Origin of the sequence: Vibrio sp. D420a (assembly GCF_030248625.1) — a bacterium.
Lineage (GTDB): Bacteria > Pseudomonadota > Gammaproteobacteria > Enterobacterales > Vibrionaceae > Vibrio > Vibrio fortis_A.
Window position 1 is genome coordinate 1 of record NZ_JAHGAN010000035.1, and the last position, 57,671, is coordinate 57,671.

59 protein-coding genes and 1 other RNA gene (1 of these 60 running past the window's edge) are annotated in these 57,671 nt (G+C 45.8%); 32 read left to right on the top strand and 28 right to left on the bottom strand.

The window, feature by feature from the left end; translation table 11 throughout:
- Positions 1-16: 16 nt before the first annotated feature.
- Genes hemW through KI743_RS20660 form a run of 7 tightly spaced genes read right to left on the bottom strand, consistent with a single transcriptional unit; the run spans position 17 to position 4,784 of the window.
- Positions 17-1,204 carry a radical SAM family heme chaperone HemW gene (gene hemW / locus KI743_RS20630; protein WP_285467981.1) on the bottom strand — a complete coding sequence of 396 codons (1,188 nt, stop codon included), beginning with the start codon at positions 1,202-1,204 and terminating at the stop codon, positions 17-19.
- The gene (locus KI743_RS20635) at positions 1,204-1,803 is read right to left on the bottom strand and encodes an XTP/dITP diphosphatase (RefSeq protein WP_239841281.1); all 600 of its coding nucleotides are present in this window, start codon (positions 1,801-1,803) and stop codon (positions 1,204-1,206) included. Before KI743_RS20635 ends, hemW begins: the two co-directional genes overlap by 1 nt.
- A gap of 38 nt (positions 1,804-1,841) precedes the next feature.
- Entirely contained in the window at positions 1,842-2,273 is a 432-nt protein-coding gene (locus KI743_RS20640; protein WP_032549854.1) for a DUF4426 domain-containing protein, read from the bottom strand.
- 28 nt (positions 2,274-2,301) lie between these two features.
- A complete protein-coding gene (gene yggU, locus KI743_RS20645) occupies positions 2,302-2,592 on the bottom strand; it encodes a DUF167 family protein YggU (protein WP_150893389.1) in 291 nt (96 codons plus the stop codon).
- A complete protein-coding gene (locus KI743_RS20650) occupies positions 2,592-3,149 on the bottom strand; it encodes a YggT family protein (protein WP_150869309.1) in 558 nt (185 codons plus the stop codon). The genes yggU and KI743_RS20650 overlap by 1 nt, the downstream gene beginning before the upstream one ends.
- Before the next feature lie 54 nt (positions 3,150-3,203).
- Positions 3,204-4,022, bottom strand: a complete 819-nt coding sequence (gene proC, locus KI743_RS20655) for a pyrroline-5-carboxylate reductase (protein ID WP_285467983.1) — start codon at positions 4,020-4,022, stop codon at positions 3,204-3,206.
- A 57-nt stretch (positions 4,023-4,079) separates the two neighbouring features.
- The gene (locus KI743_RS20660; protein WP_032549849.1) at positions 4,080-4,784 is read right to left on the bottom strand and encodes a YggS family pyridoxal phosphate-dependent enzyme; all 705 of its coding nucleotides are present in this window, start codon (positions 4,782-4,784) and stop codon (positions 4,080-4,082) included.
- 26 nt (positions 4,785-4,810) lie between these two features.
- On the opposite strand from KI743_RS20660, the gene KI743_RS20665 reads away from it, so the two are divergent.
- Together KI743_RS20665 and KI743_RS20670 are read left to right on the top strand one after the other, a co-directional pair.
- Entirely contained in the window at positions 4,811-5,848 is a 1,038-nt protein-coding gene (locus tag KI743_RS20665; protein ID WP_285467984.1) for a type IV pilus twitching motility protein PilT, read from the top strand.
- Positions 5,849-5,863: 15 nt separating this feature from the next.
- Entirely contained in the window at positions 5,864-6,973 is a 1,110-nt protein-coding gene (locus KI743_RS20670; RefSeq protein ID WP_285467985.1) for a PilT/PilU family type 4a pilus ATPase, read from the top strand.
- 55 nt (positions 6,974-7,028) lie between these two features.
- On the opposite strand, the gene KI743_RS20675 is transcribed toward KI743_RS20670, so the two are convergent.
- The 9 genes from KI743_RS20675 to metK all read right to left on the bottom strand — a co-directional run bounded on the left by KI743_RS20675 (position 7,029) and on the right by metK (position 13,950).
- The gene (locus KI743_RS20675; RefSeq protein ID WP_191907562.1) at positions 7,029-7,187 is read right to left on the bottom strand and encodes a hypothetical protein; all 159 of its coding nucleotides are present in this window, start codon (positions 7,185-7,187) and stop codon (positions 7,029-7,031) included.
- Positions 7,188-7,283: 96 nt separating this feature from the next.
- Positions 7,284-7,706, bottom strand: a complete 423-nt coding sequence (gene ruvX, locus KI743_RS20680) for a Holliday junction resolvase RuvX (RefSeq protein WP_255229877.1) — start codon at positions 7,704-7,706, stop codon at positions 7,284-7,286.
- Positions 7,707-7,737: 31 nt separating this feature from the next.
- Positions 7,738-8,301 carry a YqgE/AlgH family protein gene (locus KI743_RS20685; RefSeq protein WP_032549843.1) on the bottom strand — a complete coding sequence of 188 codons (564 nt, stop codon included), beginning with the start codon at positions 8,299-8,301 and terminating at the stop codon, positions 7,738-7,740.
- Between the two features lie 94 nt (positions 8,302-8,395).
- Positions 8,396-9,346 (bottom strand): glutathione synthase, encoded by a 951-nt coding sequence (gshB, locus tag KI743_RS20690; protein WP_285467986.1) that lies wholly within the window; start codon positions 9,344-9,346, stop codon positions 8,396-8,398.
- A 13-nt stretch (positions 9,347-9,359) separates the two neighbouring features.
- Positions 9,360-10,091 (bottom strand): 16S rRNA (uracil(1498)-N(3))-methyltransferase, encoded by a 732-nt coding sequence (gene rsmE / locus KI743_RS20695; RefSeq protein WP_285467987.1) that lies wholly within the window; start codon positions 10,089-10,091, stop codon positions 9,360-9,362.
- 148 nt (positions 10,092-10,239) lie between these two features.
- Positions 10,240-10,971, bottom strand: coding sequence for an endonuclease (locus KI743_RS20700; RefSeq protein WP_285467988.1), 732 nt, complete (start codon positions 10,969-10,971; stop codon positions 10,240-10,242).
- A gap of 90 nt (positions 10,972-11,061) precedes the next feature.
- A complete protein-coding gene (locus KI743_RS20705; RefSeq protein ID WP_285467989.1) occupies positions 11,062-11,565 on the bottom strand; it encodes a SprT family zinc-dependent metalloprotease in 504 nt (167 codons plus the stop codon).
- 77 nt (positions 11,566-11,642) lie between these two features.
- Positions 11,643-12,440 (bottom strand): DUF2189 domain-containing protein, encoded by a 798-nt coding sequence (locus KI743_RS20710; protein WP_150869299.1) that lies wholly within the window; start codon positions 12,438-12,440, stop codon positions 11,643-11,645.
- Between the two features lie 355 nt (positions 12,441-12,795).
- A complete protein-coding gene (gene metK / locus KI743_RS20715; protein ID WP_032549836.1) occupies positions 12,796-13,950 on the bottom strand; it encodes a methionine adenosyltransferase in 1,155 nt (384 codons plus the stop codon).
- A 348-nt stretch (positions 13,951-14,298) separates the two neighbouring features.
- On the opposite strand from metK, the gene tkt reads away from it, so the two are divergent.
- The gene (gene tkt, locus KI743_RS20720; RefSeq protein ID WP_150869298.1) at positions 14,299-16,293 is read left to right on the top strand and encodes a transketolase; all 1,995 of its coding nucleotides are present in this window, start codon (positions 14,299-14,301) and stop codon (positions 16,291-16,293) included.
- A 93-nt stretch (positions 16,294-16,386) separates the two neighbouring features.
- Here tkt and KI743_RS20725 read toward each other — a convergent pair whose 3' ends face one another.
- Positions 16,387-16,623: a hypothetical protein gene (locus KI743_RS20725; RefSeq protein ID WP_285467990.1), complete on the bottom strand. Its 237-nt coding sequence runs from the start codon at positions 16,621-16,623 to the stop codon at positions 16,387-16,389.
- A gap of 201 nt (positions 16,624-16,824) precedes the next feature.
- Here KI743_RS20725 and epd point away from each other — a divergent pair, with 201 nt between their 5' ends.
- From epd to mscS, 4 genes are all read left to right on the top strand, one after another.
- Entirely contained in the window at positions 16,825-17,859 is a 1,035-nt protein-coding gene (gene epd / locus KI743_RS20730; protein ID WP_150893404.1) for an erythrose-4-phosphate dehydrogenase, read from the top strand.
- Between the two features lie 151 nt (positions 17,860-18,010).
- Positions 18,011-19,174, top strand: coding sequence for a phosphoglycerate kinase (locus KI743_RS20735; protein WP_032549832.1), 1,164 nt, complete (start codon positions 18,011-18,013; stop codon positions 19,172-19,174).
- Positions 19,175-19,326: 152 nt separating this feature from the next.
- Positions 19,327-20,403 (top strand): class II fructose-bisphosphate aldolase, encoded by a 1,077-nt coding sequence (fbaA, locus tag KI743_RS20740; RefSeq protein WP_150893407.1) that lies wholly within the window; start codon positions 19,327-19,329, stop codon positions 20,401-20,403.
- A 384-nt stretch (positions 20,404-20,787) separates the two neighbouring features.
- Positions 20,788-21,654 carry a small-conductance mechanosensitive channel MscS gene (mscS, locus tag KI743_RS20745; protein WP_285467991.1) on the top strand — a complete coding sequence of 289 codons (867 nt, stop codon included), beginning with the start codon at positions 20,788-20,790 and terminating at the stop codon, positions 21,652-21,654.
- Between the two features lie 99 nt (positions 21,655-21,753).
- On the opposite strand, the gene KI743_RS20750 is transcribed toward mscS, so the two are convergent.
- Positions 21,754-22,383, bottom strand: coding sequence for a LysE/ArgO family amino acid transporter (locus tag KI743_RS20750; RefSeq protein ID WP_285467992.1), 630 nt, complete (start codon positions 22,381-22,383; stop codon positions 21,754-21,756).
- A gap of 142 nt (positions 22,384-22,525) precedes the next feature.
- On the opposite strand from KI743_RS20750, the gene KI743_RS20755 reads away from it, so the two are divergent.
- Together KI743_RS20755 and KI743_RS20760 are read left to right on the top strand one after the other, a co-directional pair.
- Positions 22,526-23,422 carry a LysR family transcriptional regulator ArgP gene (locus KI743_RS20755; protein ID WP_285467993.1) on the top strand — a complete coding sequence of 299 codons (897 nt, stop codon included), beginning with the start codon at positions 22,526-22,528 and terminating at the stop codon, positions 23,420-23,422.
- Positions 23,423-23,532: 110 nt separating this feature from the next.
- Complete coding sequence (locus tag KI743_RS20760) at positions 23,533-24,246, top strand: oxidative stress defense protein (RefSeq protein WP_152469306.1); 714 nt, start codon at positions 23,533-23,535, stop codon at positions 24,244-24,246.
- 92 nt (positions 24,247-24,338) lie between these two features.
- Here the strand turns inward: KI743_RS20760 and serA are convergent, their stop codons facing one another.
- From serA to zapA, 5 genes are all read right to left on the bottom strand, one after another.
- Entirely contained in the window at positions 24,339-25,568 is a 1,230-nt protein-coding gene (serA, locus tag KI743_RS20765; protein ID WP_032549826.1) for a phosphoglycerate dehydrogenase, read from the bottom strand.
- Positions 25,569-25,831: 263 nt separating this feature from the next.
- Positions 25,832-26,488 carry a ribose-5-phosphate isomerase RpiA gene (gene rpiA, locus KI743_RS20770; RefSeq protein ID WP_032549825.1) on the bottom strand — a complete coding sequence of 219 codons (657 nt, stop codon included), beginning with the start codon at positions 26,486-26,488 and terminating at the stop codon, positions 25,832-25,834.
- 82 nt (positions 26,489-26,570) lie between these two features.
- Positions 26,571-27,170, bottom strand: a complete 600-nt coding sequence (locus tag KI743_RS20775; RefSeq protein ID WP_285467994.1) for a 5-formyltetrahydrofolate cyclo-ligase — start codon at positions 27,168-27,170, stop codon at positions 26,571-26,573.
- Between the two features lie 6 nt (positions 27,171-27,176).
- Positions 27,177-27,361, bottom strand: a non-coding RNA gene (gene ssrS / locus KI743_RS20780) — 6S RNA.
- A gap of 10 nt (positions 27,362-27,371) precedes the next feature.
- The gene (gene zapA / locus KI743_RS20785; RefSeq protein ID WP_032549823.1) at positions 27,372-27,680 is read right to left on the bottom strand and encodes a cell division protein ZapA; all 309 of its coding nucleotides are present in this window, start codon (positions 27,678-27,680) and stop codon (positions 27,372-27,374) included.
- 306 nt (positions 27,681-27,986) lie between these two features.
- On the opposite strand from zapA, the gene KI743_RS20790 reads away from it, so the two are divergent.
- The 3 genes from KI743_RS20790 to KI743_RS20800 are packed head-to-tail and all read left to right on the top strand — an operon-like array spanning position 27,987 to position 30,999.
- A complete protein-coding gene (locus KI743_RS20790) occupies positions 27,987-28,562 on the top strand; it encodes a YecA family protein (protein WP_285467996.1) in 576 nt (191 codons plus the stop codon).
- A gap of 23 nt (positions 28,563-28,585) precedes the next feature.
- Positions 28,586-29,764 (top strand): 2-octaprenyl-6-methoxyphenyl hydroxylase, encoded by a 1,179-nt coding sequence (ubiH, locus tag KI743_RS20795; protein WP_285467998.1) that lies wholly within the window; start codon positions 28,586-28,588, stop codon positions 29,762-29,764.
- An 11-nt stretch (positions 29,765-29,775) separates the two neighbouring features.
- Positions 29,776-30,999: an FAD-dependent 2-octaprenylphenol hydroxylase gene (locus tag KI743_RS20800; protein WP_285468000.1), complete on the top strand. Its 1,224-nt coding sequence runs from the start codon at positions 29,776-29,778 to the stop codon at positions 30,997-30,999.
- A gap of 81 nt (positions 31,000-31,080) precedes the next feature.
- Here the strand turns inward: KI743_RS20800 and KI743_RS20805 are convergent, their stop codons facing one another.
- From KI743_RS20805 to ygfZ, 3 genes are all read right to left on the bottom strand, one after another.
- A complete protein-coding gene (locus KI743_RS20805; RefSeq protein WP_032549819.1) occupies positions 31,081-31,287 on the bottom strand; it encodes a DUF1107 domain-containing protein in 207 nt (68 codons plus the stop codon).
- A gap of 582 nt (positions 31,288-31,869) precedes the next feature.
- Positions 31,870-32,331: an aminoacyl-tRNA deacylase gene (locus tag KI743_RS20810; RefSeq protein ID WP_285468001.1), complete on the bottom strand. Its 462-nt coding sequence runs from the start codon at positions 32,329-32,331 to the stop codon at positions 31,870-31,872.
- A gap of 6 nt (positions 32,332-32,337) precedes the next feature.
- Positions 32,338-33,309: a tRNA-modifying protein YgfZ gene (gene ygfZ / locus KI743_RS20815; RefSeq protein WP_285468003.1), complete on the bottom strand. Its 972-nt coding sequence runs from the start codon at positions 33,307-33,309 to the stop codon at positions 32,338-32,340.
- Positions 33,310-33,477: 168 nt separating this feature from the next.
- Here ygfZ and KI743_RS20820 point away from each other — a divergent pair, with 168 nt between their 5' ends.
- Positions 33,478-33,738, top strand: a complete 261-nt coding sequence (locus tag KI743_RS20820) for a succinate dehydrogenase assembly factor 2 (protein ID WP_032549815.1) — start codon at positions 33,478-33,480, stop codon at positions 33,736-33,738.
- Complete coding sequence (locus tag KI743_RS20825) at positions 33,710-34,129, top strand: protein YgfX (RefSeq protein WP_373417849.1); 420 nt, start codon at positions 33,710-33,712, stop codon at positions 34,127-34,129. The genes KI743_RS20820 and KI743_RS20825 overlap by 29 nt, the downstream gene beginning before the upstream one ends.
- Positions 34,130-34,139: 10 nt before the next feature.
- Here the strand turns inward: KI743_RS20825 and nadB are convergent, their stop codons facing one another.
- The gene (gene nadB, locus KI743_RS20830; protein WP_150869287.1) at positions 34,140-35,750 is read right to left on the bottom strand and encodes an L-aspartate oxidase; all 1,611 of its coding nucleotides are present in this window, start codon (positions 35,748-35,750) and stop codon (positions 34,140-34,142) included.
- 389 nt (positions 35,751-36,139) lie between these two features.
- On the opposite strand from nadB, the gene rpoE reads away from it, so the two are divergent.
- The 11 genes from rpoE to acpS all read left to right on the top strand — a co-directional run bounded on the left by rpoE (position 36,140) and on the right by acpS (position 45,514).
- Entirely contained in the window at positions 36,140-36,718 is a 579-nt protein-coding gene (gene rpoE, locus KI743_RS20835) for an RNA polymerase sigma factor RpoE (protein ID WP_032549813.1), read from the top strand.
- A 26-nt stretch (positions 36,719-36,744) separates the two neighbouring features.
- Positions 36,745-37,386, top strand: a complete 642-nt coding sequence (locus tag KI743_RS20840) for an RseA family anti-sigma factor (protein WP_150893427.1) — start codon at positions 36,745-36,747, stop codon at positions 37,384-37,386.
- Positions 37,383-38,348, top strand: coding sequence for a sigma-E factor regulatory protein RseB (gene rseB, locus KI743_RS20845; protein ID WP_285468005.1), 966 nt, complete (start codon positions 37,383-37,385; stop codon positions 38,346-38,348). The genes KI743_RS20840 and rseB overlap by 4 nt, the downstream gene beginning before the upstream one ends.
- The gene (locus KI743_RS20850; RefSeq protein ID WP_285468006.1) at positions 38,345-38,815 is read left to right on the top strand and encodes a SoxR reducing system RseC family protein; all 471 of its coding nucleotides are present in this window, start codon (positions 38,345-38,347) and stop codon (positions 38,813-38,815) included. Before rseB ends, KI743_RS20850 begins: the two co-directional genes overlap by 4 nt.
- A gap of 134 nt (positions 38,816-38,949) precedes the next feature.
- A complete protein-coding gene (lepA, locus tag KI743_RS20855) occupies positions 38,950-40,743 on the top strand; it encodes a translation elongation factor 4 (RefSeq protein WP_150869442.1) in 1,794 nt (597 codons plus the stop codon).
- A gap of 245 nt (positions 40,744-40,988) precedes the next feature.
- Positions 40,989-41,885, top strand: a complete 897-nt coding sequence (lepB, locus tag KI743_RS20860; protein ID WP_032549806.1) for a signal peptidase I — start codon at positions 40,989-40,991, stop codon at positions 41,883-41,885.
- 26 nt (positions 41,886-41,911) lie between these two features.
- Positions 41,912-42,589 carry a ribonuclease III gene (gene rnc / locus KI743_RS20865; protein ID WP_032549805.1) on the top strand — a complete coding sequence of 226 codons (678 nt, stop codon included), beginning with the start codon at positions 41,912-41,914 and terminating at the stop codon, positions 42,587-42,589.
- Positions 42,582-43,553, top strand: a complete 972-nt coding sequence (gene era / locus KI743_RS20870; RefSeq protein ID WP_032549803.1) for a GTPase Era — start codon at positions 42,582-42,584, stop codon at positions 43,551-43,553. The genes rnc and era overlap by 8 nt, the downstream gene beginning before the upstream one ends.
- An 87-nt stretch (positions 43,554-43,640) precedes the next feature.
- Positions 43,641-44,372 (top strand): DNA repair protein RecO, encoded by a 732-nt coding sequence (recO, locus tag KI743_RS20875; protein WP_032549802.1) that lies wholly within the window; start codon positions 43,641-43,643, stop codon positions 44,370-44,372.
- Complete coding sequence (gene pdxJ / locus KI743_RS20880) at positions 44,369-45,106, top strand: pyridoxine 5'-phosphate synthase (RefSeq protein ID WP_032549801.1); 738 nt, start codon at positions 44,369-44,371, stop codon at positions 45,104-45,106. Before recO ends, pdxJ begins: the two co-directional genes overlap by 4 nt.
- Positions 45,107-45,133: 27 nt before the next feature.
- The gene (gene acpS / locus KI743_RS20885) at positions 45,134-45,514 is read left to right on the top strand and encodes a holo-ACP synthase (protein WP_032549800.1); all 381 of its coding nucleotides are present in this window, start codon (positions 45,134-45,136) and stop codon (positions 45,512-45,514) included.
- 89 nt (positions 45,515-45,603) lie between these two features.
- On the opposite strand, the gene barA is transcribed toward acpS, so the two are convergent.
- Positions 45,604-48,417, bottom strand: a complete 2,814-nt coding sequence (gene barA / locus KI743_RS20890) for a two-component sensor histidine kinase BarA (protein WP_285468009.1) — start codon at positions 48,415-48,417, stop codon at positions 45,604-45,606.
- 165 nt (positions 48,418-48,582) lie between these two features.
- On the opposite strand from barA, the gene rlmD reads away from it, so the two are divergent.
- From rlmD to ispD, 7 genes are all read left to right on the top strand, one after another.
- Positions 48,583-49,908, top strand: a complete 1,326-nt coding sequence (gene rlmD / locus KI743_RS20895) for a 23S rRNA (uracil(1939)-C(5))-methyltransferase RlmD (RefSeq protein WP_285468011.1) — start codon at positions 48,583-48,585, stop codon at positions 49,906-49,908.
- Between the two features lie 108 nt (positions 49,909-50,016).
- Complete coding sequence (gene relA / locus KI743_RS20900) at positions 50,017-52,239, top strand: GTP diphosphokinase (RefSeq protein ID WP_239841237.1); 2,223 nt, start codon at positions 50,017-50,019, stop codon at positions 52,237-52,239.
- Between the two features lie 208 nt (positions 52,240-52,447).
- Complete coding sequence (gene mazG / locus KI743_RS20905) at positions 52,448-53,245, top strand: nucleoside triphosphate pyrophosphohydrolase (protein WP_150869280.1); 798 nt, start codon at positions 52,448-52,450, stop codon at positions 53,243-53,245.
- 151 nt (positions 53,246-53,396) lie between these two features.
- Entirely contained in the window at positions 53,397-55,037 is a 1,641-nt protein-coding gene (locus KI743_RS20910; protein WP_004739047.1) for a CTP synthase, read from the top strand.
- A gap of 76 nt (positions 55,038-55,113) precedes the next feature.
- A complete protein-coding gene (gene eno, locus KI743_RS20915; protein WP_032549795.1) occupies positions 55,114-56,412 on the top strand; it encodes a phosphopyruvate hydratase in 1,299 nt (432 codons plus the stop codon).
- A 689-nt stretch (positions 56,413-57,101) separates the two neighbouring features.
- A complete protein-coding gene (gene ftsB / locus KI743_RS20920; RefSeq protein ID WP_032549794.1) occupies positions 57,102-57,383 on the top strand; it encodes a cell division protein FtsB in 282 nt (93 codons plus the stop codon).
- Positions 57,383-57,671: the start of a 2-C-methyl-D-erythritol 4-phosphate cytidylyltransferase gene (gene ispD, locus KI743_RS20925; RefSeq protein ID WP_285468014.1), read on the top strand. It continues 413 nt past the right edge of the window; the window shows 289 of its 702 coding nt (coding positions 1-289); it begins with the start codon at positions 57,383-57,385; its stop codon lies beyond the right edge, outside the window. Before ftsB ends, ispD begins: the two co-directional genes overlap by 1 nt.

Consider the following 57,671-nt stretch of genomic DNA (forward strand, 5'->3'; position numbering starts at 1 on the left):
AATCTCGAATCTCGAACTACTCGTCTTCTTCCGCCATAAACGCTTCTAGCAGGTCATTGAGGAACAACTTACCTTTTTCGGTGATTTGCCAATGCGTCTCTGTCTCTTGCAAGTAGCCTAAGTCATTAGCCCAGTCGATGGTCTCTTGAACCGCCTCAAAGCCCAGCCCTGTCGTATCCAAGAAATCTTGTTTTGGGCATGCTTCCATTAATCGAAAACGGTTCATGAAGAATTCAAATGGCCTATCTTCATTAGCAACCTCAAACTCATCCGAAAGATAAGGCTTAGCAAGGTTCTGATACGCAGCGAGATAGCCTCTAGGGTGTTTAACCTTAGTGGTGCGTACGATTCTACCATCGCTAAAACTCAGCTTACCGTGAGAGCCACAACCGATGCCGAGGTAGTCACCAAAGCGCCAGTAGTTAAGGTTGTGCTGACATTGATAGCCCGGCTTGCTGTAGCCTGAGATCTCGTATTGCACATAACCCGCTTCGGCGAGTTTCTTATGCCCTAGCTCGAAAATATCCCATAGGTCATCATCGTCCGGCAGCGTAGGTGGTTTGTAGTAGAACATGGTATTAGGCTCAATAGTGAGCTGATACCAAGATAGATGCGGCGGATCGAGTTCGATCGCCTTATCAAGATCCGCCAGAGCTTGTTCAATGCTTTGATCCGGTAAGCCATGCATAAGATCGAGATTAAAGCTGTTTAGGTCGATCTTATGTGCAAGATGGGCCGCATTGACCGCTTCATCTTGGCCATGGATTCGTCCCAATCGCTCTAGTTTCTCTTGTTCAAAGCTTTGAACGCCAACTGAGATACGTGTGACTCCAGCCTCTCGATAACCCGCAAAGCGTTCCGCCTCAATGGTGCCTGGGTTTGCCTCCATGGTGATCTCGATATCAGCCTTAAATGGGATACGTTGCTCAATCCCTTTAAGCATTCGCTCGATACCTTGAGGAGAGAATAAGCTCGGTGTTCCACCGCCGATAAAGATCGAGTGTAGAGGTCTCGGTGACTGGTTGAGGTGATATCTTTCAATATCGGTGTCAAGATCCTCAAGCAGGGCATCGATATACTCGTTCTCCGGTATGTCGGCTTTTAGCGCATGCGAATTAAAGTCGCAGTATGGGCACTTCTGCACACACCATGGGATGTGAACATACAGACTCAGAGCTGGTGGAATCAATGTCGCTTGACTCATTACTGAGCTTGCTCTTTTAGCGTTTTGAACAGTGTAGCTAATGCTTTACCACGGTGAGATAGCTGCTTTTTACGTGTTGGTTCAAGCTCTGCTGAGGCACAGTTATCTTCAGGTACGAAGAAGATAGGGTCGTAACCGAAGCCATTGTCACCATGTGCTTCAGTTAAGATGCGACCTTCCCATTTGCCATGACAAACGATAGGTGTTGGATCGTTTTCGTGACGCATCAATACTAAAACACAGTGGAAGCGGGCGGTACGCTCGGCTTCTGGCACACCTTCCATCGCTTTTAGAAGCTTCTCTAAGTTCTCTTGATCTGATGCATCTTCGCCAGCGTAGCGCGCTGAGTATATGCCCGGTGCGCCTTTTAGGTAGTCAACCTCTAGACCTGAGTCATCCGCAATGGCTGCAAGCCCTGTTTCTTTGGCTGCATGACGCGCTTTAATGATCGCATTTTCGATGAAGGTAGTTCCGGTTTCTGCAACCTCAGATACGTTGAATTCACTTTGTGCTAAAACTTCAAAGCCGAAGTCAGACAGAAGATCTGCCATTTCGCGAACTTTGCCTTGATTGCCTGTAGCTAGAACGATCTTATTCATTGGGGTAACTCTAAATTTAAATAGTGGAAGTGAAGAGATTACTCTTCAACATAAAATTTTTGGGTAAAACGAAGCGGGCCAGCGCCTTTTAAGCCAGAGTTAACATCGATATCAAAGGTGATGTTCTCTTCGTGTGTGATTGGAAACTCTGCGAGATAGTAAATCGCATCGCCTTCTTTGATTTCACGAAACTCCAAAGTTCGAGTGTTGCCGACTAGGTTTCTTGCAGTTCCAGAGATTTTAGCAGTCGTAGCAGGTTTGCCTAGCGCAGAAGTATCCAGAATGCTGATGTTTAAGATAGCTGAGTAGCCGTTTCGTTTTAACTGATACTGCTTAGCTACCTGAGCGGTTAGGAATGTTGAGTTGAAAGCAGAGTAATGCACCTCAACGTCTTTGATGTTTTTAAATTGTCCCGCCCAAGTTGGCAGTGCAATCAAGCTTGTAAGTAGTGCTGTAATCCATAAACGCATAGTGACTCCAATAAATAGCAAAAAGCCATCACAAGATGGCTTCAATTTCGTTCGGTATTTGGTTAGGGGAACATATTCGAACTTGTTTATGTCTACCTAACTCGCCCTTTTCGATCTTAACCAGCCCTTTAGCGACTTTAAATTGCTTCGACAGATACTTGGTTAGATGGGCATTGGCTTTGCCATCAACAGGCGGTGCTGTGATGGCGATTTTTAACTCTTCACCATGCAAGCCGATAATTTTGTCTCGGCTTGCTTTGGGTTGGATGTAGAGCCGTAGAAGAATGTCATCTTCCTCTCTCCAAACGGCCACTGACATTATAGTTGGAACCAAATAGGGCCAACTAGATCACCCATCAAGAAGTTAGCAAACTGCAGAACAATAAACAGTACTAACACGCTAAGGTCGAAACCACCCATATCAGGAAGAATTCGGCGGATCGGGATTAGCATTGGCTCTGTTAGTTGATGGAATACATACTCAATTGGGCTACGACCTTGGCTAACCCAGCTTAGGATTGCACGGATCAATAGTACCCAGAACAGTAGACCACCTGCAGCTTTCAGTAGTGAAAGAGCCCCAAATATTAGGAAGCTGATATCAAATACGGCAGCGCCACCTGAGATGATCAGGTTAAGAGCAACAAACTTCAGTACGCACAATGCATAGGCAAACAATACTGTCGCCATATCAATGCTACCGATCGATGGAATGACACGACGTAGTGGCGCTACAACCGGTTGAGTAGCTTTTACGATGAATTGTGAGAATGGGTTGTAGAAGTCAGCACGTGATGCTTGCAACCAAATACGTAAGATCACCACCATGATATAGAGATCAAAAAGGGTCGAGATCAAAAAGCTCATCGAGTTCATATAGGTTCCTTTTTCGGAGTAATTCATAGCGATCCAGTGATCGCTATGCTGTTCTTAAAATAGTTTTTCCATCTCTTCAGCTCTTGCTACCGCGGCTTGCATCGCTTTGGCGACAATCTCTGATAGGTGATTCTCATTAAAGGTGCGCAGAGCTTCAGCTGTTGTGCCGCCCTTAGATGTCACTTGTTCACGCAATGTAGAAAGCTCAGTGTCAGGGTTTGCGACAACCATTTCTGCTGCACCGAGTGCTGATTGCTGAACTAATTGGCGTGCGGTTTCAGGCGTAAAACCCTGTTTAATGGCTTCCGCTTGCATCGCTTCCATAAATAGGAAGAAGTAAGCTGGAGCACTACCTGCAGCGGCAATGATGTTGTTAATCCCAGACTCTTTCTCAACCCAAGTGACTTTGCCAACGGCTTGCATCAGCTGTGCTGCAAAGGTTTTATCGCCTTCTGTCGCTTTGGCATTGGCAAACAAACCACTCATGCCTTTACCAACTAACGATGGCGTGTTTGGCATCACTCGAACAAGGCTCAGTGAAGAGTCTAACATTTCATCAAATCGAGCCGCGTTGATACCTGCTGCAATTGAGATCACGAGTTTGTTGCCAAAATCGACCTGCTGCAGTGGCTTGCACACCTCTTCCATCATTTGTGGTTTTACAGAGAGTACCACTACGTCAGCCTGCGTGGCTGCGTCGATATTGTTACTGGTTGTATTAATACCGTAATCTTTTTCAAGCGGTATTCTGCGCGTTTCTGATGGCGCTGTCGCGGTAATTTTATCAGCAGGGTAACCACTCGCGACTAAACCCGCCACGATAGAACGTACCATGTTGCCTGCGCCGATAAAGGCGATGTTCTTATGTTCCATATATACAATCCTGAGCTTCATCGCCAGTTGAAGGCTGATGAGATAATACGATTAAAACTATTTTGCGTAATTGCGCGCACCAAATATCGCGGTACCGATACGTACCATGGTACTTCCTGCTTCAACGGCCGCTTCCATGTCTCCGCTCATCCCCATAGATAGTGTATCTATGTTGTCGTATTTTGAACTGAGCTTTTGCTGCAGACTTGAGAGCTGATTAAATGCAGCAAGTTGCGATTCATAATCTGACACGTTAGCAGGAATTGACATCAATCCTCTTAAAGTGAGGTTGGGAAGTGATGAAATCAACTCCGCCAATGCAAAAACTGATTCTTCATCGGTTCCTGATTTAGAGTCTTCACCACTGGTATTAACTTGAATAAGGACTTGAAGTGGTTCTTGGCCTGCAGGACGCTGATCGTTTAAGCGTTGGGCAATTTTATCGCGCTCAACCGAGTGTACCCACTGGAAGTTTTCTGCAATCGGTCGCGTTTTATTGGATTGAATTGGTCCAATAAAATGCCACTCTAAATTAAGGTTAGAATGTTGTTCTGAAAAGTGTTTTACTTTATCAACACCTTCTTGAACGTAGTTTTCACCAAAGGCAACCTGTCCTCCGAGTGCCGCTTCAAGGATCGCGTCATTCGGTTTTGTTTTACTAACGGCTAAAAGTTGCACCGACTCTGGCGTTCGGCCACATTTTTTCTCTGCAGTTCTAATCTGCGAGGTGATTTGCTCGATATTTTGTTGAATACTACTCATAGCTGACTTTACTTAAGGGAAAATAAATGGATATCACTGAGTTACTGGATTTTAGTGTAAAGCATAACGCGTCAGATCTACATCTTTCTGCGGGTGTATCTCCAATGGTACGTATAGATGGTGAAGTTAGGAAGCTTGGAATACCGGCTTTGAGCCATGCTGATGTTCATCGTTTGGTTTTTGAGATCATGAACGATTCACAGCGCAGTGAGTTTGAAGAGAAGCTGGAAGTGGACTTTTCATTTGAGTTGCCGAATGTTGGCCGTTTCCGTGTGAATGCCTTTAACCAGTCGCGTGGTTGCTCTGCGGTGTTTCGAACCATCCCTGTTGAAATCCCAACGCTCGATCAGTTAGGTGCTCCTGATATCTTTGAAAAGATAGCTAACTTTGAGAAAGGTTTGGTTTTGGTCACTGGCCCAACAGGCTCTGGTAAGTCGACCACACTGGCGGCGATGGTCGATTATGTAAACCGTAATCACAACAAGCACATCCTTACCATTGAAGATCCTATCGAGTTTGTTCATACCAACAATAAGTGCCTAGTGAACCAGCGTGAGGTTCATCGTGATACTCACAGCTTTAAAGCGGCACTGCGCAGTGCACTGCGTGAAGACCCAGACGTTATCTTAGTGGGTGAGCTACGTGACCAAGAGACAATCAGCCTAGCCCTAACAGCGGCTGAAACCGGTCACCTGGTGTTTGGTACACTGCATACTAGCTCTGCGGCTAAAACCATTGACCGTATTATTGATGTCTTCCCTGGTAGCGATAAAGACATGGTTCGCTCAATGCTATCGGAATCCTTGCGATCGGTGATTGCTCAGAAGCTACTGAAACGAGTCGGCGGAGGACGTGTCGCTTGTCATGAGATTATGATGGCAACGCCTGCTATTCGTAACTTGATTCGTGAGGACAAGGTCGCTCAGATGTATTCAATCATTCAAACAGGTGCCGCGCATGGTATGCAGACCATGGAGCAAAATGCCAAACAGTTGATTGCTCAAGGCGTGGTTGACTCAGATGAAGTCCAAAAGAAAATTGAAATAGAAACAGCACTGTTTTAATCAAAGGAATTGGCAATGGAATTAAATCAGATCCTTGAGGGGATGCTGTTGCAAAAGGCGTCCGATCTTTATATCACGGTTGATGCGCCAGTGTTGTTTCGCGTCGATGGAGAGCTGCGCCCACAAGGTGAAGCTCTCAATGCTGCTCAAGTGGCGCAGCTGTTAGACGCAATGATGGAGCAAGAGCGACGTGATGAGTATCGCCAAACGCGTGAGGCGAACTTTGCCATTGTTCGAGACGGTGGGCGCTTTCGTGTCAGTGCTTTCTTTCAGCGAGAACTGCCAGGTGCTGTGATTCGTCGTATTGAAACCAACATCCCAACCTTTGAGCAATTAAAGCTCCCTGATGTTCTACAGGACCTTTCAATCGCTAAACGCGGCCTTGTGCTGGTGGTTGGTGCAACAGGTTCTGGTAAGTCGACGTCAATGGCGGCAATGACGGGTTATCGTAACAACAATCGTTCAGGTCATATTCTTACGGTAGAAGATCCGATTGAGTTTGTGCATGAGCACAAGAAGTGCATTGTCACCCAGCGTGAGGTGGGCTTAGATACAGAGAGCTACGAAGTTGCGCTCAAGAACTCGTTACGTCAAGCTCCCGATATGATCTTGATTGGTGAGATTCGAAGCCGTGAAACCATGGAATACGCAATGACCTTTGCTGAGACTGGGCACTTATGTATGGCCACTCTGCATGCGAATAATGCTAACCAAGCTTTAGAACGTATTCTTCATTTGGTGCCGAAAGAGCAGAAAGAGCAGTTCTTGTTTGATTTGTCGATGAACCTGCGAGGAGTTGTTGCACAGCAGCTCATACGAGACAAAAATGGCAATGGTCGTCACGGTGTGTTTGAGATCTTACTCAACAGCCCACGTGTGTCAGATCTTATTCGTCGTGGTGATTTGCATGAGCTCAAAGCAACCATGGCAAAGTCGAAAGAGATTGGTATGCAGACTTTCGATCAAGCGTTGTATGACTTAGTTGTTGCAGGGAAAATCAGTGAAGAGGATGCATTCCACAGTGCTGATTCGGCTAACGACCTGCGATTGATGTTGAAAACACAGCGCGGTGACGATGATTACGGCAGTGGCTCTCTGGCTGGCGTTAAGATAGATATGGGATAAATAACAAAAGCCCTGAACGTGTTCAGGGCTTTGAAATCTTTGAGTTTGAGAAAGCTTAATTATGTGAAAAACTGCGGTTGTCAGAGGAATAACCTCTCTCTTTCTCAAGTTTTATTTTTTCAGGGTATTGGTTACCGCTGTAGCCTGCCGAGCTGGTTAATGAGCTGCAAGCAGAAATGGTTAGAGCGGCAAAGATAACTAGAAAAATTTTCATGTGAACTCCCACTTTTACTATGAATAGCACCAGTACTACGTCATGAATTAAGAGCGAGATCACAAAAAGGTCGAATTATTGACCACTTAATTTTTGCTAAGAATATTGTGCTTCAAACCAGCTTTCTAGAATTACTACAGCAGATTGGTTGTCAACATTGCCTTTACTCAAGGCTTTGTAGCCACCCATGTCAAACAGTTCAGAACGTGCCTCAGCTGTAGACAGTCTCTCATCATGTAGTTCAACATCGACACCAAAACGTCCCTTTAGGCGGTTAGCAAATTTCTTTGCTCGCGGGGTAATGGTCTCTAGCTCTTTGCCATGAAGGTCTGTTGGATACCCAACCACAATGAGGTCGGGTTGCCACTCTTTAATCTGTTTTTCAATATCGTCCCAATTTGGGATGCCATCTTTCGCTTTAAAGGCTTTTAGTGGACTAGCTGTACCTGTGATTTCTTGACCAATAGCGCTACCGATACTTTTTGTACCGTAATCGAATGCCATAATTGTACGTGACATAGTGTTTCCAAATTGATGAGATGGATAAAGGTTATGCGTGCCCAGATTCTGCCGACAGTTGTGCCGCGTTGATTCCGAGCATCTGAACTGCGACCTTCCAACGTTCTGCGATAGGGGTGTCAAATATGACCTTAGGGTCGGCCTCAACAGTCAGCCAAGAGTTCTCAGTCAGTTCTGTCTCTAGCTGTCCTGGCTCCCAACCTGCGTAGCCTAAAGCCACAAGATAGTGTTGAGGTTCATCCTCAGTGCCGAGAACAGTCAGAATGTCACGTGATGTCGTGACAGAGAGCTGATCCGTCATGCTGATGCTGGATTGATAGTTGCCGTTGGGCTTGTGCAGGATAAAGCCTCTGTCTTCAGCAACAGGGCCGCCACTTAAGACGGGTTTGTCTAAACTGGCTTGATTCAACTTAGGCTGAGTCGCGTCGATTTCAACTTGCTTGAGCATATTGCCTACAGTGACGTTAATGGGAGCGTTAATCATCAGCCCCATTGCTCCTTCGTCATTGTGTTCGCAAAGGTAGATCACTGAGTTTTGGAAGTAAGGATCTTTCATTCCAGGCATTGCGACCAGAAAATGGTTAGTGAGATTCATAGTACCTCCTGCTCTAAAGGGAAAAGGAGCGGCTTGGTCGCCGCTCTCATGCTAACTCAGTCAGCTAATATTATTGTCTAATTATTAGCTTAGGTTATTTTGCGCTAATGCGGCGTTCAATCGCATCCATTAGCTTACCAGTAATCGAGATATCGAAGGCACCTTCAATTTCACGAATACAAGTTGGGCTGGTTACGTTGATCTCTGTTAGCTTATCACCAATCACATCAAGGCCAACAAAAATCAGTCCTTTCTCTTTCAGAGTTGGAGCGACTGCTTTAGCAATTGCCCAGTCAGTCTCGCTAAGAGGACGTGCTTCACCTGTACCACCTGCGGCTAGGTTACCACGAGTTTCGCCTTTCGCAGGGATACGCGCTAAGCAGTAAGGCATTGGCTCGCCATCCACTACAAGAATACGCTTATCACCATTGCTGATGTCTGGAACGAAAGTCTGAGCCATCGCGTAGTTTTGGCCGTGGTTAGTCAGTGTCTCAATGATTACAGATACGTTTGGATCGCCTTCTTTAACTCGGAAGATAGACGCACCACCCATGCCATCAAGAGGCTTAAGAATCACATCACCATGCTTCTCACGGAACTCTTTAATCTTTTCCGCTTTACGCGTAACGATAGTGGTTGGCGTTAACTCTGGGAACCATGCAGTGAACAGTTTTTCATTACAATCACGAAGGCTTTGCGGTTTGTTGACGATGAGCGCGCCGTTCTCTTCTGCACGCTCAAGGATGTAAGTCGCATAGATGTACTCAGTATCAAACGGAGGATCTTTACGCATTAAAACGGCATCTAACTCCGACAGAGCGATAGTTTGCTCTGACTTGAATTCATACCAGCCGTTTGGATCTTCTTTCAGTTCAACAACCTTAGTGTCGGCAATTGCAACACCTTGATCGAGGTGAAGATCATTCATCTCCATGTAATGGATTTCGTAGCCGCGGCGTTGCGCTTCAAGCATCATGGCAAAGCTAGAGTCTTTTTTGATGTTGATGGACGAAATAGGGTCCATCACGATACCGATTTTGATCATTATTTTTCTCCGTTTAACCAAGATCGCCGAAACGAACTTGTAAAGCTGTAATTGCAGTTAGAGCCGCAGTCTCAGTGCGTAGAACACGTGGACCAAGTAGCGTCTCTTCAAATTTGTATTGTTCTGTCATGCTGATCTCTTCAGCTGACAAGCCACCTTCAGGGCCAATCAATAGACGAACCTTGCTGATAGGCTCTGGTAGAGTATTGATTGAGTATTTAGCTCTAGGGTGTAGGTTTAGCTTTAGTGCTTCGCTTGGTTCACTACACCACTCTTCGAGCTGCATGATAGGGCGAATCACAGGTACGGTGTTACGACCGCACTGTTCACAGGCAGCAATAGCGATCTTCTGCCATTGCGCTAGCTTTTTCTCGAAGCGTTTCGCATCAAGCTTCACGCCACAGCGCTCAGAGATGAGTGGGGTAATGGTGTTTACGCCAAGCTCTACCGATTTTTGGATAGTGAATTCCATCTTATCGCCGCGAGAGATAACCTGGCCAAGGTGCAGATCGAGTGGTGACTCGCTGCTGCGCTCAATACGCTCTATTACGTTAACCGTCACATTCTTCTTCGACACTTCGGTGATCTCAGCCGGAAACTCAGCTCCGCTACCATCAAAAAGCAGGACTTCTTGGCCCTCTTTCATGCGCAATACGCGTCCAACATGCCCCGCAGCATCCTCGCCAAGCGCGAGAGAACCTAATTGTTGAATGGGTTCAGGGTGGTGAATTCGAGGGATTCTCATGTTGGTTGACCTGTAAATTGTTTATCTGGGGTTTAGTGTCTCAGCCTAACATGGATGCGCACTGAAGAAAAAACAAGGGCAGTACCAGAGTTTCAAAGTAATTTGAAACTCTGGTATCCACGACAGAGATTAAAGGAGGCTAGATGAGTTACTTACAGCTCTCATAAACGAATGGGTTATGGTTACCTTGAATGCGGAAAATACGTTCATCACGAGTACACTCCCATTCATCGACAGGGAACTGCTTATTCCATGCCATCATTAGGTTGGTTTGTTGTTTCGATAGCTTGAAGCCATATTCTTTGCTCATGTACAGGTAGGTACGCGCAATTGAACCTTTGGCGCGATCGGGTGGCATAACCTTGCGCTGTTTGAAGTTAACCTGCATCTCACATTGGCCGTAGCTAACGCCATCAACACCGTTCCATTGGCTGAAGTTGTAGTTAGAGCGATCACCATTCACTTCACCGATCGCGGGAGTTAGGTTGTGGAGGTCTGCTTCCATTGATTTGAAGACCTTGTCATTGCGGGTGCAGTTCTTACGACCGCCATTCTGCCAACATTGGCGCTGGTGGCCGAATTGCCATGCAGGCACCACATGCTCCCACTCAATACGAGAAGCTCGCTTCTGCTGTTTCCTGACTTCATAGCCGCAACCTTCAAGGTCAGGGATCCCTTTCTTTTTATCCTTCCAAGTAATGTCGCAACCACAATAGAAGGAGGTCGGGTGGTCAAGGTAGATCTTTACGGCTTCCCGTTTTGCTTTGGAAAAAGAGCTTGGCGGCGCGGCGAAAACGCTTTGGGTTACCAGTAGGCCAAATAGTATTGAAAAGCAAAAAGACACCAGTAGGCCAAATGCTTTTGAAGGTGATTTTTTCATGCGAAAAGACTGATAAAAGTATGATAATTATCAGTCTAGCACTCAAATGACACTTTACTCTATTACATTTTATGGCTGGCTTTATTGTGCCTAGCTGAGCTGTTTACCGGTGAAAGTGAGAAGCTGCTTGCACTGCTGACAGCGGTAGCTGGCTTGATTGCGCTGCACTTTATTATGGCGGCGGATGGTCAGTGGGTAGAGGGTGCATCCGCAGTTGTATTCGAATGTCTTTCCTTGTACTGATTCTACCGAAAAGCTATGCGTGGTCTTTGCTGGTACCTTGAACACCTGCTCCATCACATACTGCCACTCTTTACCATGAGGCTTAACGCGACCAAAGACTTGATGAGTAATAAGGTGTGCTATCTCATGAGGGATCACTTCCTCAATAAAGGCATCTTGATTTTCATTGAACAGCACCGAATTTAAACGTATTTCATTAAGTTGAAGATAAGCTTTTCCCGCAGCTTTCCCTCGTACTTGATAAGTCAGCTTTGGAATTGGAAATTTGCGAGAGAAGTGCGAGTTTGCAATGTGGATACACTCAGCCAATTTCTTGTTGGCACGATGGTGTAATGGGCTGTAAGACGACAAAAGTGAGACTCCAAACAAAAGGCCTTAGCTTGATGCTAAGGCCTTATCCTATCATTGCCCTCGATGGAGGTCAGGTATTACATGTGGTGCTTTTTCTTGATGGTCTCATGGTAGGCATGCCACGTACCATAGCCGAGTAGTGGCATGGTCACGATCATACCGACACCGTAAGTAGCAAAACCAATTAAGATACCGCCACAAATGATGGCAGCCCATACAACCATGGCTGGTAGGTTAGATTTCACCGCGTTGAAGCTAGTGAATATTGCACTCATTACGTCAACTCGGCGCTCCATCATTAGCGGAATCGAGAAGGCTGAGATACTGAAAATGAGGCTAGCAATGACAAAGCCGACGACAGAGCCTGTTATCAAGAATGGGGCAAACTCAGCAAGTGGCGCACCTTGTACTGATGGGTACAGAGCATGTAACAGGGCTGCGATTCTCATCCAGAAAATCATCGCTACCATTAGCACAATGGCAAATGCCCATTGGTGAGTTGAGTTGCGAGTGATTGCCTTCATTGAGTGGAATAGGCTGGCATTGTGGCCTTTCTCTCTCTCCCAGCTAGCATCATATAAGCCGAGCGCTAAAAACGGCCCAATCAGCATGTAGACAATCAGGCTCGGCATAACCACTAGGTGTGTGCCTTGCCACTGAACAAGCTGAACAATCGCCACGGCGGCTGCCATGAAACATAAACCATAGAATGCACTGATCATCGGCATTCGCACTAAGTCGTGAAGCGCGAGTGAAAGCCAATGAAAGGGCGCAGAAATACTGACTTGGTTACACGGAATAGTGCGAGCGTATTCACTGTCACTCACCCTATTTTTGTCTTTTTTAAAATCGGATGGATTTGCAGTACGAGGCATAACTTCCCCTTAGTTAAAATAACGTCCTAGATTCAACCTCGTATGTCTTCACAGCGGCTGGCAGCGAGTCATCTTGGCTGAGCTGTTATTGAAATATCATGTCCTAGAGAGTTGTCTCGTGTTTTCTAACGGGGTGTAACCTAACCAGTTGTTGCACCAAATGTGAGCTTGATCGCCTAGGAGTACTTTAACTATTGTCACTACTGTCAAAAAACACAAATTATCCGGGGTGTTTTTGAGTGGGGTATAAGAAGAGAAGTGGACGAAATGTGGTGGGGTATTTGAGGTAACTATATAAAAATAAAGCCCTTACTAACGAGTAAGGGCTTTTGGAAATTTTTTGCGTGGCGTTGAATTATTTTAGGCCAGCGAAGTCAGCTAGGATTGCTGCTTTGTCTGTTGCTTCCCATGGGAACTCTTCGCGACCGAAGTGGCCGTAAGCTGCCGTCTTCTTGTAGATTGGCTGAAGAAGGTTCAGCATCTCTTGAAGGCCGTATGGGCGTAGGTCGAAGTTTTGACGAACTGCTTCAATGATGATGTCATGAGGTACTTTCTCAGTACCGAAAGTTTCAACCATGATAGATGTTGGATCAGCAACACCGATAGCGTAAGAAAGTTGGATTTCACAACGGTCTGCCATGCCAGCTGCAACGATGTTTTTAGCAACGTAACGAGCTGCGTAAGCTGCAGAACGGTCAACCTTTGATGGATCTTTACCAGAGAATGCACCACCACCGTGACGAGCTGCGCCGCCGTAGGTATCAACAATGATTTTACGACCAGTTAGACCACAGTCACCCATTGGGCCACCGATTACGAAACGGCCAGTTGGGTTGATGAAGAAGTTAGTGTCTTTGTTGATCCACTCAGAAGGTAGTACTGGCTTGATGATCTCTTCCATTACTGCTTCACGTAGATCAGGAGTTGTTACTGAATCACAGTGCTGCGTTGAAAGAACAACAGCGTCGATACCAACGATCTTGCCTTGGTCGTACTGGAAAGTAACTTGTGATTTCGCATCTGGACGAAGGAAATCTAGCTTGCCGCTTTTACGTACTTCAGCTTGTTTCTCAACAAGACGGTGAGAGTAAGTAATTGGTGCTGGCATTAGGATTTCAGTTTCGTTTGTTGCGTAACCAAACATGATGCCTTGGTCACCAGCACCTTGCTCTTTAGGGTCAGCTTTATCAACACCTTGGTTGATGTCTGGAGACTGCTTACCAATTGTGTTTAGTACAGCACAAGAGTCAGCATCAAAGCCCATGTCAGAGTGAACGTAACCAATTTCACGAACGGTTTCACGAGTGATCTCTTCGATATCAACCCACGCAGACGTTGTTACTTCACCGCCAACCATAACCATGCCCGTTTTCACGTATGTCTCACAAGCAACACGTGCTTTTGGATCCTGTTCTAAGATGGCATCAAGAACAGCATCAGAGATTTGGTCTGCAATTTTATCTGGATGGCCTTCTGAAACAGATTCAGAAGTGAAAAGGTGCTTAGCCATGAGAGCTCCACTTTTAGTATTAGGTGCAAAGTTTCTATCTGCGTCGCATAGGGTTGCGCCGAGATTAAATTCAATAATTTCTGTAGGTGTTTCTACATCTAGACGTCTATTCTAAATTCCAACGGTCGAATTACAAGCTCTTTTTTATGATATGTCATAACCAAACGATTGCTTTCTCACTTGTGCTAGTCCGTTAAAAACTAGGGAAATGTTGTAAAAGTGCGAAAACTGACCTTGAAAACCTCAGCAAAACGTTTGCAGTCGCCATAGGCGTTTGAGAGAATAACCGCGCTAATAACTAGCAATTATTTCTCATTTTTCAAATCGCTTATGCACTCAGGAGCAGACATGCCTTCTCGTAAAGATCTCGCAAATGCAATCCGCGCACTTAGTATGGACGGTGTTCAACAAGCTAATTCAGGCCACCCAGGCGCACCTATGGGTATGGCTGACATCGCTGAAGTTCTTTGGCGTGGTCACTTGAACCACAACCCAGCAAATCCAGAGTGGGCAGACCGCGACCGTTTTGTATTGTCAAACGGCCACGGCTCAATGCTAATTTACTCTCTGCTTCACCTAAGCGGTTATGAGCTATCTATCGAAGATCTTAAGAACTTCCGTCAACTGCACTCTAAGACACCAGGTCACCCAGAGTATGGCTACGCACCAGGTATCGAAACGACAACAGGTCCTCTAGGTCAAGGCATCACTAACGCAGTTGGTATGGCGATGGCTGAGAAAGCACTTGCTGCTCAGTTCAACAAAGAAGGCCACGACATCGTTGACCACTTCACTTATGCATTCATGGGTGATGGCTGTCTGATGGAAGGTATCTCTCACGAAGCATGTTCTCTAGCAGGTACGCTAGGTCTTGGTAAGCTTATCGCTTTCTGGGATGACAACGGCATCTCTATCGATGGTGAAGTTGAAGGTTGGTTCTCTGACGACACGCCTAAGCGTTTTGAAGCATACGGCTGGCACGTAATCCCAGCAGTAGACGGTCACGATATCGAAGCGATCAATGCTGCAATCGAGGCGGCTAAAGCAGACCCTCGCCCTACGCTTATCTGTACTAAAACGATCATCGGTTTTGGTTCACCAAACAAATCAGGCTCTCACGACTGTCACGGCGCACCACTAGGTCACGACGAAATCGCAGCAACTAAAGAAGCACTAGGCTGGGCTCACGGTCCATTTGAAGTTCCTGCAGACATCTACGCTGAGTGGGATGCAAAAGAAGCTGGTGCTGAGAAAGAAGCGGCTTGGAACGCGAAATTTGACGCGTACGCAGCGGCTTACCCAGCAGAAGCAGCAGAACTTAAGCGTCGTCTGAATGGCGAACTACCAGCTGAGTGGGAAGAGAAGGCAAACCAAATCATTGCCGATCTTCAAGCTAACCCTGCGGACATCGCATCACGTAAAGCATCTCAAAACGCACTAGAAGCGTTTGGTCAAATGCTTCCAGAATTTATGGGCGGTTCTGCTGACCTAGCACCTTCGAACCTAACTATGTGGTCTGGTTCTAAGTCTCTAGAAGCAAATGACTTCTCTGGTAACTACATCCACTATGGTGTACGTGAATTCGGTATGACGGCTATCATGAACGGTATCGCACTACACGGTGGTTTCGTACCATACGGCGCAACATTCCTGATGTTCATGGAATACGCTCGTAACGCAATGCGTATGGCTGCTCTGATGAAAGTTCAGAACATCCAAGTTTACACGCACGATTCTATCGGTCTTGGCGAAGATGGCCCAACTCACCAACCTGTTGAGCAAATGGCATCACTACGTCTAACACCGAATATGAGCACATGGCGTCCATGTGACCAGGTTGAGTCTGCAGTGGCTTGGAAACTGGCTATCGAGCGTAAAGACGCACCGACGTCTCTGATCTTCTCTCGTCAAAACCTTGCACAGCAACCTCGTGATGCAGAGCAAGTAGCGAACATCGCGAAAGGTGCTTACATCCTGAAAGACTGTGAAGGTAAGCCAGAGCTTATCCTTATCGCAACGGGTTCTGAGGTTGAGCTAGCAGTAGAAGCTGCCGCACAACTAACGGCTGAAGGTAAAAAAGTACGCGTTGTTTCAATGCCATCTACTGATGCATTCGACAAGCAAGACGCAGCGTACCGCGAAGAAGTTCTACCATCAGACGTAACAGCACGTATCGCTATCGAAGCGGGTATTGCTGACTTCTGGTACAAGTACGTTGGCTTCGACGGTCGCATCATCGGTATGACAACATTCGGTGAATCTGCACCAGCTGGCGAACTATTCAAGATGTTCGGCTTTACTACTGAAAACGTAGTAAGCACAGCTCAAGAGCTTCTAGCTTAATGTGAGTTATCCACGAAGGCCTTAGTGCTGAAGTGAAAATAGAAAACCGAGCTTTGATAGCTCGGTTTTTTTATTGATTGCAACGAAAGCAGGTTACTCGAACTCACTTCCCCAGTTATCCAGCTCTTTAGTCCCACATACTTTGCATGTCACGTAGCGATTCATGTTGTAGTAGTGACCACCATTGATAATAGCGTGGGCAAACAATTTTACTTTGCCGAACCATGTTTTATCTTGGTCATAGCTGCTGGGTTGGCGAACAAGTATTTCACTGTGAGGCGTCTCTTTGCTGCACTTTTTACAAAAATGAGTCGCTGGGTATCCAGACATAACATTTCCCTTTGGTTGAAAAACGAGAGGAAAAACAGCCGTAGAGTTTGATTAGCTCATCTTCATTATCAGTATATTGCCAGCCGATCATTGATGGCTGTTATGAATTATTTTTAGCGAGTTAGATCACTCAACTAATGCCTTTTAGGTAGGATTCGGTTATCATCTGTTGCACGAAATTTTGGTTAGATGTACGGAACTATGCTAAAAGTCGCAATCAACGGATTTGGAAGAATAGGGCGCAATGTTCTAAGAGCGCTTTATGAAAGTGGCAAAAGCCAACAAATCAAAGTCGTCGCTGTTAATGAGTTAGCACAACCTGATGCTATGGCTCATTTGCTTCAATACGACACCAGTCACGGCCGTTTCGGCAAAAAAATCTCTAACGATCAAGAGCATATTTATATTCATCATGAAAGTGGTGAAATCGATACTGTTCGTATTCTCCATTTAGCTGAAATTGACCTACTCCCTTGGCGCGATCTTGAAGTGGATATCGTGCTTGATTGTACCGGTGTGTATGGTTGCCGTGCCGATGGCCTCGCTCATATCGAAGCTGGCGCTAAAAAGGTGCTGTTCTCACACCCAGGTGCGAACGATCTCGACAACACCATTATTTATGGCGTTAATCACGACACCATCAAAGCCAGCGATCGCATTGTTTCCAATGGTTCATGTACCACCAACTGTATCGTACCTATCATCAAGGTTCTTGATGAGGCATTTGGTATCGATTCTGGCACTATCACCACGATTCACTCGTCGATGAATGACCAGCAAGTGATTGACGCCTACCACTCGGACTTGCGTCGTACCCGAGCCGCGAGCCAATCTATTATTCCGGTTGATACCAAACTTCATAAAGGTATTGAGCGAATCTTTCCGAAATTTTCTAACAAGTTTGAAGCGATTTCTGTGCGAGTACCAACGGTTAACGTTACAGCAATGGATTTAAGTGTCACAATTAATACGAATGTGAAAGTTAATGACGTAAATCAAACCATTGTTAACGCATCTCAGTGTACATTACACAACATCGTTGACTATACTGAAGCGCCGCTCGTATCCATCGACTTTAATCACGATCCCCATAGCGCGATTGTGGATGGTACTCAAACCAGAGTGAGCAACGGCCACTTAGTAAAAATGCTAGTGTGGTGTGATAACGAATGGGGCTTTGCAAACCGAATGCTGGATACGGTACTTGCAATGCAAGCTTCTGACGGCGAGAAGTAAGGCCCGGAAGAAAATATGCGGATTATTTATTTTTAAGCTTGAAATAAATGCCAAGTATCCACATATTATGACCAGTTGAAGAATTTATAGGCTTAGCAGGGTTGCTGAGTTTCCAAAACTTTATATTTATTTAAATTTGAGAGGACAAATCATGTCTGTGATCAAGATGACTGACCTGGAACTAGCAGGTAAACGCGTATTTATCCGTGCTGACCTAAACGTACCAGTAAAAGACGGTAAAGTAACTTCAGATGCTCGTATCCTTGCATCTCTACCAACTATCAAGCTTTGTCTAGAAGCTGGTGCAAAAGTAATGGTTACTTCACACCTTGGTCGCCCAACGGAAGGCGAGTACAACGAAGAGTTCTCTCTACAACCTGTAGTTAACTACCTAAACGACGCTCTAGAGTGTGACGTTAAACTAGCAAAAGATTACCTAAACGGCCTAGAGCTGAACGCTGGTGAGCTTGTAGTTCTAGAAAACGTTCGCTTCAACAAAGGCGAGAAGAAGAACGAAGAAGAGCTATCTAAAGCATACGCATCTCTATGTGACATCTTCGTAATGGATGCATTCGGTACGGCTCACCGTGCACAAGCATCTACTCACGGTGTTGGTACTCACGCTCCTGTAGCATGTGCTGGTCCTCTTCTTGCTGCTGAGCTAGAAGCACTAGGTAAAGCAATGGACAACCCAGAGCGTCCACTAGTTGCTATCGTTGGTGGTTCTAAAGTTTCTACTAAACTGACTGTTCTTGAGTCTCTATCTAAAGTTGCTGACCAACTTGTTGTTGGTGGTGGTATCGCGAACACGTTCATCGCTGCTGAAGGCCACAACGTAGGTAAGTCTCTATACGAAGCAGACCTAGTTGAAACAGCTCAAAAACTAATGAAAGAGTGTGCTATTCCAGTAGCAACTGACGTTGCATGTGCGAAAGCATTCGATGAGAACGCAGAAGCTGAAATCAAGCACGTTTCTGAAGTTGCAGACGACGACATGATCTTCGACCTAGGTCCAGAATCAACAGCGGCTCTAGCTGAAATCATCGGCAACGCTAAAACTATCCTTTGGAACGGCCCTGTAGGCGTATTCGAATTCAAGAACTTCGAAGCGGGTACAGCAGGTATCTCTAAAGCAATCGCTGAGTCTGCAGGTTTCTCTGTAGCAGGTGGTGGTGACACGCTAGCAGCTATCGACAAGTTCGGTATCAAAGCTGACGTTTCTTACATCTCTACTGGCGGCGGTGCTTTCCTTGAGTTCGTTGAAGGTAAAGTACTTCCAGCAGTTGCTATGCTAGAAGAGCGCGCTAAGGCGTAATGAATATGAAGGCGGGTGACTATACCCGCCTTTAACGTTTGCTGCATGTCACACTTTTTTGCTAGAATGGCATAAGTTGTGAGCAAACGTTTGCAAGTTTTTAAACTTAAGTTTTTTAATCTTAAAACGATAGAATAAATAGGACTATTTCCATGTCTAAGATCTTCGATTTTGTAAAACCTGGTGTAATTTCTGGCGATGACGTACAGAAAGTATTTGAAGTAGCAAAAGAAAACAACTTTGCTCTTCCAGCAGTAAACGTTGTTGGTACTGACTCTGTAAACGCAGTACTAGAAGCAGCTGCAAAAGTTAAGTCTCCAGTTGTTGTTCAGTTCTCTAACGGCGGTGCTGCTTTCTTCGCAGGTAAAGGCGTTAAACTTGAAGGTCAAGGCGCTCAAATCCTTGGTGCTGTAGCTGGTGCTAAATACGTACACGCTGTAGCTGAAGCTTACGGTGTTCCAGTTATCCTTCACACTGACCACGCTGCTAAGAAACTTCTTCCATGGATCGACGGTCTACTAGACGCTGGTGAAGAGTTCTTCGCTCAAACTGGTAAGCCTCTATTCTCTTCTCACATGCTAGACCTTTCTGAAGAGTCTCTAGAAGAGAACATCGAAACATGTGCTAAGTACCTAGAGCGCATGGCTAAAATGAACATGACAATCGAGATCGAACTTGGTTGTACTGGTGGTGAAGAAGACGGCGTTGATAACTCTGATATGGACGCATCTGAGCTTTACACTTCTCCAGAAGACGTTGCTTACGCATACGAGAAACTAAGCGCTGTTAGCCCACGTTTCACTATCGCTGCATCTTTCGGTAACGTACACGGTGTATACAAGCCAGGTAACGTTGTTCTAACTCCAACTATCCTACGTGACTCTCAAGCATACTGTGCAGAGAAGTTCGGTATCGCACCTAACGCTCTAAACTTCGTATTCCACGGTGGTTCTGGTTCTACTGAAGCAGAAATCCAAGAGTCTATCGGCTACGGTGTTATCAAAATGAACATCGATACTGATACACAGTGGGCTACATGGGATGGTATCCGTGCATACGAAGCGGAAAACCGTGACTACCTACAAGGTCAAATCGGTAACCCAACTGGCGAAGACGCGCCAAACAAGAAGTACTACGATCCACGTGTATGGCTACGTGCTGGTCAAGCTTCTATGGTTACTCGTCTTGAGAAAGCATTCGCTGACCTTAACGCTGTAGACGTACTATAATTCTTCTGAATTAAGTAACGCTAAAGTTTTGAAAACCCGCTCATTGAGCGGGTTTTTTTGTGCCTGATAAAAACTTGTATGAAATATGTGAAAACTCTAGCGTACGGTGAATAAATTTCGTAGTCTTTTAATTATCGGTATTTGTGTTTATGCGTAAGTTTCCTTTATTCAAGAGCTTACATAAATATGACTTTGCAATCTGTCAAAGATAGGATATCGTGCCGAAAAACAGGGGTAGAGCCCCTGTTTAGTAAAAAGGACTTAGCCAATATTTGTTTTTAAAGTGATGATTTCGTTATATAAAATGAAGTGATTTTCGCTTTAGTTACGGAGTTTGGTTTAAGGCAGTTTAGCTCATAGCATATTACATAGAGGATGCTCATTATGGCTGAAAGCTCTACCGAATTTGAGACCCCAATTGTGGATGGTCTTTCAAATGCAGAACAGTGGTTAACGAATAACTCAGATCTCTTTATTCAATACGGTGTAAACATCATTTCAGCACTGGTTATCCTATTTATCGGTAACATTATCGTTAAAGCGGTAGCGAATAGTGTCTCTAAAGTCCTTCAGAAGAAGAAGATGGACCGAGCTGTCGTTGAGTTTATTCACGGCTTAGTTCGTTACTTGTTGTTTGTTATTGTTCTGATTGCCGCTCTTGGTCGTTTAGGTGTTCAAACTGCGTCAGTGGTTGCTGTAATTGGTGCGGCTGGTCTAGCTGTTGGTCTTGCTCTGCAAGGCTCGCTATCTAACTTCGCTGCTGGTGTACTGATTGTTGCGTTCCGTCCATTCAAGTCTGGTGACTACGTTGAGATTGGTGGTGTCGCGGGTTCTGTAGATTCTATTCAGATTTTCCAAACGGTTCTAACAACGCCTGATAACAAGATGGTTGTAGTACCAAACGGCAGCGTTATCGGTAGCCCAATCACGAACTACTCTCGTCATGCGACACGTCGTATCGACCTGATGATTGGTGTTTCTTACGGTGCTGATCTACAAAAGACCAAAGAGCTTCTGACTAAGATCTGTGAATCAGATGAACGTGTGTTGAAAGAGCCAGGTGTTCAAGTGGGTGTTCATACTCTAGCGGATTCTTCAGTGAACTTCGTGGTTCGTCCATGGGTTAAAACAGAAGAGTACTGGGGAGTGTATTTCGACCTAATGCAAGCGATCAAAGAAGGCTTGGATAAAGAAGGTATCGAAATCCCATTCCCACAAATGGATGTTCACATGAACAAAGTAGAAGCTTAATCTTGAATTAGCTTCTACAGCGATAAGCTTTTGAAAGGAAAGGCGGATAACTTAGGTTATCCGCCTTTTTGTTTGATTGGCATTTTAACAATGATGTGATTACAAGTACTGTTCAATCAAGCCGTTAGCTAGCACTGTTGCAATCGTGAACATCATGGTTGCGACAGCGATATCAATGCCTTTTTTCACTCTTGGTTTTGACAGTGTTGGGCCTAGCTTAGCTGCGCCTAGTGAGAGCGAGTAGAACCACACAAATGACGCAAGGATTGTCCCCAAAGCGAAAGCAAGACGATCATTACCTTCAAATTGGCCGCCAATTGAGCCTAAGATAACTACAGTGTCTAGATACAAGTGAGGGTTTAGCACGGTCACTGCCAGCGCCCCTAGGATCACGGTACGCTTACCACGAGCTAATACCTCTCCCTTTGATTCCTTGTCTGAGGGTGCTTTAAAAGCACTGCGCAACGACAACAAACCATAGACAGTTAGGAAAGCGATACCACCCAGTGTTACCGAAGTCAGTAGGACTTCATTTTGCGACAAGATAGCACCACCACCAAAGATACCTAACGAGATAAATAGGGTATCGAGCAAGCTACAAATCGTTGCTGTAGTTAAATGGTGATTGCGCTTAATACCCTGATTCAAGACATAGGCATTCTGCGCACCAATAGGAATAATCATGCTCGCACCTAATCCAAACCCTTGTAATAAAACCCAAAAACTCATTTTAACCTCCACGTAATCTGTTGAACCCTTAGTTTTAGAGAGAAGATACGCTTAGATATTGAATAAGTATAATTAATGATTTTAATCTAATATTAGGAAAGCTTATGCTGGCTGAGTGCATCCACATTTAGGAGGAAAAACAGTGAGAGGAATGGATTATAAATGGTTAGAAGCTCTTGATTCTGTTGTGAATCAGCGAAGTTTTGAGCGAGCTGCAGAGCATCTCTATATCTCTCAGTCTGCGGTATCACAACGCATTAAGCAGCTCGAGAAATGGCTTGCACAACCGGTATTGATTCGTGAAACACCTGCGAGACCAACCCCTGCGGGCAAGAAATTATTAGGACTATACCGACGTGTGCGCCTGCTTGAACATGAGCTCGTCCCCGAGTTGATGAATGAAGAGAGCAGCCAAGCGCTGTCAGTTTCAATTGCGACCAATGCAGATAGTCTCGCGACTTGGTTATTGCCAGCACTGTCCGATGTAATGAAGACGAGACAAGTCGAGTTGAATATGGCTATCCATGGTGAAGCGAGGACCATCGCCAAACTCAAGAATGGGGAAGTCGCCGGCGCGATCAGTTTGGAGTCTCAAGCGATTCCAGGGTGTCGCGCAGATTATTTAGGTCGGATGGATTATGTCTGTGTCGCCAACCCTGAATTTTATCAGCGTTATTTCTCTGAAGGCGTTAACTACGCAACCCTCATGCGTGCACCAGCTGTCTCTTATGATCAGTATGATGATCTGCATAAGAAGTTTCTTCATGACCACTTTAATGTACCAAGAGATGCCGTGATTAATCATACGGTGGGTAGCTCAGAGGCATTTGTTCGTATTGCCATGTCTGGTGTCGCTTACTGTTTGATTCCGCGCTTACAGATCGTTGAGGAGTTAGAGTCGGGCTCGCTGATTGATATCACGCCGGGCTTCCTGCTCTCTTATCGAATCTATTGGCATCACTGGCAGCTGGAAAGTGGGGTACTCAAAGAGATTTCCCAGGCCATTCTTAACTACGCGCATCAACACCTTCCTCAGTAAGCTGACGGTTTTAGCAGCGTAAAAGTTATGTAAGAAGTTCAATATCCTCATTGGTATCACGATAAATTACTCTATGATGATAAGACATTTGCTTAGCATGGGTTTTCCTAATGAAATTAGTTCCAAATATGTTAGCGACATCTCTTACTCTGACCGCAGCTCTGAGTGTTATCAGTTTCCCTTCATGGGCTGAGGTGACCAGTTTTCCTCACCTTTCAACGACCGGTTACGGTGAAGTCGTTGCCAAGCCAGACATGGCTACTTTCTCTGTAAAGGTAGTTGAGTCAACCATGACAGCCGAGCAAGCAAAGGGCACGGTAGACAGAGTCGTTACCGCTTTTCTGAACAAGTTAGAAGAAGCTGGCATTGATAAAACCAGCATTCAAAGCTCTAACTTATATCTTGCACCTCAGTACCATTATCCAAAAGAGGGCAAACCAGAACTTGTGGGTTACCGAGCATCACGTAATGTCACAGTGCAGGTTGAAGATTTAGCAAACCTAAATCGCTACTTGGATATTGCGCTAAGCGAAGGAATCAATCAGGTGGATAACATCCAGCTGCAAGTTCGAGATCAGGCTAAGTATCAAGAGATGGCTCGTTTAGAAGCGATTAAAGATGCGCAGACTAAAGCTAAGTCTTTAGCGAATGGTTTTGATAAAGAGCTCGGTGATGTGTGGCGCATTGATTATAACGCACAGTACGCACAACCGGTTTTGATGCGCTCGATGGCTATGGATTCAAGAACAGAATCTAATTCATATCAAGATTCGACAATCACCATTCGTGATCGTGTTGATGTAATTTATCAGCTTGAAGAGTAATTGGATCATCATGATCTAATTGCCTACAGTAGGCCAAATACTAAAAAGGCTCTCGTAATGAGAGCCTTTTTTACATCAGCTAAACGGAGAGATTAGTGAAGTAGACGAGCACGGATCGTGCCTTCAATCTCTTTCAGTTTCAGCAGTGCTTCTTCAGAGCGATCCGCTTCAACATCAATGACTACGTAACCCATGTCAGCTGCCGTTTGTAGATACTGACCTGCAATGTTAATGCCTTCTTCAGCGAAGATGGTGTTGATTTGAGTCAGGATACCTGGACGGTTTTCGTGGATGTGCAGCAGGCGTGATGTACCTGTATGCAGCGGTAAAGATACCTCTGGGAAGTTAACACTTGATAGCGTTGAACCGTTGTCTGAATACTTAGCCAGTTTACCCGCTACTTCTACACCGATGTTCTCTTGCGCTTCCTGAGTAGAACCACCTACGTGCGGTGTTAGGATCACGTTATCGAACTGCATTAATGGTGACTCAAATGGGTCAGCATTAGTTTTAGGCTCTGTTGGGAATACATCAATCGCTGCACCACCTAAGTGACCCGAATCAAGTGCACCGCATAGTGCTGGGATATCTACAACCGTGCCACGTGCCGCATTGATAAAGATAGCGCCCGGCTTCATGCGGTCGAATTCTTCTTTACCCATCATGTTCTTGGTTTCGTTTGTTTCAGGAACATGCAGAGAAATCACATCACACTTATTCAAAAGCTCAGTCATAGTATGAACTTGCGTTGCGTTACCTAGCGACAGCTTGTTCTCGATGTCGTAGAAGTAAACGCGCATACCTAAGTTTTCAGCAATGATACCTAGCTGAGTACCGATGTGGCCGTAACCGATGATACCTAAGCGTTTACCACGCGCTTCGTAAGAGTTGTCTGCACTCTTTTTCCAAATACCACGGTGCGCAAGTGCGTTCTTCTCTGGAATACCACGTAGAAGTAGAAGTACCTGACCTAGCACCAGCTCAGCAACACTACGTGTGTTTGAGAAAGGTGCGTTAAACACAGGCACACCGCGCTTAGCCGCAGCATCTAGGTCAACTTGGTTAGTACCGATACAGAAACAGCCGATTGCAACCAGCTTCTCAGCTGCATCGATGACTTCTTGGGATAGATTTGTACGAGAACGGATACCAATAAAGTGCGCATCTTTAACTGCTTCTAGTAGCTCTTCTTCAGGTAGGGAGCCTTTATGATATTCAATATTGGTGTAACCGGCGGCTTGTAGTACTTCAACTGAAGAAGGGTGAAGTCCCTCTAACAGCAGAATTTTAATCTTATCTTTTTCCAGTGAAACTTTGGCCATTGTTCTCGTCCTTTAAAATGGAAAGGTTGGGCAAATGCGGCGCACGTGCTACAAAATGGCTTAAGGGGATAAAACTAACCATTTTGTTAGGAGACAAACGTTTTCCCTGTGCGTCTTCTGAACAATAAAGTAACAAAAAAAAAATGATTTGGGTAAGAAAATTACGGAATAAGCCATAATTTTACAGAAGCTAAGCAAAAAAAACGGTGCCCTTAGGCACCGTATGTAATGAAGTAACAGAAAGTAGCACTATTACTGGTTTGTTATTCTTCGATTTTTGCGCCTTCAGGGGTGCCTGTAATGACAACATCAGCACCACGGTGAGCAAATAGACCAACAGTTACAACACCAGCAATACCGTTGATGATGTCTTCCATCTGTTTTGGATTTTCAATCGCCATGCCATGCACGTCTAAGATCACGTTGCCGTTATCTGTGATACAGCCTTCACGGTAAACCGGGTCACCACCTAGTTTTACAAGCTCGCGCGCTACGTAAGAGCGAGCCATAGGGATAACTTCTACTGGCAGTGGGAACTTGCCTAGTACGTCAACGGCTTTAGTGCCATCAACAATACAAACAAATTTTTCAGAGATTGCAGCAACAATCTTTTCGCGAGTAAGAGCAGCGCCGCCGCCTTTAATCATGTCACGAGTTGGGTTGATTTCGTCCGCGCCATCAACGTAGATGTCGAGTTTCGCAACGTCGTTACACTCATACACTTTGATCTCTAGTTCTTCTAGACGTTGTGTAGATGCTACAGAGCTAGAAACGGCACCTTTGATCTTGTCTTTCATTGTGCCTAGTGCGTCGATGAAGTGATTTACTGTAGAGCCAGTACCAACACCCACAATGCTGCCTTCTTCAACATACTGAAGTGCTGCCCAACCAGCCGCTTTTTTCATTTCATCTTGAGTCATGCCAATCTCCTGAATAGGTCGTGCTTTTTTGAATAAATAGAGCGTACGTGTAAGTTAACGTTTGCGGGCGGATTATAGCGCTTTAGTCATCAATTTCCCATTGCCAAGTTTTACTCGGAGTCACGATTTTAGGTAACGGGATGTCCCAGTTTTCGGTAGGTAGCTGCTCAACGTGCTGACAATCATGAGCAAGCCCAATGGGTGTTGCTCCAACGCCAGTTTTGAACCAAGGTGCTAACGTGCGATCGTAGTAGCCGCCTCCCATACCTAAGCGGTGCCCATCGGAGTCAAAGCCAACCAGTGGTGTAAAGATAATATCGAGCTCACGCACAGGCTTAACCTGAGTTTGGTCGAGCTTGGGTTCTACAATGCCATATTTATTGTGCACCGTTGGTGTATCTGCCGCGTAGCGCAAGAATAGAAGATGTCCTTCCGAAAAAGGGTGCAGTACTGGCAGGTAGACATCTTTGTCTTGCGACCATAGCCATTCGATCAGCAGCTGTGTATCAAGCTCACCGTCGGTAGATATATAAAGGGCGATATGTTGCGCTTTATGGATGTCGTTTAAGGTTGAACAACGTTCAACGAGATCTAAGCCAGCTTGCTGCTGTTCAAGAGTAGAAAGTGCTTTACGTTTCTGTCGGATGAGAGTGCGAAACTCGTTACGAGTGAGCGTCTTCATAAGAAGGGATACCCCAAAGTGCCGTTGAGAATAGATGGCCCTTGAACCAGCGAGTTCAAGGCGGATCAGCAATGATTACCGTAGGCTTCTCGGTACGGGCCGAGCATGCTCAATAGTACTCAAGTACTAACCCTTAGGGATTGCTTATCGGCTCGGGGACGTGAATCCTCTGACAAACACTCCAGGGTAAATTTGTGTACGCTATTGCTGTCCGTGCTTAACCTTACTGAGTACATCTGAAAGCGATGCAGTGAGCTTTTCCATGCGCTCGGTCAGTGCGTTTTGTTCGTCGTTAGCTTCGAACTTCTTCGTTTGTAGCTCATAACAGATGTTAAGAGCAGCGATAGTTAGCAGCTTAACTTCATTGGTTACCTTAGTACGTTCAGCCATCTCTTTCAATCGATTATCAAGATCGGCCGCCGCTGCGATTAATGACTCTTCTTGCCCTGCAGGACAATTAACTCGAGTCAATTTACCTAATATTTCAACGTCTACCGCTTGATTACTCATGATGGATGAACTCTTTAACGCGCTATTCTAAGGCCGTTGCCCTTTGTCATTATGAGAAAGAAAAAGTGCCAGCACCGATGAGGAAGCTAACTCCTCTGAGGAGGAAACTATAGGTAAACCGCTATTAAGATTCAAGCTTTTCAGGGTGACTGTTTGTAAATGAGAGCTTGAGCACACAGTAATTCAGCAAATTGAACATTTGGTAGTCACTCTTGCTGCAATTGCTAAGGATCTTCGCTTACTAGAATTGGGGTGAAGTGGTACGATTAATAGATTGATATAAAGAACAACTGAGCGAGTTATCTGATGAGCGAAACTACTTTACCTGACTACCTAACGGTTGCAACTGAATTGCAATCAGCAAGCCTTGCTGTAACGCCTGCAGAAATGCATGGCCTATTAACAGGGATGCTGAGCGGTGGGTTAAGCCTTGCAGATAGAAGCTGGCAGCCATTGATCTTTGATTACACCAACGACGGAATGGGGTGGCCGGATCGTGCACTAACACTGGCAGAAGCAACGCTGAAAGTAACAACCAGTGAAATTACAGGCTCAGGCATGGAGCTTTCTATGTTACTTCCGGACGAAGACGCGAGTGCAAGCCTGTTTGATCTGGCGGATGGTGTATCAGACTGGATTAACCACTTTATCTCAGGTTTAGGCTTGGTTGGTGCGCAACTGAACAAAGCGTCAGATGAGACCAAAGAAGCATTGGCTGATCTGGAAGAGATGGCAAAGTTAGGCATCGATGAAGACGACGACCTAGACGAACAAGCACAGCTACTTGAACAGGTTATTGAACACGTTAAGGCATGTGCATTAACGATTCATGCTGAGTTCGGTGCTCGTCCATCAGAAGATAGTGCACCAACCATTCACTAATTGTTTCGAGTTTAGAGGTCACGATGGCTCAATTTGATGTGGTAATTGCTGGTGGAGCAATGGCAGGCGTAACACTTGCTTTAGCCCTCAACCAGTTAAGTCAACGCTCTTTATCGATAGCTGTGGTTGAACCGTATCAGGTTGACCATAGTGCTCACCCTGGGTTTGATTCTCGCTCTATCGCACTCTCTTACGGAACGGTGCAGATTTTAGAGTCTCTCCAATTGTGGTCATCGATCTTACCGGTAGCGACGGCGATCAAAGATATTCATGTCTCAGACCGCGGTCATGCAGGGATGACGGATATCTTTAGCGAACAGCTCGCAGTGGATGCCCTAGGCTACGTGGTAGAACTTGCTGATGTTGGGCGTATATACCAAGAGAAACTTGAGGTTGAAAGCAATATCACTCTGTTTTGTCCATCCTCGGTGAGTGAGATTACTCGCCATCTTGAGCATACGGATATTGAACTGAGTTGCGGCGAGACGATTTCTACGAAGTTGTTGGTGGCAGCTGATGGCGCCATCTCGACTTGCTGTGAGTGTTTAGGTATTACTCTGAACGAACACGACTTTGGTCAGGTTGCCGTTATCGCAAATATTGTCGCGAACGAACCGCATGCTGGACGTGCATTTGAGCGCTTTACTGAGCATGGCCCAGTCGCGTTATTACCGATGACTGATAACCGTTTGTCTTTAGTTTGGTGTCTGCCGCCAGAACAAGCTGAGAAGGTAATGGCGTTAGATGACATAGCCTTTCTTGAGCAATTGCAAGACGTCTTTGGTTGGCGCCTAGGCAAGTTGGAAAAGGTAGGACAGAGGGCGAGTTACCCGCTGATTTTGCGTCATCGACAACAGAACATCTCCCATCGATTCGCGATTGTTGGCAATGCCGCACAAACCCTACACCCAATTGCGGGACAAGGATTTAACCTCGGCATTCGCGATGTTGCATCGCTAGCGGAAGAGGTATGTGGGCAACTGGATGATGCAGGCCACTACTCAGGGTTAACACGCTTTAGAAAACGTCGAGAGTCGGATCGTGAAACCACGATTTCACTCACTTCAGGTCTGGTTCACCTGTTTTCAAATGACTGGCCAGCTACACGCTTAGGTCGTAATCTCGGATTGGCAGCAATGGATAACATCTCACCCCTTAAAGGCCCTTTATTGCGCCACACGCTAGGCTTGGTTGAGAGATAAGGTAGAAAATAATGATGCAAAGTGTTGATATCGCTATTGTTGGCGGTGGCATGGTTGGATTGGCATTAGCCGCAGCCCTTAAAGATAGTGATCTAAGAATCGCTGTGATTGAAGGCAAAGCGCCGAGCGAAGGATTGAATGAACTGCCGGATGTTCGTGTGTCGGCATTGAGCCGTTCAAGCGAAGTGATATTACGTAATCTAGGCGCATGGCGCGGTATTGAACAGCGACGTGCTGCACCTTATCAAGCGATGGAAGTGTGGGAGCAAGACAGCTTTGCACGCATCGAGTTTGATTCCACTCGTCTGGCGCAGCCAAATCTTGGTCATATTGTTGAGAACCGAGTGATTCAACTGGCACTGTTGGATCAAGTGAAAAAGCAGGACAATGTGAGCTTGTATATGCCAGCTACATGCCAATCTTTGGCTATTGGTGAAAGTGAAGCTTGGCTGACTCTAGATAATGGTCAGGCCTTGACGGCCAAGCTGGTTGTTGGTGCTGATGGCGCAAACTCATGGGTTCGCAGACAGCAAGATATCCCACTCACACATTGGGACTATGGGCACAGCGCGATAGTGGCAAACATTCGCACTGAATCTGCGCATGACAGTGTTGCGCGTCAGATCTTCACACCGCAAGGTCCATTGGCGTTTTTGCCAATGCAGTCGCCAAATATGAGCTCAATCGTATGGTCAACCGAGCCGAATCGTGCCGAGAAATTGGTATCGATGTCCGAACAAGAGTTCAACAAGCACCTAACGACAGAGTTTGATGCCAAGCTTGGCCTATGTAGCGTAGTTGGTGAACGCTTTGCCTTCCCACTTCGTATGCGTTATGCGCGTGACTTTGCCGTAGAGCGCGTGGCTTTGGTCGGTGATGCAGCCCACACCATTCATCCATTAGCAGGCCAAGGCGTGAATCTTGGTTTGCTTGATGCAGCGAGTCTAGCGCAAGAGTTGATCAAGCTGTGGGAAGCGGGTGAAGACATCGGAACCAAGCGTAATCTACGCAGCTACGAACGCTGGCGTAAAGCTGAAGCGGCGAAAATGATTGCTTCGATGCAGGGCTTTAAAGACCTGTTTGAAGGAGATAACCCAGCTAAGAAGTTGATTCGTGGTTTGGGGATGAAACTTGCTGGACAGCTGCCTGGGGCAAAAGACGAAATCATGAAACGTGCACTAGGTTTAACCGGTAATCTACCGGAGCTTGCTAAGCGACCAGTAAACACCAATTAATGATAAATGCTCAGGTTTCTAGAAACGCAAAAGGGTTGGCAGTGCCAACCCTTTTCTGTATTCAGTCGATAATTATGTTGATTAAGCGTAAGCGCACCTTAGCTTCATAATTTCATTATTTATCTCTTTGACGGTATCAAAATGGCGCTTTTCAGCCCTCTCTGGCAGAACCAGTTTACCGTTATCAAATTCAAATTTCCCAACGCCGTAAATGTAGATTCGTCCTTTAAAAAGTCGACTTACATGTTTAGCAATCATACCGGGTGTATAGCGCTTAAACAGTCTCATTTTTTCTTATCCTTATCTTTACCTAGCCAGCATATTATAGAAAATCTCCGGGGGAATAATTGTGATAAGCGTGGAGTAATATGCAGTAGAGTTGTCTCTTAGTAGATATTTGTGCTGCAGTAAGCAGATTTACTAGCAAATATCGTTTTTATCGTGAGCTTCTCCTCAAAAACAGTGGGTTTAGTGAACTGCCTGCTGACTTTCCTGTCTGGGCTTTAGGCAGCGCATTGTTAGCAAAGTTAAGAATAGGCGTAAATTCTTTATTTGTGTAATAAAAGTGTAAATTTTTTGCATAAAAAAAGCCCGTTCAAAAACGGGCGAATAGTCACAGATGCATTACACAAAAGTGGATGACTGACGTTACTCAGTGGATTCACTTTGACTGGTTAGTTATCGCTTTGATTAAAACCTAACCAGTGAATGTAGACTACCCTAGAATAGCCCTCTTGACTAGTTATGCTTTAATTTTGACTAAATATATTTTCTGGTCGGTCTGGTAAATATGATAAATGTCTCAATTATTATGAGAATTTTCATACATAGCTTAGTGCTTTTGAGATTAAGATCGATCTGTAATTGAGGCTATTTGCAGATCTCGGCTTCAATTGGCGCACATAGGTTCATAAGATCGTTGAGATCCAGGGCGATCCCAGCCAATCGCTCACCAGAACTGATGGTGACAATTTTATTCTGTTGAAGAGAGCGATCAAAAATGATCGGCATATAGCGCTTAAGTGCTAGTGGGCCAACACAACCGACTTTAAAGCCAGTGACCGATTCAACATCTTGTTGGGATACACAGGTCATTCGGCGGCAATTGAGCACGGCTCGCACTTTTTTGGGATCAATTGACTTGTCGCCCGGTGCACACGCTAGCGCGTACTGATTGCCCATATCTCGCAGCAGAATACATTTGACCATTTGTGACGGCTCAATACCTCGAGCCTGCGCTGTCTCTTCAATCGAAGTGGTTTCTTTATCTTGCAATAGCAGGCGGTAGGCCACCTGCTGTTGATCCAACCAATCTGTAATTACCGTTTTCAAAGGAAATTACTCTTCTTCCAAGCTATAAGGTAGCGGTTGGATAGTCCATTTGTGTTCTGGTTGCTCGGCAAGGCGCAGTTCAACATCATCATCTAAATTATTCGGTAGAACAATCAGGCCAATAGCTGTGTTATCAGAGAATTGGTAGACGTTCAGAAGACGGCCTGCACCACGCCAGTTTTCACCTACGCTGCGCTCTAGTTCAATCGCTGAATCCAACGTTAGTGGTTGCTCGGTCGTACCAGATACAATGCGCATTTCACGCTTGTTCATGCCACGGTATTTCGCGCGTGCCACTGTCTCTTGGCCAGTGTAACAACCCTTGCTAAAACTGATGCCGCCAATCGCTTGTAAGTTCAGCGCTTGCGGGATGTGTTCATTCTGCTCTGCTGCAGACAGCTTTGGTTGAGCCTCCATGATCTCAAAGTATTGCCACAGCGTTTCGGAAACTTTTTCAACTGAGCTGCCTTCAACTAATGTTTGTGCCGCGTCTGAAGTCACAAGTAGCGCCCAGCGAGAACCCGCGACTTTCACAGCGCTACCGCCTTCGATCGCACGTACATTGCCACGCTCTTCAGAAAGAGTATCGATAAAGCTATCAGCTTGAGAACCCATGATGCCAAGGACAACGTCTTCAGTCTGCTCAATGGTTACCTTAGAGAATACCGCGTACTTTTTGATTTCCTGAAGCTCAACTTCAATCGCTGACTTTGGTTGGAGTAGGGCGTAACCATCATTGTGGTGGAATAGGCGGAAAATGCTCCACACTTTACCCTTCGCATCACAGTGTGCGCCTAGCGTTGACTCATCACGCGCTAGCTGTACTACGTCGCACGTTACTTGGCCTTGTAGGTAAGACTTCTTGTCGTCGCCTACCATAGTAATCGCACCCCAGTCAGAGATGTGTGTCATCATCACTTCTGGAAGTGTGTCGTTGTGCGTGTGATTAAGTGGTTGAAACGTGTTTTTCCAATCCATTTTGCCTTTCCTGAGAAATTTGATTTGTATCTATGTTAATCCGGTTCGTTTTTTTTGTCAGCCTAGGTTTTTTTGTGAGCTGAGATAGGGACTGAGACGACTATGCTAGTTGCAGCGCTTATGAGTTGTTACACTCGAAGAGAGAAAAATAATAGGTGAGGATAACCAATGTACACTGCAGAGCAGAAAGCACGAATTAAATGGGGCTGCCGTCGCGGTATGTTAGAGCTTGATGTAGTCATCATGCCCTTTTTTGAGGAATGTTTTGATTCATTGCAAGAGCAGGAGCAACGTGATTTTGTTTCGCTACTAGAATGTGATGATCCCGATCTGTTTACATGGGTGATGGGTCACGGTCGTAGTGAAAACCTAGGTCACGCATCAATGGTCGACAAAATTGTTGCACACAACCTCAGCAAGGTTCGTTAAGCTCAAGCTTAGCCCTTCGTATTACGCATTATTCGCAAAAGGCGCCACTCTGTGGTGCCTTTTGTTTTTTGTCATTACGTCAAATATCCCTCTTGTTGTCACTCCTTGCATCTTCGCACTGCTGTACCTGATGATGCGCGATAATAAAATTGGCTGGCCAATAGCGACGGGTGCGATAGAGCTTAGACCTAACCAAGAGATAACGGTCAATGGGCAGAAACGTGTTCTTCAATCAAGCGATACTATTTTCCGTTCTCTGTTTGTGATGCTGAAGTTCAGTGAAGGTGAGCCAGTCATTGTATGGCGGGATAGCTTTTGTGAAGCGGACTATCGTTATTTATTGGTGTGGCTAAAAACAAAAAGGGAGCACCATGCTCCCTTTAAGTCGTAATTTTTTCGCCTTAGTTTTTGTTCGGCGTCAGGATTGTTGGACCACTGTCTTCAGCCAGTTCAGGGTAGTCCAGCGTATAATGCAAACCGCGGCTCTCTTTACGTTGCATCGCACAGCGCACCATTAGCTCAGCAACTTGCAGTAGGTTACGCAGTTCTAGTAGGTTGTTCGAAACCTTAAAGTGACTGTAGTATTCGTGAGTCTCTTGTTGCAGCATCTGAATACGACGCATAGCGCGCTCAAGACGCTTATCAGTACGTACGATACCCATGTAATCCCACATAAACAGACGCAGTTCATGCCAGTTGTGCTGGATGATGACTTCTTCGTCACTGTTGGTCACTTGGCTCTCATCCCATGCTGGTAGTGCTGCACACAGTTGAGATTGTTCGATGTTCTCGACTATGTGTTTGGCTGCGGACCAAGCGTAAACGACACACTCTAGCAGTGAGTTTGATGCCATGCGGTTCGCACCGTGAAGACCGGTGTAGCTTACCTCACCAATCGCGTAGAGGTTTTGCAGGTCGGTCTGGCCATCCTTGTTCACCATCACGCCACCACAGGTGTAGTGCGCAGCAGGAACAATTGGGATCGGCTCTTTGGTCATATCGATACCAAGATCCATCAAGCGCGTGTGAATCATTGGGAAGTGCGCGGTGATGAACTCTTCAGGCTTGTGGCTGATGTCCACATACATGCAATCGGCGCCAAGACGCTTCATCTCAAAGTCGATAGCGCGAGCCACCACATCACGAGGGGCTAGCTCACCACGCTCGTCGAAATCTTTCATAAAGCGAGTGCCGTCAGGGCGGCGTAGATACGCACCTTCACCGCGAAGAGCTTCAGTTAACAAGAAGTTACGAGCTTCAGGGTGGAATAGACAAGTCGGGTGGAACTGGTTGAACTCAAGGTTCGCAACACGACAACCCGCACGCCAAGCGATCGCAATACCATCACCAGAAGAGACATCTGGGTTGGATGTGTACTGGTAAACTTTCGAGGCACCACCAGTGGCAAGTACCACGAATTTCGCACGAACGGTTTCTACTTGCTCTTGGTTACGGTTCCAAATATAGGCACCGATAACTTTATCTTTTGAGCCACCAATTTTATCTTCAGTGATCAAGTCGAGGGCATTATGGCGCTCGAAGATCTCAATGTTTGGGTGGTTATTAACGTTGTCTTGCAGAGAGGTCTGCATTGCCATGCCGGTTGCATCTGCTGCGTGTAGGATACGTCGGTGGCTGTGGCCGCCTTCACGAGTCAGGTGGTATTTAGGCTGACCTTCAGTGCTGTTTTCGTCTTTATCGAAAGGCACACCGCCATCGATTAGCCATTGCACACACTCTTTAGCATTCTCAGCAATGAATTGAACGGTGTCTTCTTCACATAACCCAGCGCCAGCAATTTGCGTATCTTCAACGTGCGACTCAATGCTGTCCGATTCGTCAAATACTGCCGCGATACCACCCTGTGCGTAGTACGTCGATCCTTCGCTACGTGGTCCTTTGCTTAATACGATTACTTTTGCATGTTCAGCGACGCGTAAGGCTAATGACAAGCCAGCAGCACCACTCCCCACCACTAATACATCACATTGATGTTCACGGTTTGCGTTCATAAAACTTTTTAAATCCCGGGCTATAGTCGAGTTGTCCACTCTAAATTGACGTTGTCTTGTTTTAGGAGGGCTTTAACGACTGTTATACTCAGTCTCAATGAGTCCTTAAAGACAATGCAGAATCAAGATATAGACAGCTATCTAGAAATATTTAATTGCTCAATACCATTGCTTTTGCTTAAGTTTCCCCAAATTGATAGGGGTAGCTATTTTTATTACATCACATTGTGAAACAATAATGGCAAATAATTTTAAGAAAGTTGGAACTTTCCTTATTTGACCTAGTCACAATAGTGCTCATGTAGACAGTGGTGTCAATACTACATTTCGCATAATTAGTACCCATATCTGAGAAGGTAAGGGTGATAACAATAGGAGTACCCGCTCGAATGAACGAGCAGCTAACCGATCAAGTGTTGATTGAGCGAGTTCAGAGTGGAGATAAGCAAGCATTTAACCTGTTAGTGGTTAAGTATCAAAACAAAGTTTGCAATCTTATCTCTCGCTACGTGAATAATTCCGGTGATGTGGCTGATGTGGCACAGGAAGCGTTTATAAAGGCTTACCGCGCGATACCAAACTTTAGAGGCGAGAGTGCCTTCTACACATGGTTGTACCGAATTGCCGTGAACACAGCAAAAAATCACATAGTTGCACAGAGCCGTAGGCCTCCTGCAACCGATGTAGATGCAGATGATGCAGAATATTTTGAAACTGGCAGCGCATTGAAAGAAATTTCGAACCCTGAGAACTTAACGCTGTCGAAAGAATTGAAAGAAGTCGTTTTCGGAGCAATTGAAGCGCTACCGGAAGACTTGAAAACTGCAATGACCTTACGCGAACTTGAAGGCTTGAGTTACGAAGAGATTGCAGAAGTAATGGATTGCCCTGTAGGAACCGTACGTTCGCGTATTTTCCGTGCTCGTGAAGCGGTGGAAAAGAAAATTAAACCTCTTTTGCAGCGCTAAAACTTGTAATAATTATGGTGAAAATAATGGCTGATAAAGAAAAGCTTTCGGCACTCATGGATGGTGAAACGATCGATAAAGCTCTGATTGCAGAGTTGGAGTCCGATCAAGAAAGCAAGGATACCTGGCAGAGTTACCATTTAATCGGTGATGTCATGCGAGGCGATGCGCCAGAAACGCTAGAGTGGAACATTGCGGATAGTGTTGCTGCGGCGCTTGAGAATGAGCCTGCGCACAACAAACTCAACAATGTGCATTCATTGCGCCCAGAGCAGACACAAACTGTTGCTCCAGAAGTGCAAGAAGAACAACCTAAACCTCAACAAGCAAAACGCCAGATGCCAGCTTGGCTGCAGCAGTTTGGTCAAGTTGCCGTTGCGGCTTGTGTGTCGTTGGCGGTTATTTTGGGTGTTCAACAGTATGGTGGTAGCGATCCTGCCGCGCCTGAAGCAGAACAACTGCCTGTACTGCAAACTATCCCGTTTGCCGGTTCGGTAGAACCAGTAAGCCTAACTCGTGAATCTGTTGAGAAACCGGTAACAGATGCTAACTTGCAAGAGCAGCGCAAGCGCGTACACGCTATGTTGCAAGATTACGAGTTGCAATTGAGATTAAACAACGACGCGTCGACTGAAAATGAGTCGCGTCTAGAATCGGATATTGAATGAAGAAATACCTGGTCAGTGCACTGACACTGTTCAGCTTGATCTCTCCAAGCGCCTTTGCAGAAGAGCCCTCTGCAAAGGCCTTATTGCATCAAATGAACGAGGCCAGTCAGCATTTAAATTACGAACTTTCCTACATACTGATCAAGAAGAGCAGTATTGAACCGCTCTTGTATCGTCATGCCGTAAGTGATGAACAGCAACTCGCTCACCTTGTCTACCTAAGTGGTCCTGTACGCGAAGTGATTCGTCGCGGCAATGAAGTCAGCTACATCGAACCAGGTACTGAACCTTTTACGATTGAGTCTGGCAATATGGTTGCACCAGTTATTCCGATGTTGAATAACGACATTGATATCCTGAACGAGTATTACGACTTCGTGAAGGTAGGGCGTGCGCGTGAAGCCGGTACGACAACGCAAGTGTTGCGTGTGGTGCCAAAAGACGGCCTGCGTTACTCCTATGTTCTTTGGGTTGATGAGAATACGAATCTGCCTCTACGAGCGGATCTGCTCGACCGAGATGGTGAAATTCTAGAGCAGTACCGTACGATTTCTTATGTGGTTAACGACAAGATTGCAGAAGCGATGGCAGGGCTGAACAACGCTCAGCTACCGAAAGTGCTCTCTTTACCCGATGGTGTAGTGGGGGAAAGCGATTGGCGTGTCTCTTGGATTCCTGATGGATTTGAAGCGAAAGAGCTAAACCGCTACCCAATGGCAACAACCAATAAGATGGTTGAAAGCCAGATGTTTAGTGACGGTCTATTTAGCTTCTCGGTTTATATCTCAGACAGAGATGAGCACTCTCTTAAAGGTCAGCTTGTGCGCCAAGGTCGTCGTACCCTGCATAGCTTAGTGAGTGGTGATAACGAGATCTCAGTAGTCGGAGATATTCCTCCTGCAACCGCGCAGCGTATCGCACAATCGGTGCAATTTGCTGCTAATCAAGGTACAAGCCAATGATGACCGCATTGGCTACCGTGAGCGCCGTTGAGAAACAGGGCGCTCACTATCATGTGCAATTGAGCTGCGAGCAACAAACCAGTTGCAGCAGATGTTCCTCTCAAAAGAGTTGTGGCACTGGTATCGTGACCAAAGCCGTTGGCAATAAGTCCCTTTTCTGGCAATTAACGACCAAGAACCTTGTGAAAGCTGGACAAATCGTCGAGATAGGTTTTCCTGAAAGGAGTCTGCTGGAGTCGGCAGCTCTAGTGTACCTCGTTCCATTGTTCATGATGATGCTCGGTGCTGCCTTTGGTCAACTGCTGTTAGCGCCTTTACTTGGAGTCGGAGAGGGCGCAGTTATTCTGTCTGCTGCTATATTTACAGCTGGTGGTATTGCCCTTGCAAAACGTTTGGCCAAACCAATGGAAGACAAATCGAAGCAGCAAGTGGTGTTGATTCGAATCCTTGGTGAGCCGCTTGTCTAATTTATGATGCGTATTGCGGTTAAATTGGGTAGAATCTGCCAACTTGATTGAAATGCCGCCACCGCAGTCTATGAAACGCGGTCGATACGCGGCTTTCTTACCGTCCTAATTTAAAGAGTTTGTCACACCAAATTATGAAGCACATTCGTAACTTTTCGATTATCGCCCACATCGACCATGGTAAGTCGACCCTATCTGACCGTCTAATCCAAGTTTGTGGAGGATTAAGCGATCGTGAAATGGCTGCGCAAGTCCTTGATTCGATGGATCTGGAGCGTGAACGTGGCATCACTATCAAATCTCAGAGTGTGACTCTTAACTACACTGCTAAAGATGGTGAAACTTATCAATTAAACTTCATCGATACTCCAGGACACGTTGACTTCGCATACGAAGTATCTCGTTCTCTAGCCGCTTGTGAAGGTGCGCTACTGGTTGTCGATGCGGGTCAGGGTGTAGAAGCTCAGACACTAGCAAACTGTTACACAGCGATCGAAATGGATCTGGAAGTTGTGCCAATCCTAAACAAGATTGACCTTCCTGCTGCGGATCCAGAGCGCGTATCTGAAGAGATCGAAGAGATCGTTGGTATCGACGCGATGGAAGCGACTCGCTGTTCTGCGAAAACTGGTATTGGTGTTGACGATGTACTAGAAAACATTGTTTCAGCGATCCCTGCGCCAGAAGGCGATCCAGATGCGCCGCTACAAGCACTGATCATTGACTCTTGGTTCGATAACTACCTTGGTGTTGTATCGCTAGTACGTATCAAGAACGGTTCTCTAAGAAAGAACGACAAGATCAAAGTAATGAGTACTGGTCAAGTTTGGGGTGTAGACCGTCTAGGTATCTTCACACCAAAACAGGTTGATACCGAAGTTCTGCAAACTGGCGAAGTAGGCTGGGTTGTATGTGGTATTAAAGACATCCTTGGTGCACCAGTAGGTGATACGCTGACACTGGCTAAAAACGGCTGTGAAACGGCACTACCGGGCTTTAAGAAAGTAAAACCACAGGTATACGCAGGTCTATTCCCTGTATCATCTGACGATTACGAAAACTTCCGTGATGCACTAGGCAAATTGAGCCTAAACGATGCATCACTATTCTACGAGCCAGAAAACTCTGCAGCTCTAGGTTTCGGTTTCCGTTGTGGCTTCCTTGGTATGCTTCACATGGAGATCATCCAAGAGCGTCTAGAGCGTGAATACGACCTAGACCTGATTACAACTGCGCCAACCGTAGTTTACGAAGTTGAAAAAACTGACGGCACACTGCTTTACGTAGATAGCCCGGCTAAGCTTCCGGCTATTAACGATATCGATGAGATTCGTGAGCCAATCGCGCGTTGTAATATCCTAGTGCCATCAGATTACCTAGGTAACGTAATCACACTGTGTGTTGAGAAGCGTGGTGTGCAGGTTGATATGATTTATCACGGTAACCAAGTAGCGGTTGTTTACGATATTCCAATGGCTGAAGTGGTACTGGACTTCTTCGACCGTCTGAAGTCAACATCCCGTGGCTACGCGTCACTGGATTACAACTTCCAACGCTTTGAAGCGTCTAACATGGTTCGTGTAGACGTTCTTCTAAACGGCGACACTGTTGATGCACTAGCAATGATTACCCACAAAGATCAGTCTCAGACTCGTGGTCGTCAGCTAGTTGAGAAGATGAAAGAGTTCATCCCTCGTCAGATGTTCGATATTGCAATTCAAGCGGCTATCGGTAACCACATCATCGCTCGTTCAACAGTTAAGCAGCTGCGTAAGAACGTTATCGCGAAATGTTACGGTGGAGACGTGAGTCGTAAGAAGAAGCTTCTGAAGAAACAGAAAGAAGGTAAGAAGCGTATGAAGCAGATCGGTAACGTAGAGCTGCCTCAAGAAGCGTTCTTAGCAATTCTTCACGTTGGCAAAGACTAGTATCAATCGTACTAACTAACTGCTAAATATTACTGGTTAAAATCGCTTATTTCGTTGTTGCAAAGATTTGTAATTAGGTCCACTAGTCACTGCACTTTGCGCCTAGAACTAAGCAATTTTTCCTGCGTAATCTTTCAAGCATCTAGTCAGTGTGATTGATAACAATTAGAAATATTAAGTAGAGTGAAAGAGTTATACTCTTTCACTTTCGTTATTTTTAAAGAAATGAAATTTAAGGGATATAAATGGCTAATACATTTTCGCTTATTTTAGTGATCGTAACCTTAGTGACTGGCGTTGTATGGGCGTTAGAGAAGTTTGTTTGGGCTAAGAAGCGCCAATTGAAACTGGCTAGCGTTACCGCTCAAACTAATGGTTTAGATGCTGAAACCAGTGCAAAAGTGACGGCTCAGCCTTGGTGGGTTGAAAATAGCGTATCCATTTTCCCTGTAATTGCATTTGTTTTGGTGCTGCGTTCATTTATCTATGAACCGTTCCAAATCCCATCGGGCTCGATGATGCCAACCCTACTTGTAGGTGACTTTATCCTAGTTGAGAAATACGCTTACGGTCTAAAAGACCCAGTATGGCGCACTCAACTGGTAGAAACAGGCAAGCCTGAACGTGGTGACTCAATCGTATTCAAATACCCGCCACAGCCAAACATTGATTACATTAAACGTGTGGTTGGCCTGCCGGGCGATATGATTCGTTACAACAGTAACAAAGAGCTGTGTATTCAAACCAAAGGCACACAAGGCTGCAAACCTGTGAAGCTGAGTAACGTTGAAGAGAGCCAATTTATTCAAGATGGTGTGCCACTTATCCAACTCAATGAGAAGTTGGGTGACGTTGAGCACCAAGTTTTAGTTAACCCACTGCGTCGTGACCGTGTGCAATCGTACCAGCCTCGTCCAGGTGTTAACGAGTGGGTTGTTCCAGAAGGCCAGTACTTTGTAATGGGTGATAACCGTGACAACAGTGCAGATAGCCGTTACTGGGGCTTTGTCCCTGAAGAAAATCTAGTAGGTAAAGCGGTTGCGATTTGGATCAGCTTTGAATTTGAGCGCAGCTCAGACAGTGTTTTACCTTCTTGGATCCCAACTGGTGTGCGTTTTAACCGCATCGGTGGCATTAATTAATCGATCACTAAATACATCGAGAGAGCATGAATTCTCCAATTGATAAACTAGAGAGAAAGATCGGCTATCAGTTCAAAGATACCGATCTCATTCACCTGGCGCTGACTCACCGCAGCGCTGCAGGTAAGCACAACGAACGTCTTGAGTTTCTGGGCGATTCAATTTTAAGTTTTGTCATCGCTGATGATCTCTACCACCGTTTCCCGAAAGTAAACGAGGGTGATATGAGCCGTATGCGTGCTACTTTGGTACGTGGACATACATTGGCTGAACTAGGTCGTGAATTCGCCCTAGGAGATTACTTAAAATTAGGTCCAGGTGAGTTAAAGAGTGGCGGATTCCGTCGTGACTCTATTCTGGCAGATGCTGTCGAAGCAATCATTGGTGCTATTTACCTAGATAGCGACACTGAAACAATTCGCGGCATCATTTTAAGCTGGTACAAAACTCGCCTAGAAGCGATTCAGCCTGGTGTTTCTCAAAAAGACCCGAAAACGCGTCTGCAAGAGTTCCTACAGGGCCGAAGAAATCCGCTACCTGTCTACACAGTGACTAATATTAAAGGTGAAGCACACAACCAAGAATTTACGGTTGAGTGTAAAGTGGCAGGTGTGGATAAACCTGTTATCGGTAAAGGCACTAGCCGCCGCAAGGCAGAACAAGCGGCTGCTGAAACAGCATTAGAGCAACTAAGCAATGTCTGATAACAACCAAGAATTCGATATCGATGCATTCTTTGCATCTGATAACAAAGAACCTAGCCTACCGGAAAACCAGCACTGTGGTTTCATCGCTATCGTCGGTCGTCCGAACGTAGGTAAGTCGACACTTCTGAACCATATTTTGGGTCAAAAGATTTCGATCACATCGCGTAAACCTCAAACGACTCGTCACCGTATTATGGGTGTAGAGACCGAAGGGGATTACCAAGCGATTTACGTTGATACTCCAGGACTTCACATCGAAGAGAAGCGTGCTATCAACCGTCTGATGAACCGTGCAGCAAACAGCTCTTTGAGTGATGTGAACTTGGTACTTTTCCTTGTTGACGGTACGCACTGGACTGAAGATGATGAGATGGTACTGACCAAGCTTAAGAAAGCGAACTTCCCAGTCGTTCTTTGTGTGAACAAAGTAGACAACGTGCAAGACCGCAATGACGTGATGCTGCACATGATGGAAGTGTCTAAGAAGATGGACTTCATCGATGTTGTGCCAATTTCGGCAAAACACGGTAAGAACACTGATGTACTGCGTAAGCACGTTCGTGAACATCTTCCGAAAGCGACACACCACTTCCCTGAAGAGTATGTAACAGACCGTTCTCAGCGCTTCATGGCGTCAGAGATCATTCGTGAGAAGCTGATGCGTTTTACGGGTGATGAGTTGCCTTACTCAGTGACGGTTGAGATCGAACGCTTTGACTACAACCCAGACAACGATGGTTTCCACATTAACGCACTTATCTTAGTTGAGCGTAGTGGCCAGAAGAAGATGGTGATTGGTAAAGGCGGCGAGAAGATCAAGACAATCGGTCGCGAAGCTCGTCTGGATATGGAAGAGCTATTCGGTCGTAAAGTATTCCTAGAAACTTGGGTTAAAGTGAAATCGGGTTGGGCTGACGATGAACGTGCACTGCGTTCACTGGGCTACATCGACGACTTATAACCCGCTAGAGGCGCAAGCGCTTCGCTCCGGGTCGAAACCATTTTAAAAGGAGCCAATTAGGCTCCTTTTTTCTATTTAGAAGGTGATATGTCTTCAGAAGGGTTACAGCGCTGCTTTGTATTACATCGCAGACCGTACAGTGAATCGAGTCTGATTTTAGATGTGTTCAGTGAAGAGTTCGGACGAATGACACTGATGTCTAAAGGGGCACGCAGCAAGCGTTCCAATCTTAAAGGCGCGTTGCAGCCGTTTACGCCACTGCTGCTGAAATGGTCTGGTAATGGCTCAATGAAAACATTGCGCCAAGCGGAACCTATCAGCCTTGGACTGCCGCTAACTGGGATTAACCTCTACTCCGCCATGTATGTAAATGAATTAATCGGGCGAGTTTTGATGGCAGAAGTGCCAATGCCCGCACTTTTTCATGATTATCTTAATGCTTTAACAGAACTGGCGCATAATGAAAATCCAGAGCCTGCATTGCGACGCTTTGAACTCGCTCTGTTATCAGCAATGGGTTACGGCGTTGATTTTCTGCACTGTGCAGGTACCGGAGAACCTATTGATCCGACAATGACTTATCGCTATCGCGAGCAGAAAGGCTTTATCGCCTCAGTGCGTCGTGACAACCTGACCTTTATGGGTGATGAACTGATAGCGATCAGTGAACGTAGATTTATAACGAAAGAGCAGTTAAAAGCGGCAAAACGCTTTACACGCATAGCCTTAAAGCCGTATCTTGGCGGCAAACCATTAAAAAGTAGAGAGCTGTTTATGCCACAAATAGGTCTCTCTAGAGCACGGAGTATTGGAAAATGAGCTCAATCCTTTTAGGCATTAATATCGACCACGTTGCAACCCTACGTAATGCACGTGGAACTCAATACCCAGATCCAGTTCACGCAGCAGAAATTGCTGAGCGTGCCGGTGCAGACGGTATCACAATTCACCTTCGTGAAGACCGTCGTCATATCCTTGACCGCGATGTTCGTATTCTGGCTGAAACTATCCAGACTCGCATGAATCTAGAGATGGCGGTCACGGATGAGATGGTACAGATTGCGCTAGATACTAAGCCTGAGTTTGTTTGTCTGGTTCCTGAAAAGCGTGAAGAGCTAACGACAGAGGGCGGCTTGGATGTGGTTGGCCAACTTGAAAAAGTAAAAGCGGCGACACAAAAGCTAACTGAAGCGGGCATCAAAGTATCTCTATTCATCGATGCGGACCGCGAGCAAATTGATGCAGCGAAAGCGTGTGGTGCACCATTCATTGAACTGCACACCGGTCACTACGCAGACGCTAAGACTGAAGAAGATCAACAAGATGAGCTGAAGAAGATTGCAGCAGGCGCAAGCTACGCAGACGACCTAGGCATCACAGTGAATGCAGGTCACGGTCTGACGTACCACAACGTTGCGCCAATCGCCGCTTTACCAGAGATCTATGAGTTGAACATCGGTCATTCTGTGATTGGTCGTGCAGTATTTGATGGCCTAGCGAAAGCGGTATCAGATATGAAAGCGGTCATGGAAAACGCGCGTAACAACGCTTAATTGATAAAAATGGAAGGTTAAAGAGTCATGGCAGTGGTTGGCCTTGGTACAGACATCGCAGAGATTGAGCGAGTTGAAAAGGCATTAGCACGCAGTGGCGCAGCCTTTGCGGAGCGTATCTTAAGTGAGGTGGAGCTTGAACAGTTCCACTCTTTGAAGCAGAAAGGGCGTTTTTTAGCTAAGCGCTTTGCCGCCAAAGAGGCTGCTTCAAAAGCATTAGGTACCGGTATCGCAATGGGCGTCACCTTTCATGATTTTCAGGTTGCGAACGATGAGCATGGTAAGCCAGTTCTTACCTTGCACAACAAAGCGAAAGAGTTAGCCGCAAGCATTGGTGTTAACTCTATCCACATTACTATCTCAGATGAACGTCACTACGCAGTAGCAACGGTGCTCTTCGAGTCTTAATGTTTCGCTATGCAGTGACAATCAAAAAAGCAGAGCTATTGGCTCTGCTTTTTGTTTTTATGGTGCCCATTACTTACCTGTGCCGAGGGTTAACTCGGCTGAATTGGGGTTAGATAGTGAATAGCTGTGGCCTGAACCTTATCTAGCTCATCCTGAAGTTCGAACAGTTCTGGCTCGATGTCCTCTATCTGAGTGCCAGAGCGTAGCTCTTTCTCAATGGTCGCACACACCGCTTTGAGTCTCGGCACACCGCTGTATGAGCTGCTGCCGTGCATCTTATGGATGATGTGGATTAGCTCATCAACTGGGTAGTCCGGCTCTTCAATCGCTTTCTCTGCTGCGTCGTACACTTCAGGAATAAAGTCGACCAGCATCTGCAACATATCCCGCGCAAGATCTTCTTTATTGGCTGCTTGCTTGAGTGCGGCTTGCCAATCAATGATGATGTTTTTGTGCTGGCTACTCTCTGTTTCGATGGTGTGACTTTCAATCTCAACACCAACTGCAGGGTGCTCAGGATCGATCTTTTCTACATTCTCTACTTCAGATTCGGGGCTCCAGTGAATCAGAACTTGCTGCAGTACATGCTCTTCAATTGGCTTGGTCAGATAATCGTCCATACCAGCTGCCAATAGACGATCGCGTTCGCCACTCATTGCGTGGGCTGTTACCGCAATCACTGGTGTATTGGCGTTATTTTCCAGCTCTTTGATGTGCTTACATGCGGTCACACCATCCATCTGTGGCATTTGGATATCCATGAAGATGATATCGAATGTCTGCTCGGTTGCTCGGTTAATTGCTTGCTGGCCATTAGTACAACTGACAACCGTTTCCACACGCTCTTGCAGTAGTGCAGTAATCAGTTTCAAGTTGGCTGGATTGTCATCTACTGCCATCACTGTCAGTGGTAGCTTCTCGTCGCTGTGCGTCTCAATGACTGGTGCATTGAGGAGCGGTGCTTGGTTAGAGACCAGAGTTTGCAGCAGTTTTTTGCGAGACAGTGGCTTGGTGATGCACTGTACATCAACATTTTTCATCAGCTGCTCACCCAGTGCCAACTCTGTACTTGGGGTGCCAATGATGACGTTTTGTGAAATTTCTCTAGCGCGGTTTGCCCACTGCTGAACGACTTCTAGTTCATAGTCTTGGTTAGCCGCAAGATTGAGAAGAACGTAATCATAGTTGGTCGACTCCTCTGGCATTACTGAGCGGTAGGTCACGACTAACCCTTCCTGAGTCAGTACTTGCTGAGTAATCGACGCCGCTTGCATGTTCGGCTCAATCAACAGCAGTTGCTTCTCTTGCAGACACTGCGTCTCAATAAGATCAGTCATCGGCATATCGGTGGTCGATAGTCTTAGCGTAAACCAGAAGGTCGAGCCTTGGTGTAGGCGACTGGTTAGACTGATCTCGCCGCCCATCTGGCTCACCAGTTTTTGGGTGATAACCAGACCTAAGCCAGTACCACCATAGCGACGTGAGATACTCGCATCGGCTTGGCTAAAGGCTTGGAACAGTTGCGCTTGTTGGCGTTCAGAGATGCCAATACCGGTATCGCGCACCATGAACTGTAGCTCGATGTTATCTTCTGATTGAGAACGTAGCTCAACGCTGATATCGATATTACCGCGCTCGGTGAACTTGATTGAGTTACCCACCAGGTTAGTCAGAATCTGTTGAATACGCAGTGGGTCACCGACAAGACCAGCAGGTACTTTCGGGTCGACTTTCAGTGTTAGTTCAAGCCCTTTCTCGTGAGCATTGGTGGCTTGTAGGTTCACGACCTCTTCAAGGCTTGCTTGGAACTCAAACGGGATGTTCTCTAGTGCCAGTTTACCCGCTTCTAGCTTCGAGAAGTCGAGGATATCGTTAATGATGCTCAGTAGGTTGTTGGCTGAGCGCTCGATGGTTTGTAGATAATCGGTCTGGCTGGTGGATAGGTGCGTTTTCAGCATCTGACGAGTAAAGCCAATTACCCCATTAAGTGGCGTTCTTAGCTCGTGTGACATGTTGGCTAAGAACTCTGATTTCACGCGCGCCGCTTCTTGAGCGCGCTTCTTCGCGATATCCAATTCAACGTTCTGAATCTCTAACTGCTCGAGGGTTTCACGTAGATCGGACGTCGCTTGGTCTATACTGTGCTGCATCTCAACGTGGTATTCCGACAGAGATACCGCCATTGCGTTGATACCGTTTTTCAGCGAGTCCAACTCACCGTGCATCTTGCCTTCGATACGTACATCTAAGTGACCACGACGAATTCGGTCTACCATGTTCTTCATGTGTGTGATCGGTTGAGTCACGTCGTGCATTAAGCGGAATGCAAATACACCAGACAGGCCAAGGCCTAAGATAAGGACCAGAAACGCTGAGAATATCTCTTGGTATTGCTGTAATCGTAATGAGGAGAGATCTAACTCGATGGCGATATAACCGACAGCCTGATTCGCTTGAGATTGCCCGTTAGCAGAGTTCATGAACTGACCTTCGGCAATAATCGGGGTTCTTAAAATCAGCGTATTATCGAGCAACTTGGACGAACTAAGATGCGGGATAGGCTTATCTTTGGGATAGGTCAGGCTTTCAAAGTCAGGGTGGAAGTTTGAGGTTACAAACAGCTCATGACGCTCATCAAACACCGCGATACTACGCACCAACTTAGAGTTCTTACGATGGGCGTAGCTGATCAACTGACGAACCGACTCTCGACTCTCTAATTGCATGCCAGACTCACTTGCAATCGCAAGAGGTTCTATAATGCTGGTACCTGTATTGACAACTTGTCCTTCGAGGTCTTGATAGCGGTTAAATGAGAAGAATGCACTCAATAACAACCCTATAATCAGGGTCGGAGCTAGAGTTAGGGTAATTACACGGGCTCTCAAGCCATATCTGGTCATGTTCTTTAATTACATCGAGGTCTGGATATGGGAAAATAACGCACACAATGGTGGCTAAGTGAACGGTAAGCTTAATCAAAGCCGCCACGTTCGACAATGATTCCAAGACATAATAGTGAGTCCTGGATACAAATAAATGATTAAAAGATAGTTTAGGCACAAGCAATGGCACGTTTTTTTCAACCAAAAAAGAAAACTCAATTCGAGACCAAGCATCAATCGGTTTTGGTTGAACGAATGGATCACAATGGCGCAGGTATCGCTTATCAGAAAAATAAACCTGTGTTTATTGATGGTGCGTTGCCGGGCGAGCAAGTGGTGATTCAATTAACGGAAAGCAAAAGTAAGTTTGCCCGTGCGAAGTTGATTAAACTATTAAAGCCAAGTGAGCAGCGATTAAAGCCTTTCTGTAAGCACTTTAATCAGTGTGGCGGTTGTCATCTACAACATATGGATTATGCATCGCAAGTAGAGCACAAAGGGCAGTCACTGAGTCACTTGATGAGCCAATACCAAACCCCTACCACTGAAATTGCAGAACCAATTACTGGCCCGCAGGTTGGCTATCGTCGCCGTGCTCGCGTGAGCTTATTTATGGATAGAAAGAATCAACAGCTGCAGTTTGGTTTTCGCAAGAAGCAGAGTAAGCATATCGAGAATGTGACGGACTGTGCGGTGTTGGAGCCAAGCTTAAATGCACTATTGCCAAAGTTGAACGCGCTACTCGATACTTTTAGCCAACCTATGAACCTTGGGCATGTTGAACTGGTTCTGTCTGATAAAGGGCCTGTGATTGTCCTTCGTCATCTTAAACCGCTAGCGGACAAAGACCAGCAAGCACTCATTGATTTAGCGACAGAGCAGGGTGCAATCTTGTATTCAATGCCAGAAACGGATCAGCTGGTTCGCTTGGTGGGTGATGCGCCGACATACAGTGAAACTGGCCTTACCCTGCCGTTTGAACCGAATCACTTTATTCAAGTCAATCAACAAGTGAACCAGAAGATGGTGGCACAAGCGATTGAATGGCTAAATCCACAAGCGGATGAACGTGTTCTCGACCTGTTTTGCGGTTTAGGTAATTTCAGTTTACCTATCGCAAAACAATCGGCGTTGGTGGTCGGCGTTGAAGGTGTCGATGAAATGGTGAAACAGGCAACGAGCAATGCCGAAGTAAACCAACTCGACAACGCAACTTTCTATCAAGCGAATCTAGAGGAAGAGCTCTCTTCTCAGCCGTGGGCGAAAGAGAAATTCGATAAGGTGTTGCTTGACCCTGCACGCGCTGGAGCAAGTGGGATTGTCGACCAAATTTCAGCGCTAGGGGCGAAGAGCGTGGTTTATGTTTCATGTAATCCTGCTACTCTAGCTAGAGATACGGCAAGCTTGCAAAATCAAGGTTATCAAATGGTCAAAATGGGTATGTTAGACATGTTTCCGCATACCAGTCATTTGGAATCTATGGCACTATTCGTCAAAGAAAAATCATAGAACGAAAAGGCGTATAAGAAACGTCTTGTTACCAGTATGAGTCGAACTAACTTGGACCCGGTTAGTCATACTGAGTTGGGTATAAAACATAATAACTAGGAAGGCATGATGGTTGCGGTACGAAGCGCACATTTAAACCCAAGCGAACAGTTTGAGCTAGAGAGCTGGATTGCATCTTTAAATCAGGATGCCAAAACGTCGAATAAACTGATCAAGGTTTATCGTCACTGTGAAGAACTGCTAAAAGAGCATGAGCAAGCCTCACTGCTATTGTGGCGTGGCCGAGAGATGATAGAAATCTTGGTGACGCTATCAATGGATCGCGCGACACTCGTTGCGGCTCAGCTTTTCCCTGTTGTCTCCAGTGGTGTATTTGAGCGAGAGGCTTTTGAAGAGAGCTACGGCAAAGAGATCGTTAAGCTGATTGATGGCGTTGAAGAGATGGCGGCACTTGGCCAACTCAACGTTACCCTTGAAGGCAGCGCAGCGTCAGGCCAGGTTGATAACGTGCGCCGCATGCTATTGGCCATGGTTGATGATTTCCGTTGTGTGGTCATCAAGCTTGCTGAGCGTATTTGTAACCTTATCGAGGTGAAAAAAGCCCCTGATGAGGTGCGTAGAGCGGCAGCGAAAGAGTGTGCCAATATCTATGCGCCACTGGCTAACCGTCTTGGTATTGGTCAGCTTAAATGGGAAATCGAAGATTACGCTTTCCGTTACCAACAACCAGATACCTATAAGCAGATCGCTAAGCAGCTTTCTGAGCGTCGTATCGTTCGCGAACAGTACATCACAGATTTCGTTGATGACCTTACGTCTGAAATGGGACGCTCTAGCATCAACGCGGAAGTAAGCGGTCGTCCAAAACACATCTACAGCATCTGGCGTAAAATGCAGAAGAAAGGCTTGGCCTTCGATGAACTATTTGACGTGCGTGCTGTACGTATCATCGCAGACCAACTGCAAGACTGTTATGCAGCGCTTGGTGTTGTGCATACCAAATACAAACACTTACCAAGTGAGTTTGATGACTATGTCGCGAACCCGAAACCGAATGGCTACCAATCTATCCATACCGTGGTACTTGGGCCTGAAGGCAAAACCATCGAGATCCAGATCCGTACTAAGCAGATGCACGAAGACTCAGAGCTGGGGGTGGCGGCGCACTGGAAGTACAAAGAAGGCTCATCAGGTGGTCGCAGCGGTTACGATGAGAAGATCACATGGCTGCGTAAGCTGATCGATTGGCAAGAAGAGATGTCGGATTCTGGCGAGATGCTGGATGAAGTTCGTAGCCAGGTCTTTGATGACCGTGTATACGCGTTTACACCACGCGGTGATGTGGTCGATTTACCAATGGGTGCAACTCCGTTGGACTTCGCTTACCACATTCACTCAATGGTCGGTCACCGCTGTATCGGCGCCAAAGTAGGTGGACGTATCGTTCCATTTACTCACAAACTCTCGATGGGTGATCAGGTTGAAATCATCACTCAGAAAGAGCCAAACCCTTCGCGTGATTGGCTAAACCCAACCACAGGCTTCGTTCATTCTGGCCGTGCTCGCGCCAAGATTAACGCTTGGTTCCGTGCGCAAAGTCGTGAGAAAAACCTCGAAGCAGGTCGTGACATTCTAGAGAGTGAGTTGCATAAGATTGGCGCGACGCTTAAAGACGCCGACCAATATGCTCTGAAGCGTTTCAACGTGAATACGCCAGATGAGCTGTATGCGGGTATCGGTAGCGGTGATTTGCGAATCAACCAGGTGATCAACCACATCAACGCGCTGGTGAATAAGCCAACCGCGGAAGAGGAAGATCAAAAGGCGCTAGAGAAGCTACTTGAGTCAGAAAACAAGCCTGCTCAACAGAGCCGCCCTAAGAAAGATGCGGTTGTAGTTGAAGGTGTCGATAACCTGATGACGCACCTTGCACGCTGTTGTCAGCCAATCCCAGGTGACAGCATTAAGGGTTACATTACTCAAGGTCGTGGTATCTCAGTTCACCGTAGTGACTGTGAGCAACTGAGTGAGCTAAGAATCCACGCACCAGAGCGAATCATTGATACGGTTTGGGGTAATGGCTTCGTTGGTTCTTACATCCTAACGCTGCGTGTTGAAGCGCTAGAACGTAGTGGATTATTGAAAGACATCACCTCGCTGTTTGCTAATGAGAAGATCAGTGTTACGACGATGAAAAGCCGTACCGACTACAAGCGTCAGCTGTCAGTGATGGACTTTGATCTAGAAGTGACCAACATTGAAATCCTCAGCCGTGTCACAAGCCGGGTAGAGCAAATCAAAGATGTCATGAGCGTTAAGAGGTTGGGGTGATACTTGGTATCATCCTCGTCATTCCCTACAGTGAGTAACGAACGTGATAGGGAATCTCGCTAAGTAGTTTGAGATCCCCAACTCGTTCATCCTTCACTTTTGGGGATGACGAATAAATAGAAAGGTGAGTGGTTTTAACTGCTCACCTTTTTTAGTTTTAAGAAAAGAATTAGATTAAAACAATCAAATAGAATAATAGGAAAGCACCATGAGCCACCCGATTGAACAACTAGAACAAATTATGGCGAAGCTGCGTGATCCAGAAGGTGGCTGCCCTTGGGATCTGAAACAAAATTTTGAAACAATTGTGCCGCATACTATCGAAGAGACATACGAAGTGGTGGATGCGATTCACAACAAGGATTGGCCAAACCTGCAAGAAGAGTTGGGCGACTTGTTGTTTCAGGTGATTTTTTACAGCCAACTCGCTAAAGAACAAGGGTTGTTCGAGTTTGCCGATGTGGTAGATGGTGTGAATGAAAAGCTAACTCGTCGTCATCCACATGTGTTTTCTGATGTTGAGTTTGATGATGAAGAGGCAATTAATGCCAACTGGGAAGCTGAGAAAGCCAAAGAAAAAGCGCAAGCAGGCAAAACTCAGGAAAGTATTCTAGACTCAATACCAAACTCTCTACCTGCACTTTTGCGTGCTACAAAGGTGCAAAAGCAGGTAGCAAAATATGGCTTTGATTGGGAATCAATTGGCCCTGTTGTTGATAAGGTTCGTGAAGAGGTCGATGAAGTGCTTGAAGAGGCACTGCAAATAACGCCAAATGAGGATTTGGTAGAGGAAGAATTGGGTGATTTACTGTTTGCGACCGTGAATCTAGTGAGGCATCTAGGGAAAAACCCAGAATCGGCACTGAGTAAAGCAAACGTAAAATTTGAGCGTCGCTTTAAAGGTGTAGAAGGAAAAGTTCGTCAAAAAGGTAAAACTTTGAACGATTTTTCCCTCTCTGAGCTCGATTCTATGTGGGATGAAGTCAAGTTGGCGGAGAAAAGTTGAACAAAGCTTTTGTGCTGATTTGATTTGAAGCAAAAAATAAAAAATAGCAGTGTGATAGATTTCACGTTGTGGCGATAAGGGGCTTCTGGTATATTTTCATCCCGTCCAGAAGAAATCCATTTTCCCTCATTCAACCAATTTCAGGTTAAACATGACGACAAATTACATTTTTGTTACTGGCGGGGTTGTATCCTCTCTAGGTAAAGGTATTGCAGCGGCATCGCTTGCAGCTATTTTAGAAGCTCGTGGTCTTAAAGTGACTATGATGAAGCTTGACCCTTACATCAACGTTGATCCAGGCACTATGAGCCCGACTCAACACGGTGAGGTGTTCGTTACGGAAGATGGCGCTGAAACTGACCTTGACCTTGGTCACTACGAGCGATTCATTCGCACCAAGATGACTAAGCGTAACAACTTCACAGCGGGTCGTGTTTACTCAGACGTTCTAGCGAAAGAGCGTCGCGGTGATTACCTAGGTGCAACTATCCAAGTAATCCCTCACATCACTAACTCTATCAAAGACCGTGTAATCGCTGGCGCTGAAGGCCACGATGTTGCGATCGTTGAAGTTGGTGGTACGGTTGGTGATATCGAGTCTCTACCATTCATGGAAGCGATTCGTCAGCTAGCAGTTGAGCTAGGCCGTGAGCGTGCAATGTTCATGCACCTAACACTAGTTCCTTACCTAGCAGCAGCTGGTGAAGTGAAAACTAAACCGACTCAGCACTCTGTAAAAGAGCTACTGTCTATCGGTATCCAGCCAGATATCCTAGTTTGTCGTTCTGATCGCATGATCCCTGCGAACGAACGTAAGAAGATTGCTCTTTTCTGTAACGTACAAGAGAAAGCGGTAATCTCAATGAAGGACGTAGATTCAATCTACAAGATCCCTCAACTAATTAAATCACAAGGTCTTGATGACCTAGTGTGTACTCGTTTTGGTATCAACGCTCCAGAAGCAGACCTATCAGAATGGGAACAGGTAATCTATGAAGAAGCGAACCCAACTGGTGAAGTAACCATCGGTATGGTTGGTAAATACATTGAATTACCAGATGCATACAAGTCAGTGAACGAAGCACTTAAGCACGCGGGTCTGAAGAACCGTCTAAGCGTTAAGATCAAGTACGTTGACTCTCAAGAAGTAGAAGCGAAAGGCGAAGAAGCACTTCAAGGTCTTGACGCTATCCTAGTACCAGGTGGCTTCGGTGACCGTGGTGTTGAAGGTAAGATTTTCGCAGCACAATACGCTCGTGAGAACAAAGTACCTTACCTAGGTATCTGTCTTGGTATGCAAGTGGCACTTATCGAGTACGCACGTAACGTTGCGGGCATGGAAGGTGCACACTCTTCAGAATTTAGCAAAGACACGAAGTACCCAGTAGTTGGTCTAATTACTGAATGGGTAGATGGCGAAGGTAAAGTTGAAGAACGTACTGAAAAATCTGACCTAGGTGGTACTATGCGTCTAGGTTCACAGCTATGTCACCTAGAGAAAGGTACGAAAGCTCGTGAACTATACGGTAGCGCGACGATCCATGAGCGTCACCGTCACCGTTACGAAGTGAACAACAATCTTCGTCCACAAATCGAAAAAGCGGGCCTAAAAGTATCGGGTCTGTCTGCGGACAAGAAACTGGTTGAAGTTATCGAGATTCCAAACCACCCATGGTTTGTTGCAGCTCAGTTCCACCCTGAGTTCACTTCTACGCCTCGCGATGGTCACCCATTGTTCGAAGGCTTCGTTAAAGCGGCTGGCCAAAACCAGCGTGACGAATTAGAGAAGTAAAGGATACCGGCAGTAGCGTTTGCAGTGCTGCTGCCTTTAATTTGACATTATATATTCAACGAGAAGGAAACATTCAATGTCTAAGATCGTTAAAGTTCTAGGTCGTGAAATCATCGATTCACGTGGTAACCCAACTGTAGAAGCTGAAGTACACCTAGAAGGCGGTTTCGTAGGTATGGCTGCTGCTCCATCTGGCGCATCAACTGGTTCTCGCGAAGCTCTTGAGCTACGTGACGGCGACAAAGCACGTTTCCTAGGTAAAGGTGTTCTTAAAGCTGTTGAAGCTGTAAACGGCGAAATCGCTACAGCTCTAACTGGTAAAGACGCGAAAGACCAAGCTGCAATCGACGCAGTAATGATCGAGCTAGACGGTACTGAGAACAAATCTAAGTTCGGTGCTAACGCAATCCTAGCTGTTTCTCTAGCGAACGCTAAAGCTGCTGCAGCGGCTAAAGGCATGCCTCTATACGAGCACATCGCTGAGCTAAACGGTACTGCTGGTCAGTTCTCTATGCCTCTACCAATGATGAACATCATCAACGGTGGTGAGCACGCAGACAACAACGTTGACATCCAAGAGTTCATGATCCAACCAGTTGGCGCTAAGACTCTTAAAGAAGGTCTACGTATCGGTGCTGAAGTATTCCACAACCTAGCTAAAGTTCTTAAGTCTAAAGGTTACAGCACTGCAGTTGGTGACGAAGGTGGTTTCGCTCCTAACCTTAAGTCTAACGCTGAAGCTCTAGAAGTTATCGCAGAAGCTGTTGCAGCTGCTGGTTACGAACTAGGTAAAGACGTTACTCTAGCTATGGACTGTGCTGCATCTGAGTTCTTTGACAAAGAAGCTGGCATCTACAACATGAAAGGCGAAGGTAAGACTTTCTCTTCTGAAGAGTTCAACCACTACCTAGCTGAGCTAGCTAACCAATTCCCAATCGTTTCTATCGAAGACGGTCTAGACGAGTCTGACTGGGATGGCTTCAAGCACCAAACTGAACTACTAGGTGACAAGCTTCAACTAGTAGGTGACGATCTATTCGTTACTAACACTAAGATCCTTGCTGAAGGTATCGAGAAAGGCGTAGCTAACTCTATCCTTATCAAGTTTAACCAAATCGGTTCTCTAACTGAGACTCTAGCTGCAATCAAGATGGCTAAAGACGCAGGTTACACAGCTGTAATCTCTCACCGTTCTGGCGAAACTGAAGACGCAACTATCGCTGACCTAGCGGTAGGTACTGCTGCAGGTCAAATCAAGACTGGTTCTATGAGCCGTTCTGACCGTGTTGCTAAGTACAACCAACTAATCCGTATCGAAGAAGCTCTAGGTTCTAAAGCTCCTTACAACGGTCTTAAAGAAGTTAAAGGTCAATAATCTCTCGTAGATTGTTAATCTAAGCTTTGAATGCCTCGCTAATGCGGGGCATTTTTTTGTCTGTAAAAGTGGCGGGAAGAAGCTCTAGGTTCTAAAGCTCCTCTTTTTTACAACGAAAGCGGCCTTTAAGAAGTTAAAGGTCAATAATTCATACATTGAGTTGTTAGCTTAAAGCTTTTGAAACGCTCTACTTCGGTAGGGCGTTTTTTATGTTTGTAGAAAATAGCGAGAAGAAGCTCTAGGTTCTAAAGCTCCTCCTTTTTACAACGAAAGCGGTCTTTAAGAAGTTAAAGGTCAATAATCTCTCGTAGATTGTTAATCTAAGCTTTGAATGCCTCGCTAATGCGGGGCATTTTTTTGCCTGTAAAAAATGACGGGAGAAGCTCTAGGTTCTAAAACTCCTACTTTTGATACCTAGAATTCGTCATTCCCTAGACTGATGAAGGAAAGAGTCGGGAATCTCTTAATGTTAACTTCGATAGATTCCCAACTCAGTCGTCTTATCTTCTTGCGAGTGACGAGAGTGGGAAGTGAATGAATCGGGAGTCTCTTTGGTACCATTAAAGATTCTGTCCGATAATTCTGCTACTTATCGATTCCCTTACACCACATATCTCGCACCAATAAGCGCATTATGGTATATATGTGCCTTATTCTAGTTCCTTCTTTTCTAACCGGCGAAAGGTGTTATGCGAATCTTTGCTCTTGTCCTGCTGATCTTACTTGGCTGGCTGCAACACACATTGTGGCTCGGTAAAAATGGTATTTCTGATTACTACACAGTGAACAACGAAATCGACGTTCAAAGACAAGTGAATGAGAAGTTGCATACTCGAAATGCAGAAATGTTTGCTGAGATCGACGACCTTCGACAAGGGTTAGACGCCATCGAAGAGCGTGCTCGACATGAGCTCGGAATGGTGAAAGAAGGTGAAACGTTTTATCGCATAATTGGTGAGGAATCGCATTAATGTCGACTGATAAACAAGGTATTGTCGCGGTTGTACCTGCGGCTGGCGTAGGCAGTAGAATGAAGGCCGATCGCCCAAAACAATATCTGACGATTAACGCGATCACCATCTTGGAGCACACCGTCAACAAGCTACTTTCTCATCCTCAAGTGAGCAAGGTCGTGGTAGCCGTAAGTGAAGGTGACCCATATTTCCCTGAGCTGAGCTTGAGCCAACATCCAGATGTGGTGCGTGTTAAGGGTGGTAACGAACGAGCAGACTCGGTTTTGTCGGCTCTGAACTATATTC

Coding starts and splice junctions, on each gene's coding strand:
- hemW (WP_285467981.1), bottom strand. CDS start 1,204: ATGAGTCAAGCGACATTGATTCCACCAGCTCTGAGTCTGTATGTTCAC.
- KI743_RS20635 (WP_239841281.1), bottom strand. CDS start 1,803: ATGAATAAGATCGTTCTAGCTACAGGCAATCAAGGCAAAGTTCGCGAA.
- KI743_RS20640 (WP_032549854.1), bottom strand. CDS start 2,273: ATGCGTTTATGGATTACAGCACTACTTACAAGCTTGATTGCACTGCCA.
- yggU (WP_150893389.1), bottom strand. CDS start 2,592: ATGTCAGTGGCCGTTTGGAGAGAGGAAGATGACATTCTTCTACGGCTC.
- KI743_RS20650 (WP_150869309.1), bottom strand. CDS start 3,149: ATGAACTCGATGAGCTTTTTGATCTCGACCCTTTTTGATCTCTATATC.
- proC (WP_285467983.1), bottom strand. CDS start 4,022: ATGGAACATAAGAACATCGCCTTTATCGGCGCAGGCAACATGGTACGT.
- KI743_RS20660 (WP_032549849.1), bottom strand. CDS start 4,784: ATGAGTAGTATTCAACAAAATATCGAGCAAATCACCTCGCAGATTAGA.
- KI743_RS20665 (WP_285467984.1), top strand. CDS start 4,811: ATGGATATCACTGAGTTACTGGATTTTAGTGTAAAGCATAACGCGTCA.
- KI743_RS20670 (WP_285467985.1), top strand. CDS start 5,864: ATGGAATTAAATCAGATCCTTGAGGGGATGCTGTTGCAAAAGGCGTCC.
- KI743_RS20675 (WP_191907562.1), bottom strand. CDS start 7,187: ATGAAAATTTTTCTAGTTATCTTTGCCGCTCTAACCATTTCTGCTTGC.
- ruvX (WP_255229877.1), bottom strand. CDS start 7,706: ATGTCACGTACAATTATGGCATTCGATTACGGTACAAAAAGTATCGGT.
- KI743_RS20685 (WP_032549843.1), bottom strand. CDS start 8,301: ATGAATCTCACTAACCATTTTCTGGTCGCAATGCCTGGAATGAAAGAT.
- gshB (WP_285467986.1), bottom strand. CDS start 9,346: ATGATCAAAATCGGTATCGTGATGGACCCTATTTCGTCCATCAACATC.
- rsmE (WP_285467987.1), bottom strand. CDS start 10,091: ATGAGAATCCCTCGAATTCACCACCCTGAACCCATTCAACAATTAGGT.
- KI743_RS20700 (WP_285467988.1), bottom strand. CDS start 10,971: ATGAAAAAATCACCTTCAAAAGCATTTGGCCTACTGGTGTCTTTTTGC.
- KI743_RS20710 (WP_150869299.1), bottom strand. CDS start 12,440: ATGCCTCGTACTGCAAATCCATCCGATTTTAAAAAAGACAAAAATAGG.
- metK (WP_032549836.1), bottom strand. CDS start 13,950: ATGGCTAAGCACCTTTTCACTTCTGAATCTGTTTCAGAAGGCCATCCA.
- tkt (WP_150869298.1), top strand. CDS start 14,299: ATGCCTTCTCGTAAAGATCTCGCAAATGCAATCCGCGCACTTAGTATG.
- KI743_RS20725 (WP_285467990.1), bottom strand. CDS start 16,623: ATGTCTGGATACCCAGCGACTCATTTTTGTAAAAAGTGCAGCAAAGAG.
- epd (WP_150893404.1), top strand. CDS start 16,825: ATGCTAAAAGTCGCAATCAACGGATTTGGAAGAATAGGGCGCAATGTT.
- KI743_RS20735 (WP_032549832.1), top strand. CDS start 18,011: ATGTCTGTGATCAAGATGACTGACCTGGAACTAGCAGGTAAACGCGTA.
- fbaA (WP_150893407.1), top strand. CDS start 19,327: ATGTCTAAGATCTTCGATTTTGTAAAACCTGGTGTAATTTCTGGCGAT.
- mscS (WP_285467991.1), top strand. CDS start 20,788: ATGGCTGAAAGCTCTACCGAATTTGAGACCCCAATTGTGGATGGTCTT.
- KI743_RS20750 (WP_285467992.1), bottom strand. CDS start 22,383: ATGAGTTTTTGGGTTTTATTACAAGGGTTTGGATTAGGTGCGAGCATG.
- KI743_RS20760 (WP_152469306.1), top strand. CDS start 23,533: ATGAAATTAGTTCCAAATATGTTAGCGACATCTCTTACTCTGACCGCA.
- serA (WP_032549826.1), bottom strand. CDS start 25,568: ATGGCCAAAGTTTCACTGGAAAAAGATAAGATTAAAATTCTGCTGTTA.
- rpiA (WP_032549825.1), bottom strand. CDS start 26,488: ATGACTCAAGATGAAATGAAAAAAGCGGCTGGTTGGGCAGCACTTCAG.
- KI743_RS20775 (WP_285467994.1), bottom strand. CDS start 27,170: ATGAAGACGCTCACTCGTAACGAGTTTCGCACTCTCATCCGACAGAAA.
- zapA (WP_032549823.1), bottom strand. CDS start 27,680: ATGAGTAATCAAGCGGTAGACGTTGAAATATTAGGTAAATTGACTCGA.
- KI743_RS20790 (WP_285467996.1), top strand. CDS start 27,987: ATGAGCGAAACTACTTTACCTGACTACCTAACGGTTGCAACTGAATTG.
- ubiH (WP_285467998.1), top strand. CDS start 28,586: ATGGCTCAATTTGATGTGGTAATTGCTGGTGGAGCAATGGCAGGCGTA.
- KI743_RS20800 (WP_285468000.1), top strand. CDS start 29,776: ATGATGCAAAGTGTTGATATCGCTATTGTTGGCGGTGGCATGGTTGGA.
- KI743_RS20805 (WP_032549819.1), bottom strand. CDS start 31,287: ATGAGACTGTTTAAGCGCTATACACCCGGTATGATTGCTAAACATGTA.
- ygfZ (WP_285468003.1), bottom strand. CDS start 33,309: ATGGATTGGAAAAACACGTTTCAACCACTTAATCACACGCACAACGAC.
- KI743_RS20820 (WP_032549815.1), top strand. CDS start 33,478: ATGTACACTGCAGAGCAGAAAGCACGAATTAAATGGGGCTGCCGTCGC.
- nadB (WP_150869287.1), bottom strand. CDS start 35,750: ATGAACGCAAACCGTGAACATCAATGTGATGTATTAGTGGTGGGGAGT.
- rpoE (WP_032549813.1), top strand. CDS start 36,140: ATGAACGAGCAGCTAACCGATCAAGTGTTGATTGAGCGAGTTCAGAGT.
- KI743_RS20840 (WP_150893427.1), top strand. CDS start 36,745: ATGGCTGATAAAGAAAAGCTTTCGGCACTCATGGATGGTGAAACGATC.
- rseB (WP_285468005.1), top strand. CDS start 37,383: ATGAAGAAATACCTGGTCAGTGCACTGACACTGTTCAGCTTGATCTCT.
- KI743_RS20850 (WP_285468006.1), top strand. CDS start 38,345: ATGATGACCGCATTGGCTACCGTGAGCGCCGTTGAGAAACAGGGCGCT.
- lepA (WP_150869442.1), top strand. CDS start 38,950: ATGAAGCACATTCGTAACTTTTCGATTATCGCCCACATCGACCATGGT.
- lepB (WP_032549806.1), top strand. CDS start 40,989: ATGGCTAATACATTTTCGCTTATTTTAGTGATCGTAACCTTAGTGACT.
- rnc (WP_032549805.1), top strand. CDS start 41,912: ATGAATTCTCCAATTGATAAACTAGAGAGAAAGATCGGCTATCAGTTC.
- era (WP_032549803.1), top strand. CDS start 42,582: ATGTCTGATAACAACCAAGAATTCGATATCGATGCATTCTTTGCATCT.
- recO (WP_032549802.1), top strand. CDS start 43,641: ATGTCTTCAGAAGGGTTACAGCGCTGCTTTGTATTACATCGCAGACCG.
- pdxJ (WP_032549801.1), top strand. CDS start 44,369: ATGAGCTCAATCCTTTTAGGCATTAATATCGACCACGTTGCAACCCTA.
- acpS (WP_032549800.1), top strand. CDS start 45,134: ATGGCAGTGGTTGGCCTTGGTACAGACATCGCAGAGATTGAGCGAGTT.
- barA (WP_285468009.1), bottom strand. CDS start 48,417: ATGACCAGATATGGCTTGAGAGCCCGTGTAATTACCCTAACTCTAGCT.
- rlmD (WP_285468011.1), top strand. CDS start 48,583: ATGGCACGTTTTTTTCAACCAAAAAAGAAAACTCAATTCGAGACCAAG.
- relA (WP_239841237.1), top strand. CDS start 50,017: ATGGTTGCGGTACGAAGCGCACATTTAAACCCAAGCGAACAGTTTGAG.
- mazG (WP_150869280.1), top strand. CDS start 52,448: ATGAGCCACCCGATTGAACAACTAGAACAAATTATGGCGAAGCTGCGT.
- KI743_RS20910 (WP_004739047.1), top strand. CDS start 53,397: ATGACGACAAATTACATTTTTGTTACTGGCGGGGTTGTATCCTCTCTA.
- eno (WP_032549795.1), top strand. CDS start 55,114: ATGTCTAAGATCGTTAAAGTTCTAGGTCGTGAAATCATCGATTCACGT.
- ftsB (WP_032549794.1), top strand. CDS start 57,102: ATGCGAATCTTTGCTCTTGTCCTGCTGATCTTACTTGGCTGGCTGCAA.